Annotated in this window: 54 protein-coding genes and 6 tRNA genes (1 of these 60 running past the window's edge); 53 read left to right on the forward strand and 7 right to left on the reverse strand. The window is 50.6% G+C overall.

Annotated elements, in window-relative coordinates; all coding sequences use genetic code 11:
- The first annotated feature begins 111 nt into the window (after positions 1 to 111).
- The 17 genes from DWX68_RS13345 to DWX68_RS13425 all read left to right on the forward strand — a co-directional run bounded on the left by DWX68_RS13345 (position 112) and on the right by DWX68_RS13425 (position 13,402).
- Positions 112 to 184 (forward strand) — tRNA-Val (locus DWX68_RS13345).
- Between the two features lie 18 nt (positions 185 to 202).
- A tRNA-Thr gene (locus DWX68_RS13350) sits at positions 203 to 275 on the forward strand.
- Between the two features lie 9 nt (positions 276 to 284).
- Positions 285 to 366: transfer RNA gene (locus tag DWX68_RS13355), tRNA-Tyr, on the forward strand.
- Between the two features lie 66 nt (positions 367 to 432).
- Positions 433 to 506, forward strand: a tRNA-Met gene (locus DWX68_RS13360).
- 196 nt (positions 507 to 702) lie between these two features.
- Positions 703 to 775 (forward strand) — tRNA-Phe (locus DWX68_RS13365).
- A gap of 3 nt (positions 776 to 778) precedes the next feature.
- Positions 779 to 851, forward strand: a tRNA-Lys gene (locus DWX68_RS13370).
- Between the two features lie 319 nt (positions 852 to 1,170).
- Entirely contained in the window at positions 1,171 to 2,292 is a 1,122-nt protein-coding gene (locus DWX68_RS13375; RefSeq protein ID WP_118629869.1) for an MBL fold metallo-hydrolase, read from the forward strand.
- Positions 2,293 to 2,384: 92 nt separating this feature from the next.
- Entirely contained in the window at positions 2,385 to 3,977 is a 1,593-nt protein-coding gene (locus tag DWX68_RS13380; protein WP_243027815.1) for an aminotransferase class I/II-fold pyridoxal phosphate-dependent enzyme, read from the forward strand.
- Between the two features lie 98 nt (positions 3,978 to 4,075).
- Positions 4,076 to 4,693: a guanylate kinase gene (locus DWX68_RS13385; RefSeq protein ID WP_117796591.1), complete on the forward strand. Its 618-nt coding sequence runs from the start codon at positions 4,076 to 4,078 to the stop codon at positions 4,691 to 4,693.
- Positions 4,694 to 4,953: 260 nt separating this feature from the next.
- Positions 4,954 to 5,943: a DNA polymerase III subunit delta' gene (gene holB / locus DWX68_RS13390; RefSeq protein ID WP_117796592.1), complete on the forward strand. Its 990-nt coding sequence runs from the start codon at positions 4,954 to 4,956 to the stop codon at positions 5,941 to 5,943.
- 4 nt (positions 5,944 to 5,947) lie between these two features.
- Positions 5,948 to 6,859, forward strand: a complete 912-nt coding sequence (locus DWX68_RS13395; protein WP_022360400.1) for a stage 0 sporulation family protein — start codon at positions 5,948 to 5,950, stop codon at positions 6,857 to 6,859.
- On the forward strand, positions 6,849 to 7,580 hold the full coding sequence (locus DWX68_RS13400) for a tRNA1(Val) (adenine(37)-N6)-methyltransferase (RefSeq protein ID WP_107001771.1): 732 nt from the start codon (positions 6,849 to 6,851) through the stop codon (positions 7,578 to 7,580). The genes DWX68_RS13395 and DWX68_RS13400 overlap by 11 nt, the downstream gene beginning before the upstream one ends.
- 15 nt (positions 7,581 to 7,595) lie before the next feature.
- A complete protein-coding gene (gene rsmI / locus DWX68_RS13405) occupies positions 7,596 to 8,447 on the forward strand; it encodes a 16S rRNA (cytidine(1402)-2'-O)-methyltransferase (protein WP_107001770.1) in 852 nt (283 codons plus the stop codon).
- Between the two features lie 364 nt (positions 8,448 to 8,811).
- Positions 8,812 to 9,687: a pyridoxal 5'-phosphate synthase lyase subunit PdxS gene (pdxS, locus tag DWX68_RS13410; RefSeq protein ID WP_107001769.1), complete on the forward strand. Its 876-nt coding sequence runs from the start codon at positions 8,812 to 8,814 to the stop codon at positions 9,685 to 9,687.
- Position 9,688: 1 nt separating this feature from the next.
- Positions 9,689 to 10,267, forward strand: coding sequence for a pyridoxal 5'-phosphate synthase glutaminase subunit PdxT (pdxT, locus tag DWX68_RS13415; RefSeq protein ID WP_118629871.1), 579 nt, complete (start codon positions 9,689 to 9,691; stop codon positions 10,265 to 10,267).
- Positions 10,268 to 10,823: 556 nt separating this feature from the next.
- On the forward strand, positions 10,824 to 11,969 hold the full coding sequence (locus tag DWX68_RS13420) for a PLP-dependent aspartate aminotransferase family protein (RefSeq protein ID WP_022360405.1): 1,146 nt from the start codon (positions 10,824 to 10,826) through the stop codon (positions 11,967 to 11,969).
- 260 nt (positions 11,970 to 12,229) lie between these two features.
- Positions 12,230 to 13,402 (forward strand): MalY/PatB family protein, encoded by a 1,173-nt coding sequence (locus DWX68_RS13425; RefSeq protein ID WP_117796593.1) that lies wholly within the window; start codon positions 12,230 to 12,232, stop codon positions 13,400 to 13,402.
- 116 nt (positions 13,403 to 13,518) lie between these two features.
- Here the strand turns inward: DWX68_RS13425 and glgB are convergent, their stop codons facing one another.
- The 5 genes from glgB to DWX68_RS14555 form a co-directional block, all read right to left on the reverse strand.
- Positions 13,519 to 15,465, reverse strand: a complete 1,947-nt coding sequence (gene glgB / locus DWX68_RS13430; protein ID WP_022360407.1) for a 1,4-alpha-glucan branching protein GlgB — start codon at positions 15,463 to 15,465, stop codon at positions 13,519 to 13,521.
- 4 nt (positions 15,466 to 15,469) lie between these two features.
- The gene (locus DWX68_RS13435; RefSeq protein WP_243027825.1) at positions 15,470 to 17,017 is read right to left on the reverse strand and encodes an alpha-amylase family glycosyl hydrolase; all 1,548 of its coding nucleotides are present in this window, start codon (positions 17,015 to 17,017) and stop codon (positions 15,470 to 15,472) included.
- 23 nt (positions 17,018 to 17,040) lie between these two features.
- Positions 17,041 to 17,283, reverse strand: a complete 243-nt coding sequence (locus tag DWX68_RS13440; protein WP_118629873.1) for a YaaL family protein — start codon at positions 17,281 to 17,283, stop codon at positions 17,041 to 17,043.
- Positions 17,284 to 17,364: 81 nt separating this feature from the next.
- Positions 17,365 to 17,778 carry a metalloregulator ArsR/SmtB family transcription factor gene (locus tag DWX68_RS13445; RefSeq protein ID WP_243027838.1) on the reverse strand — a complete coding sequence of 138 codons (414 nt, stop codon included), beginning with the start codon at positions 17,776 to 17,778 and terminating at the stop codon, positions 17,365 to 17,367.
- Between the two features lie 269 nt (positions 17,779 to 18,047).
- Positions 18,048 to 18,281, reverse strand: a complete 234-nt coding sequence (locus DWX68_RS14555) for a hypothetical protein (protein WP_147354955.1) — start codon at positions 18,279 to 18,281, stop codon at positions 18,048 to 18,050.
- A gap of 27 nt (positions 18,282 to 18,308) precedes the next feature.
- On the opposite strand from DWX68_RS14555, the gene DWX68_RS13455 reads away from it, so the two are divergent.
- From DWX68_RS13455 to DWX68_RS13515, 13 genes are all read left to right on the forward strand, one after another.
- Positions 18,309 to 18,884, forward strand: coding sequence for a prepilin peptidase (locus DWX68_RS13455; protein WP_182432198.1), 576 nt, complete (start codon positions 18,309 to 18,311; stop codon positions 18,882 to 18,884).
- A 35-nt stretch (positions 18,885 to 18,919) separates the two neighbouring features.
- Positions 18,920 to 19,924 carry a hypothetical protein gene (locus DWX68_RS13460; RefSeq protein ID WP_118629879.1) on the forward strand — a complete coding sequence of 335 codons (1,005 nt, stop codon included), beginning with the start codon at positions 18,920 to 18,922 and terminating at the stop codon, positions 19,922 to 19,924.
- Between the two features lie 120 nt (positions 19,925 to 20,044).
- Entirely contained in the window at positions 20,045 to 21,253 is a 1,209-nt protein-coding gene (locus DWX68_RS13465; RefSeq protein ID WP_347475198.1) for a CpaF family protein, read from the forward strand.
- Positions 21,204 to 21,986 carry a type II secretion system F family protein gene (locus tag DWX68_RS13470; protein ID WP_243022012.1) on the forward strand — a complete coding sequence of 261 codons (783 nt, stop codon included), beginning with the start codon at positions 21,204 to 21,206 and terminating at the stop codon, positions 21,984 to 21,986. Before DWX68_RS13465 ends, DWX68_RS13470 begins: the two co-directional genes overlap by 50 nt.
- Positions 21,987 to 21,992: 6 nt before the next feature.
- Positions 21,993 to 23,216: a hypothetical protein gene (locus DWX68_RS13475; protein WP_118629881.1), complete on the forward strand. Its 1,224-nt coding sequence runs from the start codon at positions 21,993 to 21,995 to the stop codon at positions 23,214 to 23,216.
- A 27-nt stretch (positions 23,217 to 23,243) separates the two neighbouring features.
- On the forward strand, positions 23,244 to 23,432 hold the full coding sequence (locus tag DWX68_RS13480) for a Flp1 family type IVb pilin (RefSeq protein ID WP_022360416.1): 189 nt from the start codon (positions 23,244 to 23,246) through the stop codon (positions 23,430 to 23,432).
- The gene (locus DWX68_RS13485; protein ID WP_243027858.1) at positions 23,429 to 25,363 is read left to right on the forward strand and encodes a DUF5702 domain-containing protein; all 1,935 of its coding nucleotides are present in this window, start codon (positions 23,429 to 23,431) and stop codon (positions 25,361 to 25,363) included. The genes DWX68_RS13480 and DWX68_RS13485 overlap by 4 nt, the downstream gene beginning before the upstream one ends.
- A gap of 207 nt (positions 25,364 to 25,570) precedes the next feature.
- Complete coding sequence (locus DWX68_RS13490; RefSeq protein ID WP_118629883.1) at positions 25,571 to 26,410, forward strand: hypothetical protein; 840 nt, start codon at positions 25,571 to 25,573, stop codon at positions 26,408 to 26,410.
- A 45-nt stretch (positions 26,411 to 26,455) separates the two neighbouring features.
- Entirely contained in the window at positions 26,456 to 27,019 is a 564-nt protein-coding gene (locus DWX68_RS13495) for a prepilin peptidase (RefSeq protein ID WP_118629885.1), read from the forward strand.
- Entirely contained in the window at positions 26,992 to 27,408 is a 417-nt protein-coding gene (locus tag DWX68_RS13500; protein WP_147354956.1) for a hypothetical protein, read from the forward strand. Before DWX68_RS13495 ends, DWX68_RS13500 begins: the two co-directional genes overlap by 28 nt.
- Positions 27,409 to 27,421: 13 nt before the next feature.
- A complete protein-coding gene (locus tag DWX68_RS13505; RefSeq protein ID WP_118629887.1) occupies positions 27,422 to 29,044 on the forward strand; it encodes a DUF6382 domain-containing protein in 1,623 nt (540 codons plus the stop codon).
- A gap of 215 nt (positions 29,045 to 29,259) precedes the next feature.
- Positions 29,260 to 29,682 (forward strand): HIT family protein, encoded by a 423-nt coding sequence (locus tag DWX68_RS13510; protein WP_022360422.1) that lies wholly within the window; start codon positions 29,260 to 29,262, stop codon positions 29,680 to 29,682.
- Between the two features lie 10 nt (positions 29,683 to 29,692).
- Entirely contained in the window at positions 29,693 to 30,250 is a 558-nt protein-coding gene (locus tag DWX68_RS13515; RefSeq protein ID WP_227589698.1) for an RNA polymerase sigma factor, read from the forward strand.
- A 100-nt stretch (positions 30,251 to 30,350) separates the two neighbouring features.
- Here the strand turns inward: DWX68_RS13515 and DWX68_RS13520 are convergent, their stop codons facing one another.
- Positions 30,351 to 31,418 carry an undecaprenyldiphospho-muramoylpentapeptide beta-N-acetylglucosaminyltransferase gene (locus tag DWX68_RS13520; RefSeq protein ID WP_107001756.1) on the reverse strand — a complete coding sequence of 356 codons (1,068 nt, stop codon included), beginning with the start codon at positions 31,416 to 31,418 and terminating at the stop codon, positions 30,351 to 30,353.
- Between the two features lie 175 nt (positions 31,419 to 31,593).
- On the opposite strand from DWX68_RS13520, the gene DWX68_RS13525 reads away from it, so the two are divergent.
- Both DWX68_RS13525 and DWX68_RS13530 read left to right on the forward strand, forming a co-directional pair.
- Positions 31,594 to 32,439 carry a DUF4367 domain-containing protein gene (locus tag DWX68_RS13525; RefSeq protein WP_118629889.1) on the forward strand — a complete coding sequence of 282 codons (846 nt, stop codon included), beginning with the start codon at positions 31,594 to 31,596 and terminating at the stop codon, positions 32,437 to 32,439.
- Positions 32,436 to 32,972 carry a hypothetical protein gene (locus tag DWX68_RS13530; RefSeq protein WP_118493413.1) on the forward strand — a complete coding sequence of 179 codons (537 nt, stop codon included), beginning with the start codon at positions 32,436 to 32,438 and terminating at the stop codon, positions 32,970 to 32,972. The genes DWX68_RS13525 and DWX68_RS13530 overlap by 4 nt, the downstream gene beginning before the upstream one ends.
- Positions 32,973 to 33,161: 189 nt before the next feature.
- On the opposite strand, the gene DWX68_RS13535 is transcribed toward DWX68_RS13530, so the two are convergent.
- Positions 33,162 to 33,410 carry a TIGR03905 family TSCPD domain-containing protein gene (locus DWX68_RS13535; protein WP_022360027.1) on the reverse strand — a complete coding sequence of 83 codons (249 nt, stop codon included), beginning with the start codon at positions 33,408 to 33,410 and terminating at the stop codon, positions 33,162 to 33,164.
- Between the two features lie 381 nt (positions 33,411 to 33,791).
- Here DWX68_RS13535 and DWX68_RS13540 point away from each other — a divergent pair, with 381 nt between their 5' ends.
- From DWX68_RS13540 to DWX68_RS13640, 21 genes are all read left to right on the forward strand, one after another.
- Positions 33,792 to 34,490, forward strand: a complete 699-nt coding sequence (locus tag DWX68_RS13540; protein WP_022360026.1) for a 5'-methylthioadenosine/adenosylhomocysteine nucleosidase — start codon at positions 33,792 to 33,794, stop codon at positions 34,488 to 34,490.
- A gap of 329 nt (positions 34,491 to 34,819) precedes the next feature.
- Positions 34,820 to 35,905 (forward strand): hypothetical protein, encoded by a 1,086-nt coding sequence (locus DWX68_RS13545; RefSeq protein ID WP_118629891.1) that lies wholly within the window; start codon positions 34,820 to 34,822, stop codon positions 35,903 to 35,905.
- Positions 35,906 to 36,031: 126 nt separating this feature from the next.
- Entirely contained in the window at positions 36,032 to 37,381 is a 1,350-nt protein-coding gene (locus DWX68_RS13550; protein WP_107001753.1) for a glucose-6-phosphate isomerase, read from the forward strand.
- Between the two features lie 428 nt (positions 37,382 to 37,809).
- Positions 37,810 to 39,177, forward strand: coding sequence for an ABC transporter substrate-binding protein (locus DWX68_RS13555; RefSeq protein ID WP_117796607.1), 1,368 nt, complete (start codon positions 37,810 to 37,812; stop codon positions 39,175 to 39,177).
- A gap of 213 nt (positions 39,178 to 39,390) precedes the next feature.
- Positions 39,391 to 40,281, forward strand: coding sequence for a sugar ABC transporter permease (locus DWX68_RS13560; RefSeq protein ID WP_118629893.1), 891 nt, complete (start codon positions 39,391 to 39,393; stop codon positions 40,279 to 40,281).
- Positions 40,271 to 41,095: a carbohydrate ABC transporter permease gene (locus DWX68_RS13565; protein WP_022360021.1), complete on the forward strand. Its 825-nt coding sequence runs from the start codon at positions 40,271 to 40,273 to the stop codon at positions 41,093 to 41,095. The genes DWX68_RS13560 and DWX68_RS13565 overlap by 11 nt, the downstream gene beginning before the upstream one ends.
- 42 nt (positions 41,096 to 41,137) lie before the next feature.
- Positions 41,138 to 42,286 (forward strand): ABC transporter ATP-binding protein, encoded by a 1,149-nt coding sequence (locus tag DWX68_RS13570; protein WP_117796609.1) that lies wholly within the window; start codon positions 41,138 to 41,140, stop codon positions 42,284 to 42,286.
- Between the two features lie 78 nt (positions 42,287 to 42,364).
- The gene (locus tag DWX68_RS13575) at positions 42,365 to 43,168 is read left to right on the forward strand and encodes a sugar phosphate isomerase/epimerase (protein WP_227589700.1); all 804 of its coding nucleotides are present in this window, start codon (positions 42,365 to 42,367) and stop codon (positions 43,166 to 43,168) included.
- 150 nt (positions 43,169 to 43,318) lie between these two features.
- Positions 43,319 to 43,585 (forward strand): hypothetical protein, encoded by a 267-nt coding sequence (locus tag DWX68_RS13580; RefSeq protein ID WP_107001749.1) that lies wholly within the window; start codon positions 43,319 to 43,321, stop codon positions 43,583 to 43,585.
- 45 nt (positions 43,586 to 43,630) lie between these two features.
- Positions 43,631 to 44,725 carry a hypothetical protein gene (locus DWX68_RS13585; RefSeq protein WP_117796611.1) on the forward strand — a complete coding sequence of 365 codons (1,095 nt, stop codon included), beginning with the start codon at positions 43,631 to 43,633 and terminating at the stop codon, positions 44,723 to 44,725.
- Between the two features lie 215 nt (positions 44,726 to 44,940).
- On the forward strand, positions 44,941 to 45,540 hold the full coding sequence (gene yyaC, locus DWX68_RS13590; protein ID WP_117796679.1) for a spore protease YyaC: 600 nt from the start codon (positions 44,941 to 44,943) through the stop codon (positions 45,538 to 45,540).
- Between the two features lie 191 nt (positions 45,541 to 45,731).
- On the forward strand, positions 45,732 to 47,030 hold the full coding sequence (locus DWX68_RS13595; protein WP_117796612.1) for a LysM peptidoglycan-binding domain-containing protein: 1,299 nt from the start codon (positions 45,732 to 45,734) through the stop codon (positions 47,028 to 47,030).
- A 72-nt stretch (positions 47,031 to 47,102) separates the two neighbouring features.
- Complete coding sequence (locus tag DWX68_RS13600) at positions 47,103 to 48,386, forward strand: DUF5711 family protein (RefSeq protein WP_022360015.1); 1,284 nt, start codon at positions 47,103 to 47,105, stop codon at positions 48,384 to 48,386.
- Between the two features lie 46 nt (positions 48,387 to 48,432).
- Positions 48,433 to 50,418 (forward strand): transketolase, encoded by a 1,986-nt coding sequence (tkt, locus tag DWX68_RS13605; protein ID WP_118629895.1) that lies wholly within the window; start codon positions 48,433 to 48,435, stop codon positions 50,416 to 50,418.
- A gap of 229 nt (positions 50,419 to 50,647) precedes the next feature.
- Positions 50,648 to 51,592, forward strand: a complete 945-nt coding sequence (locus DWX68_RS13610) for an ROK family glucokinase (RefSeq protein WP_107001744.1) — start codon at positions 50,648 to 50,650, stop codon at positions 51,590 to 51,592.
- A 406-nt stretch (positions 51,593 to 51,998) separates the two neighbouring features.
- Entirely contained in the window at positions 51,999 to 53,663 is a 1,665-nt protein-coding gene (locus DWX68_RS13615; RefSeq protein WP_118482330.1) for a putative manganese-dependent inorganic diphosphatase, read from the forward strand.
- Between the two features lie 94 nt (positions 53,664 to 53,757).
- Complete coding sequence (locus DWX68_RS13620) at positions 53,758 to 54,033, forward strand: type II toxin-antitoxin system HicB family antitoxin (RefSeq protein WP_107001743.1); 276 nt, start codon at positions 53,758 to 53,760, stop codon at positions 54,031 to 54,033.
- 12 nt (positions 54,034 to 54,045) lie between these two features.
- Positions 54,046 to 54,732: a flavin reductase family protein gene (locus tag DWX68_RS13625; protein ID WP_347475199.1), complete on the forward strand. Its 687-nt coding sequence runs from the start codon at positions 54,046 to 54,048 to the stop codon at positions 54,730 to 54,732.
- Positions 54,729 to 55,265, forward strand: coding sequence for a shikimate kinase (locus DWX68_RS13630; protein ID WP_022360009.1), 537 nt, complete (start codon positions 54,729 to 54,731; stop codon positions 55,263 to 55,265). The genes DWX68_RS13625 and DWX68_RS13630 overlap by 4 nt, the downstream gene beginning before the upstream one ends.
- 196 nt (positions 55,266 to 55,461) lie before the next feature.
- Entirely contained in the window at positions 55,462 to 56,742 is a 1,281-nt protein-coding gene (locus DWX68_RS13635; protein ID WP_107001742.1) for a DUF1576 domain-containing protein, read from the forward strand.
- A gap of 101 nt (positions 56,743 to 56,843) precedes the next feature.
- Positions 56,844 to 57,671: the 5' portion of a potassium/proton antiporter gene (locus tag DWX68_RS13640; RefSeq protein ID WP_117796614.1), read on the forward strand. Its footprint extends 852 nt past the window's final position; 828 of the gene's 1,680 nt are visible here — the first part of the coding sequence; the start codon lies at positions 56,844 to 56,846; the stop codon falls past the right edge of the window.

A 57,671-nucleotide genomic window follows, 5' to 3' on the forward strand; every position in this document is an offset into this window, starting at 1 on the left:
GCGCCGCCCTGTCACGGCGGAGGTCGTGGGTTCGAACCCCATCCGGGTCGTTTAGATACGACTATTTCAATTCTTTGAAAAATGAATATGGACTGGTGCAGTATCGTAGATGGGGTCTTAGCTCAGCTGGGAGAGCATCTGCCTTACAAGCAGAGGGTCACAGGTTCGAGCCCTGTAGGCCCCATTGTTACCAATGTTTTATGCCGATGTGGCTCAATTGGCAGAGCAGCTGATTTGTAATCAGCAGGTTATCGGTTCGAGTCCGATCATCGGCTTTTTAAAATGGATGGGTTCCCGAGTGGCCAAAGGGGGCAGACTGTAAATCTGTTGCGTCTCGCTTCGGTGGTTCGAATCCACCTCCATCCATTATTATTTTTACAATAATGGTTGTATTTTTCCAGAAATTGTATATAATAATAGAGTAAGAATTAGCGCGGGGTGGAGCAGTCTGGAAGCTCGTCGGGCTCATAACCCGAAGGTCGCAGGTTCAAATCCTGCCCCCGCAATTTTTTTATGCAATGAGAAGTGCGGTCTTCAAAATATAGGAGTCAAAAATATGCTTGCATATTCTTTGACGGATAGATTTTGAAGAACATACGGCGAATGCCGTAAGCGAAAAAACGAAGTTTTTGAACTGAGCACTTCGGACTAAAAAAAGCGACAAGCAAACTTTTAATCCGCATAAAACCAAATAACCATTACGCCCAGATAGCTCAGTTGGTAGAGCAGAGGACTGAAAATCCTCGTGTCACTGGTTCGATTCCGGTTCTGGGCATATGGGGTATTAGCTCAGTCGGTAGAGCACTTGACTTTTAATCAAGTTGTCCGGGGTTCGAATCCCCGATGCCTCATGAAGATGAGAAGCCGTCACACTGGAGACAGTGTGGCGGTTTTTTGTGTAATAGCGAATTCCAAGGAATTTCCTATTACACAAAAAGGCACTAACGTGCCAATGATGCGCACTCACGCGAAGAAGAAATAGGAAATTTCGTTTAACATTCATGTTAAGTAAAAAAGCCATTCAGACAGGAGTCTTTCTTGAATATATAATTTCTTGTTTTCGGATATGGCAGCTGTTATAATTGATTGAAAACAGAAGCAAATAGAAAACCAAAATGGAAGTAAGAATAGAAATAGGCAAATGCAGAAATTTTAAAATGGAGAAGAAAAATGGAGCCAAACAAGATGAAACAGAAACGCCGGAAATATTTATATGCAGCGGTGGCGCTTGGCATGACGTTCCTTTTGAACTTGAGCGGATGCAGCCGCCGGTTCACGAACTATCCGGAGACAGCCGGAACGGTAGCAATCGTGGACAGTACAGAGCGGGAGGCTGTCCGAGATGAAAATGGAGAAAATCCAGATCAGCCGATTGATTTAGATAACCTGGGGGAACAGCAGTCGGCGGCAGAAATGGAAGCGTTAGCTGCGGCGGAGGCGGCGGAGCCGGGCGTGGAGGAGCCGTATCTGGACGGGGGAGAGCTTCGGCTTTTAGCGTGTGCGGATATCTGGCAGAACCTCTCCTGCGTTATGAAGACGAAGGAAGGCGCGGTGATCGTGGTAGACGGCGGTCGTGATGTCGATGCACCGCATTTGATTGAGGTTATTCAGGAGTTGGGCGGTCATGTGGATGCATGGCTTTTAACTCATCCGCACAGCGATCATGTGGGGGCGATCACGGAGATTTTAAACATGGATCCGATGCCGATCTCGATCGGTAAGGTGTATTATTCATTTCTGAATAAAGAATTTTTAGGTCAGGAGCAGGTTTCAAGACGGGATTCAGATTTGGAGTGTTATGATCGGATCACGGAAGCGATTGCGAAACTGCCGGAAGCAGAAAAATGCGGGACGCTTACGAAAGGGCAGAAGATTTCAGTGGCGGGCGCGGAGATCACAGTGATGAACGAGCCATTTGCCTGCACGGAAAATAGTTTTAATAACAGCTCGGTCGCGTACCGCGTGGATATGGGCGGAAAACGGATCCTGTTTTTGGGCGATATGGGCTGGCAGGCAGGGGAAGATTTTCTTACCAATCATACGCAGGAGGAACTGAAATCGGATGTGCTACAGATGGCGCACCATGGGCAGAGAGGTGTGGAAGAGGAGCTCTACCAGGAGATTTCACCGGAGGTCTGCTTATGGCCGACGCCGGACTGGCTCTGGGATAATGTGCAGGATGGTGTCGCGGGCGCTGGTTCGTATAAGACGCCGATTGTCCGTGGATGGATGGTAACATTAGGTGTGAAGAAAAATCTTTGTGTCAAGGATGGCGATCAGATACTGCGGTAGTTTTTTATAAAAGATTAAAATAAAATTTTAAAAAGTTGTTTTCAGGGAAATGAAATGCTTTTGGGATGCGGTGCAGCGGATAGAAATAAGACATGAACGAAAAAAGAGAGAAACAGAAGGAAGAAGAAAAAGTGAATAAAGACAGGAAAATGCAGTCGGAAACAATCATCCTACGTCCGGAAGTGCCGCTTTTAGAACGTTTATCCACCTATGCGGCGTCGGATGCCTACCCGTTCCACATGCCGGGCCACAAACGCCAGGTGAAAATGGGGATAACTTCCGTTCCGAATCCATTTTCGGTGGATATCACGGAGATTGATGGATTTGACAACCTGCATCATGCGGAAGATATTTTGAAAGAGTCGATGAATTCGGCGGCTGCGGTGTACGGAGCAGACCGGAGCTGGTATCTGGTGAATGGCAGTACGTGCGGGATTCTGGCGGCGATCGCGGCTGCGGTGAAGCCGGGGGAAAAAATCCTCATGGCTCGAAATTCCCACAAATCGGCGTATCACGCGGTGGTTTTAAACCAGCTGGAACCGGTATATTTATATCCGGAGGAGGTGCCGGAGTTTCAGATTCCGGGAGGGATCGAGCCAGAGCAGGTGGAACGAGCACTTTTGGAGCATCCGGAGATCCGGGCTGTGTTTGTGACTTCCCCGACCTATGAGGGGATCGTGTCGGATATCCAGGGGATTGCAGCGACGGCGCACCGGCATGGAGCGGCGCTGATTGTGGATGAGGCGCACGGCGCGCATCTGCCGTTTGGGGATGGAAACTATTTCCCGGATGGGGCGTTACAGGAGGGGGCGGACCTGGTGATCCAGAGTCTTCACAAGACGCTTCCATCTCTGACACAGACGGCGATTCTGCATCTGAAAAGCCAGATTCTGGATGCGAAGAAGGTGGAACAGTATTTATCGGTTTACCAGAGTTCCAGCCCGTCGTATATTCTGATTGCGTCGATGGAGAACTGCGTCCGGTATATGGCAGAAAAAGGAGCCGGGGAGATGGCGCGGTATGGCGCGCGATTGCGGGAACTCCGGGAAAAATTGGCGAAGCTAAAACATTTCCGGCTTCTGAAAGAGGAAATCTGTGGTGCGGCAGGTGTGTATGGATATGATCCGTCAAAACTGGTGCTATTTCCAGATTTTATGACGGGAACCAGACTGGCAGAGGTTTTGCGGACAGAGTACCATCTGGAGGCGGAGATGTCGAGCGGGCGGTATGTGCTTCTGATGACTTCGTTTATGGATACGGAGGAAGGATTTTCGCGTCTGGAGCGGGCACTTTTGGAGCTGGATGCGCGGGTGGAAAAGCTGGAGGCGGAAAGTGTTGGGCTGAAAGATGCAAAACAAGGCAGGCAGAAACCGTTTTCGGGAGCACAATCGAATCAGAAACCGAACCAAGAAAATGATTCAGAAAACTATCCACAGCAGATGTGTCTCCCCTGGCAGGCATGGCATGGGGATGGCATGCTGGTGCCGCTTGAGGAGGCGGAAGGAAGGGCGGCGCGGACCTGCGTTACTATTTATCCGCCGGGGGTGCCGATGCTGATGCCGGGAGAGCGGATTGGAACAAGGGAGATCGCGCGGATCCGTGAGGATTGGAAGCTGGGACTTACGGTGGAAGGAATTTGTGAAAAATCAGACAAATTGAATTTGTGGATAGAGGTTGTTATTTAGCAGGTTCGCACATTTGCCATAAGAAACAGAGAAAAATCGGATTTATATATACGATGGAATGCGTGTGAAAATACTGGCTGGAAAGGCATAATAGGAAGATGGGACATATATTTTACGTGATGGGAAAGAGCGCGTCCGGGAAGGACACGATCTATAAGATATTGAGAGAGCGGCTGCCGCAGATCCGGACGGTGGTGCCGTATACGACCAGACCGATCCGGGCAGGCGAGCGGGACGGTGTGGAGTATTATTTTGTGACCGGAAAAAGGCTTGCGGATTTGGAGAAACAGGGAAAGATCATTGAAAAGAGAACCTACCAGACTGTTTATGGACCGTGGAGTTATGCAACGGTGGACGATGGGCAGATCGATCTGGGATCGCATGATTATTTCATGATCGGGACGCTGGAATCGTATGAGGGGACGCGGAATTATTTCGGTGCGGATGTGCTGGTGCCGCTTTATATTGAGGTGGAGGACGGTGAACGCCTTCAGCGTGCGCTTGACCGGGAACGGCAGCAGACAGAGCCAAAGTATGCGGAGCTGTGCCGCCGTTTCCTGGCGGATGAGGCAGATTTCAGTGCCGAAAATATGGAAAAATGTGGGATCCGGGCGGAAAACCGGTTTGAAAACCGCGAGCTGGAAGCGTGTGTGGATACGTTGGTAAGGGAAATTCGGGCTCAGGGATTGGCACTTTTGGAACCGAAAGTGCCGTAAGAAAACGTGGTGGCAGCAGGAATTTGCCGTATTTAAATGCGAAGCCACGGCAAATTCCGTTACTGGGCACGTATGCGTGAACAGTAACAAATTCGGAATTTCATCGCACTAGGCAGAGGGTAAATCTTGTGTTATACTAAGATGATAGAGTTTTACAAATAATAAAAGAAGGGCATGATAGAAGGGATCCCAACCGATCCATACGATTGAAACGATTTTAGAATTAAAATCCATAGTCCAGCCCTGAAAGGAGCATCAAGATGGCAGGTTTTCACGATATTATTGGACATGAGAAGATAAAAGAGCACCTTCAGAAGGCGATCGGGTATCAGAGAGTTTCACATGCTTACATATTGTCGGGCGAGGAAGGAATGGGACGCAAGACGATCGCGAAGGCATTTGCCATGACGCTTTTGTGCGAGAAACATGGGACGGAGCCGTGCATGGAATGCCATTCCTGTAAGCAGTTTTTGTCGGGCAACCATCCGGATGTGATCTGGGTGACACATGAGAAACCGGCGAGCATTGGTGTCGATGATGTCCGGATTCAGATCAATGATACGGTTTCGATCCGCCCGTACAGCAGTCCATATAAGATATATCTGGTCGATGAGGCGGAGAAAATGACGGTGCAGGCGCAGAACGCTCTTTTAAAGACGATTGAGGAGCCGCCGGCCTATGCGGTGCTGGTGCTTATCACGACGAACCCGGAGGTATTTCTGCCGACGATCCTGTCCCGCTGTATCCAGTTGAAACTTCGTCCGCTCAAGGATTCGGTGGTAAGCGATTACCTGACGGAGAAAATGGGCGTTTCGGATGGTCAGGCAGATATTTATGCGGCGTTTGCGAGAGGAAATTTAGGAAAAGCGATTCATCTCGCCTCTTCGGAGGAGTTTGCACTTTTGTACCGAGAGGTGCTGACGCTGCTTAAAAATATCAAGGACATGGATATTCCGATGCTTCTGGATTATATCCGCAAGCTGCAGGAGGACAATCTGGATCTGTATGAGTGCCTGGATTTCATGCAGCTCTGGTACAGGGATATTCTGATGTTTAAGGTCACAAAGGACATGAATTCGCTGATCTTTAAGGAGGAGTATTCAGCGGTCAGCAGTTGCTGCCAGAAGAGTTCCTATGAGGGGCTGGAAGAGATATTGAGTGCGATTGAAAAGGCAAAAGTCCGGCTGAATGCTAACGTCAACACCGATTTGGCGCTGGAGCTGATGCTTTTGACGATGAAGGAGAATTAAATTTATGATAAAGGTAATCGGAGTCCGGTTCCGCAAGGCCGGAAAGGTATATTACTTCGATCCGGCGCAGATGGAAATCAAGATGGGCGACCATGTGATCGTGGAGACCGCCCGCGGAATCGAGTTCGGAGAGGTGGTTCTTGGCGTCCGCGAGGTGGATGAGAAGAAGGTGATCCAGCCGCTGAAATCGGTCATTCGTATGGCGACGAAGAATGACGAGGAGCTGGAACGGAAGAATAAAGAAAAAGAGCATGAGGCATTCCAGATCTGTCAGGAAAAGATCCGCAAGCATGAATTGCAGATGAAGCTGATCGATGCAGAATACACCTTTGATAACAATAAGCTGCTGTTTTATTTTACGGCGGATGGAAGAATCGATTTCCGTGAGCTTGTCAAGGATCTGGCGGCGGTCTTTAAGACGCGGATCGAGCTGCGCCAGATTGGCGTCCGGGATGAGACGAAGATTTTGGGTGGCGTCGGTATCTGTGGTCGTCCGCTCTGTTGTCATTCATATTTATCGGAGTTTATTCCGGTTTCAATCAAGATGGCAAAAGAGCAGAACCTGTCCTTAAATCCGACGAAGATTTCGGGTGTGTGCGGTCGTCTGATGTGCTGCCTGAAATACGAGGAAGAGACGTATGAGGATCTGAACAGCCATCTGCCGAGTGTCGGCGATTACGTCACAACGGATGACGGGCTGAAAGGCGAGGTTCACAGTGTCAGCGTCCTGCGCCAGCAGGTAAAGGTGGTTGTGACGGTAGGACGGGATGAGAAGGAGATCCGTGATTACCGTGTGGATCAGCTCAAGTTTAAGCCGAAGCGCCGCCGTGACAGGGGAAATGTCAACGATGCGGAGCTGAAAGCGCTGGAGGCACTGGAGAAAAAGGAAGGAAAGTCGAAGCTGGATGATAATTAAAGAGGGCGAGCGGATCGATGAACTGCAGCGGAACGGATACCGGATCATCCAGAAGACGAACGGGTTCTGTTTTGGCATGGACGCGGTGCTTTTGTCCGGGTTTGCATCGGTGAAGCCGGGCGAGAAAGCGCTTGATCTGGGAACGGGAACTGGTATTATCCCGATTCTTCTGGAGGCAAAGACGGAAGGAAGCCATTTTACAGGTCTGGAAATCCAGGCGGAGATGGCGGAGATGGCGTCCCGGAGTGTGGCGCTCAACAGGCTGGAAGAGAAGGTTTCGATCGTGCAGGGCGATATCAAGGAGGTTCCGACGCTGTTTGAGAAGGCATCCTTTGATGTGGTAACGACGAACCCGCCGTACATGAACGACAGCCACGGGCTGAAAAATCCCGATCTTCCCAAGGCGATTGCCCGCCATGAGGTTCTCTGCAATCTGGAGGATGTCGTGCGCGCGGCAGCTTCGGCACTTCGTCCCGGCGGACGACTCTATATGGTGCACCGTCCGAGACGGCTCATTGAGATTCTGATGGCGATGAAAAGTCAGAAATTGGAGCCGAAGCGGATGAAATTTGTCCATCCGTTTGCAGATAAAGAGGCAAATATGGTTCTCATCGAGGCGGTGCGCGGCGGCGGCGCGCTGATGACAGTGGAAAAGCCGATCATTGTGTACAAAGAGCCGGGCGTGTATACGGATGAGATTTATGATATTTACGGGTATTAATGGAATAGGAGAACGATGGAAGGAACATTATATTTGTGTGCCACGCCGATCGGCAACCTGGATGACATCACATTCCGGGTGCTGGAGACGTTAAAGCAGGTGGATCTGATTGCGGCGGAGGACACGCGGCACAGTATTAAGCTTCTGAATCATTTTGATATTCATACACCGATGACGAGCTACCATGAGTACAATAAGGTCGAGAAGGCGCGTGTGCTGGTGGAAAAGCTGAAATCGGGCATGAATATTGCCTGCATCACGGACGCCGGGACGCCGGGTATTTCGGATCCGGGCGAGGAACTGGTGCGCCAGTGCTGCGAGGCGGGAATTAAAGTAACCGCGCTTCCGGGAGCGGTGGCGTGTGTTACGGCGCTGATTATTTCGGGACTTCCGACGAGACGGTTCTGTTTTGAGGCATTTCTTCCGACGGACAAGAAGGAGCACCAGCGGGTGCTTGCAGAGCTTCAGAATGAGACGCGCACGATTGTGCTTTACGAGGCGCCGCACCACCTTCTGCGGACGCTCACGGAGCTTTACGAGGCGCTGGGGGATAGAAAGGCGTCTATCTGCCGGGAGCTGACGAAGAAATACGAGACGGCATTCCGGACGACGCTTTCGCAGGCGGTGGCGTATTATACGGAAAATGAGCCGAAGGGCGAGTGCGTGATCGTCATCGAGGGCAAATCCGTCCAGGAGATCGAGGCAGAGGATCAGGCGCGCTGGCAGCAGATGTCCCTGGAAGAGCATATGGAACATTATGAATCACAGGGAAACAGCCGCAAGGAAGCGATGAAGCTGGTGGCGAAGGACCGCGGGGTTTCGAAGCGGGATGTGTACCAGGCGCTGCTGGAGGCGGAAGAGGCGTAGACACAAACAGAAAGCTGAAAAATGGATAAGTGGAGTGGCGTTGGTGGAATGCCGGGGCGCTCCGGTTTGTGCAGATAAAAGAAAAATAGAATAAGATTTGAGAAAAGAACAAACTGTACTGATTAAAATATTTAAAAGTGTATATTTTAATCAGTACAGTTTTTGCTATAATTCCTACTAAGTTGATGCGGAAATGAATGTAAAAATACAGAATGTCAGTGAATTGTTTTTCGCAAGGCAGAATAGAAAGGCAGAAGAGGCGCTTGCCTGTGAATGATTCAGTGGATTCGGGTATTGATTGCAAGGATCGTAAGGACGCTTGGCTTACAAAGAAAAATCATATTCAACCACGGGAGGAATAAAAATGGCAGAGAATCGTTATGAACTGAATAAACAGCTGGCACAGATGTTAAAGGGCGGCGTTATCATGGATGTCACAACCCCGGAGCAGGCGAAGATCGCGGAGGCGGCAGGCGCGTGTGCGGTTATGGCGCTGGAGCGGATTCCGGCGGATATCCGGGCAGCGGGCGGTGTGTCCCGTATGAGTGACCCGAAGATGATTCGCGGCATTCAGGAGGCAGTTTCGATTCCGGTTATGGCGAAGTGCCGGATCGGTCATTTTGTGGAGGCGCAGATTCTGGAAGCGATCGAGATTGATTATATCGATGAGAGCGAGGTATTATCTCCGGCGGATGATGTGTACCATATTGACAAGACACAGTTCAAGGTTCCGTTTGTCTGCGGTGCGAGAGACCTGGGAGAGGCGCTGCGCCGGATCGAGGAAGGTGCTTCGATGATCCGTACCAAGGGCGAGCCGGGAACGGGCGATGTCGTACAGGCAGTCCGCCATATGCGTGCGATGAATTCGGAGATCCGCCGGGTTCAGAACCTGCGTGAGGATGAGCTTTACGAGGCAGCAAAACAGTTAAAAGTTCCGGTTCATCTGCTCCGCTATGTACATGACAATGGACGTCTCCCGGTTGTCAATTTCGCGGCAGGCGGTGTGGCTACCCCGGCGGATGCGGCTCTGATGATGCAGCTGGGCGCAGAGGGAGTCTTTGTTGGATCTGGTATCTTCAAGTCAGGCAATCCGGAGAAACGTGCGTCGGCGATCGTGCAGGCAGTAACGAATTACAAGGATGCAAAATTACTTGCTGCGATTTCTGAGGATCTGGGCGAGGCGATGGTTGGTATCAATGAGAATGAGATTGCGATTTTGATGGCAGAGCGGGGACAGTAAGATGGAGAAAAAACAGATAGGCGTGCTGGCGGTGCAGGGCGCGTTTGCCGAACACATTGCCATGGTACAGAAACTGGGCGCAGAGGCGTTTGAGATCCGGCAGCTTCCGGATCTGGAGCGGCCGATGGACGGACTGATTCTGCCGGGCGGCGAGAGCACCGCGATGCGTAAGCTCCTGGATGAGCTGGGGCTTTATGAGCCGCTTCGGGCAAAGATTGCGGCAGGGCTTCCGGTGTATGGAACGTGCGCGGGGCTTCTGCTTCTGGCCAAGGAGATCGAGGGCGGAACGCCGTGCTTTGCGACGATGGATGTGTCGGCGGTGCGGAATGCCTACGGGCGTCAGCTCGGAAGTTTTTACACGGAGGCTGAATTTGCCGGTCTGGGGACGATTCCGATGACTTTTATCCGCGCGCCGTACATCGCTTCGCTTCAGGAAAATGTTAAGGTGCTGGCGACAGTGGACGGAAAGATAGTCGCAGCCAGACAGGGAAACCAGTTTGCGACGGCATTTCATCCGGAATTGAATGAGGATGTGACGGTGCACCGGTATTTTCTAGAGGAAGTCTGCAAAGGAAATTAAGAGTGTAATTTGGTAGAAATTAGCGTGTGGTTGATGAAAAGTGAAACCTACTGGTAAGGGGAGCGAGAACTGCAGCCATTTAAAGCGGTCAGAATGGATGATATATTTCTGAAATGTGGGAAGATGTCATTGATTCTGACCGTTTTTTTATCTCAGTCGAGAAGACTCCCACCTCTTCAGGTGGTGAGTAATAGCAAATTTGTCTCAGTGGGAGTCCATTCTCCGACTGAGATAAACGCTCCGCGAGGATGCGCAGTGATTCTGTAAAGAATATGTCAGCTTCGCTGACCAGAATCACGCGCCAAGTCTCACGGACGTTCGACTTGAATTGTTTGGAAGGTGCGTTCTGTGAAAAAACAAAAAATGTACCTTGATAGGTTTTTGCGCTGAGGAAGGAAAACGCCCGGGAAAATGGCAGACTGCATGGAATTCCTATTGACAAAGTAGGAATTCCGCATTACAATCACTGATAAACCAATTAAAATAATATGAAATAAGAAAAATATATAAAAAACAAATTTGCTGATATAGCAAATAGACACAGGAGGATGACATCGTGGCTTATCAGATAGAGACAACTTGTATTTGCGGAGATCCGGAAACTTCTAAAAACCATTCTTTTGGCGCTGTTTCAGTACCGATTTACCAGACGGCGACTTTTGCCCACCCGGGTATTGGGGAATCGACCGGTCATAATTATACGCGTGAGAGCAACCCGACCAGAGATGAGCTGGAAAAGACTGTTTCGGCGCTGGAAGGAGCGGTTGATACCGTTGCCTGCACATCCGGTATGGCTGCGATCTCGCTGATGATGGAGCTGTTTGACAGCGGCAGCCATTTTGTATGTACCGAGGATCTGTATGGCGGTTCCGTCCGTATTTTTGAGGCACTGGAAAAGAAGCGCGGTTTTTCATTTTCCTATATAAATACAGCCGATGTGGAGGCGGTTGAGAAGGCGATCACGGATCAGACGAAGGCACTCTACATCGAGACACCGAGCAACCCGACGATGCAGGTGACCGATCTGGCGGAAATGAGCCGTCTGGCGACGAAGCACGGACTGCTTCTGATCGTGGACAATACCTTCCTGTCCCCGTATCTGCAGAATCCGATCGCGCAGGGCGCGGATCTGGTTGTCCACAGCGGCACGAAGTTTTTAGGCGGTCACAATGATACGCTGGCTGGATTTTTATGTACGCCGATCAAGGCGCTGGCAGAGCAGATCCGGTATCTGTTCAAGACGATCGGAAGCGGACTTTCTCCGTTTGATTCTTTCTTAGTCCTGCGCGGCATCAAGACTCTGTCAGTGCGTGTGGAACGGCAGCAGGAGAATGCGATGAAGATCGCGAGCTGGCTGAAAGAGCAGAAAAAAGTAACGGATGTCTACTATGTAGGACTTCCGGAGCATCCGGGTTATGAGATCAACCAAAAACAGAGCCGCGGCGCGGGCAGCATGATTTCGTTCCGCACTGATACAGAGGAGACGGCGAGAAAGGTGCTGGAGCGCGTGAAGCTTATTTCCTATGCGGAGAGTCTGGGCGGCGTGGAGTCCCTGATTACCTATCCGATGCTGCAGACACACGGCGATGTGCCGGTTGAGATCCGGGAACGTCTTGGAATTACGGAGACATTTTTACGTCTGTCTGTCGGTATTGAAAATGTGGATGATCTGATTGCGGATCTGGAACAGGCGTTAGCGTAAAAAGAGGATAACTGTTCAGTAGGTCTGCGCATTTACTGCGCTGACCGTACGAAAACATGGGCCAGCAGGCAAAAATCCCATTGCCGTAGGCAATTTTTAATGGATTTTTGCGCGTGACTGTGAAGGGACTGAACAGTTACAAAAGAGGATAGATATGTCTGGTATCGGTTTTGCATGGGCAGTGGGATATGGGCATGGATGACAGGATGCCAGAGTGAAAACCGTTCATTGACAGGAACGATGGATTGGGAGGAAAATGCATGAAATACGATTTTGACAAAGTGGTGGACCGGCATGGTACCAACTGTTTAAAATATGATTTTGCCATCGAGCGAGGAAAACCAGCGGATATTTTACCGCTTTGGGTGGCTGATATGGATTTTCAGACGGCTCCGGCGATTTTAGAGCGGCTGGAAGAGACAGTAAAACATGGTATTTTCGGCTACAGTGATGGAAAAGAGGGCTATTTTGCGGCAGTCCAGAACTGGTACCGGGAGCGCTTTGGCTGGGAGACGAAGCCGGAGTGGCTGGTGAAAACTCCGGGCGTTGTATTCGCGCTGGCGGCGGCTGTCCGGGCGTATACGAAGGAAGGCGACGGCGTGCTTCTGCAGCAGCCGGTTTACTATCCATTTTCGGAAGTAATTACGGACAATGGACGTAAGATTGTCAACAGCCCGCTGAAAATCACGGATGGCTATTACACGATGGATTTTGACGACCTGGAAACGAAGATCGTCGAAAATAAGGTAAAATTGTTCCTGCTTTGCAGTCCGCACAACCCGGTCGGACGTGTCTGGAGCGAGGAAGAACTGCGCCGGGTTGGCGAGATTTGCCTGCGTCACGGTGTGCTCGTGGTCAGTGATGAGATCCACAGTGATTTTACCCGCGAGGGACATCCACACACAGTATTTGCGAAGCTGGGTGCAGAGTTTGAGCAGAACTGCCTGATCTGCACGGCACCGTCCAAGACGTTCAATCTGGCGGGACTGCAGATTTCCAATATCTTTGTGCCGAACCCAGAGCTTCGGAAGAAACTCTTAAAGGAGATCACGGCGGCAGGCTACAGCCAGGTCGGTCTGATGGGACTGGTAGCATGCCAGGCGGCGTATGAAGAGGGAGCGGAGTGGCTTGCACAGCTAAAAGCGTATCTGGAGGAGAACCGGAAGTTTGTGAAGGCGTATCTGGAAGAGCATCTGCCGGAAATCCGTCTGATCGAGCCGGAGGGAACCTACCTTCTGTGGCTGGATTTTAAGGCGCTTCATTTGAATGAAAAAGAGCTGGAACATCTGATCGTGGACAAGGCACATCTGTGGCTGGACAGCGGCGCGATGTTCGGACCGGACGGCGAGGGCTTCGAGCGGATCAATATCGCATGCCCGCGGGCGACGGTGGAGAAAGCGCTGAAGCAGCTGGAAGCGGCGATCCGCGGATAAAATTGATTGGGTCACGAATCAGAACCCGTATAAATAAAACCTGCCGCAGGCAGACTGTATCCCCCATATAAACAGTCTGTCTGCGGCAGGTTTTTTGACTTCATAGGAACATTATTTTATGAGAACCGGAACACCGCAGTTCCATACGCCGGAAGCGGGTACGCAAAGGAGTATGGCTGTCCGTCACATTCGCTCTTGATGGAGCGGTAATGGCTGATCTTATCGCCGCGCTTGTAGTAGCCGTGTTCCTGGTCAAGCAGCAGCGTGTAGGTGCCGCGTTTCGGAACACCGACGCGGTAATCGTCGCGGTCTACCGGGGTGAAGTTGCAGATGAAGAGAAGATTCTTTTTCTGTGTTTCATCGCGGCGGATAAAGCTGAAAATACTGCGGTCTCCGTCGTTGGCGTTGATCCATTGGAAGCCGTCATACTCCTCGTCCAGGCGGTAGAGCGCCGGATATTTGTGGTAGAGCGTCAAAAGCCCTTTCACATAATTTTGGAGGTCGGCATGGAACGGCTCTTTCGTAAGGTACCAGTCGAGGGAGACTTTTTCATCCCATTCATGGAACTGACCGAAATCCTGTCCCATGAAGAGAAGTTTCTTGCCCGGATGTCCGAGCATGAAAGTGTAGCCGACTTTCAGGTTGGCAAATTTATCCTCGTATTCGCCCGGCATTTTGTTGATCATCGAGCATTTGAGGTGGACGACCTCGTCGTGCGAGAGCACCAGAATGAAGTTTTCGCTGGTGCAGTAGGTGATGCCGAAGGTCATTTTGTTGTGGTTAAATTTACGGAAATACGGGTCGAGCTTCATGTATTCGAGGAAGTCATGCATCCAGCCCATATTCCATTTGAAGGTAAATCCAAGACCGTCCTCCTCCGGGCTCTTGGTAACGTTCGGCCAGGCGGTGGATTCCTCGGCAATGATGATGGCGCCGTCTTTCCGGCCGCGGATCACGCTGTTTAAATGTTTGAAAAACTCGATGGCTTCGAGGTTTTTGTTGTCGCCATATTTATTTGGTACCCACTGTCCGTCCTGGCGCCCATAGTCTAAGTAAAGCATGGAAGCGACGGCGTCCACGCGCAGACCGTCGATGTGGTATTCATCGAGCCAGTAGAGCGCGTTGGCGATCAGAAAATTGGATACCTCGTTTTTGGCATAATCAAAGACCTTGGTACCCCAGTCCGGGTGCTCGCCTTTGCGCGGGTCGGCATACTCATAGAGCGCCTGTCCGTCGAAATCGGCAAGTCCATGTGCATCCTTCGGAAAATGCGCCGGAACCCAGTCTAGGATGACACCGATGCCTTTTTTATGTAAGTAATTGACGAAATACATAAATTCCGCCGGGGTTCCGTAGCGGGAGGTCGGGGCAAAATAGCCGGTTACCTGATAGCCCCAGGAGCCGTCATACGGATGTTCGGCGATTCCCATGAGCTCTACGTGGGTGTAGCCCATTTCCAGGACATAGTCAGCCAGCTCATGCGCGGCTTCCATGTAAGTGTAGTAACCGTCCTTTTCCGGGCGGTTTTTCTTTTTCCAGGATCCTAAGTGAACCTCGTAGATAGAGATTGGCGCCTTGACCGGATCGGTGCCCGCGCGCGATTCCATCCATTTGGAATCGTTCCATTTGAAGCCGCGGATATCGGCGGTCACGGAAGCGGTTCCCGGACGGTATTCTGCCGAAAATGCATATGGATCTGCCTTAAATAAAATCGTTCCCGTGTGCGTGGTGATGGCGAATTTGTAGAGCTGTCCCACGCCAAGTCCCGGTACGAAGAGCTCGTAAATGCCGCTGTCTGCGACCGGCTTCATCGGGGTTGCATCCGGATTCCAGGCGTTGAAGTCGCCGACCAGGCTGACGGCGGCTGCGTGCGGCGCCCAGACCGCGAAATAGTAGCCGTCCTGTCCGCGATATGTATAAGGGTGTGCGCCCAGCTTGTGGTAGAGCTGGTAGTGGCGGCCTTCTCCGAAGAGATACCGGTCAAGCTCGCCGATCACGCCGAGTCCCTCTGTCTTTGGTTTTTTCGATGTGGTTCGTTTAGTAGTGGAAGCTGCTTTTTTCATAAGGTTACCCCTCCGTGATTCCGAGAATAACAGCGCTGTTACCCTCTAATTCTATCTGAATTTTGTTTGTATTCTTATCGATCAAAAACGATTTTCCGGTAATCAGATCCGTAGCTTGTTCCGCTGTCGTGTGGAATGGAAGCGGAACTTGTAAATAAGCGGCGTTGTCATCGTTGTTGGCAGCGGTAAGGATCGCCTGGTGGTCACCGTGTCTGGCAAATGCGTACTGCCGGTTTGTCAGCAGAAGCTCCTGATAACGCCCACCGTGAAGCGCCGGTTCGGCGGCGTGGATGGCGGCGAGTTTCTGGATCAGAAGTGTAAGCGGTGTCACGGTGCCTGCGCTGGTATCTGTGTTTGAGCCTGTGGTGCTTGAAGTGGTCTGGCAGCAGGTGTTTGCGCCTGCGTGTATGTTTGGGCCTGTGGCGCTCGAAAAGCTCTGGCAGTTGCCATCTGTGCGGATGCCGGTGTTTTGTCCGTCGCTGGTCTGCATTTCTTCTGCAAGCGGTCTCGGCGGCAGGATTCTCGGACGGAGTTCCGTATCAGAGTTGTGTCCGCGGCGTCCCTGAATGCCCCATTCACTTCCATAATAGATGGACGGAATGCCCGGAAGAGTGAACAGCAGCGTGTAAAGCGGCGCAAGATGTGCCGGATTTAACAGTTTGCTTGCGATCCGGTCTTCGTCGTGGTTGTCCACAAAGGTGTAGAGATCCCGCCCCACTGCTTCGAGGCGGCGGACATTGTGTGCCAGTTCGAAATAATTGTGGTCGTTGTGCGCGGAATAGATACTTTTGTGCATCTCGTAGTTGGTGACGGAATGAAGCATCTGCGGATTGACCCAGCGGGCGTATTCGCCGTGGATGACTTCGCCCATCAGCCAGAATTCCGGCTTGATTTCATTTGCCAGCCGGCGCAGTTCCTGCATAAATTCAAAGGAAAGATCGCCCGCGCAGTCGAGGCGGATACCGTCGATGTCAAATTCCTGCACCCAGAAACGGACAGTGTCAAGCAGATAGTTCCGCACTTCCGGGTTTTTGTGGTTTAAGCAGGGAAGCTCCCAGATGCCGTGCCAGGATTCATAGCCGAAGGAATCGCCCAGCGGGCTGCCCCAGCCGAAATTGACGTTCCTGTACCATCCGGCGTAAGGGGACTGGTCACGGTGCGCCTGCAGGTCGCGGAAGGCGAAAAATTCGCGACCGGTGTGGTTGAATACGCCGTCCACGACGACGCGGATGCCATGCTCATGGCAGCAGTCCACGAAAGATCGGAACGAGACGTTGGTTCCCAGCCGCCGGTCGATGAGCCGGAAATCGCGGGTATCATAGCCGTGCGTGGATGATTCAAACAGCGGTCCAATATAGATTGCGGAAATATGCAGACTCTCTAAATAGGGAATCCACAGCATCAGTTCGTCCATGCGGGAATCGGCGGAAACGTCCCTGTTTGTGCCATCCGCTGCCCCATCGGAGACGGGATAGGGATTGGCAAACGGCGATCCGGTCATTCCCAGAGGATACATATGGTAAAAGGTGGCTTTGTCGTACCAGGCTGTCATGAGAAAGGTCCTCCTTGTGTCGGTTAAATGGTATTTTCCTGTTGTTTAATATGTCGTAAAAGGAACTGATACCGGAGGTGTGCGGCTTTCAGTTCGTAGATATAGCAGTCAATCAGAGTCGGATCGACGACCTCTTCAAAATGGTTGAAAACGGTGTTGATCGTGCTCATGGTCTGTCGCAGTTCTGTCAGCAGCTCCGGGTCAGGGTGGGTGGAAAAAATGTCCGTGCTGGTGATCTCGGAGCAGTGGGTGCGGTTGTGCTTCATGGTTTGATGCTCTCTTTCTGAATCCTATAAATTGGTACAACGATCAGTATATTCAGAAAATGGAAAGATATGCATCCTGGTTCAGGCGTCCATAGAAAGCACGGATTCCAGCAGATGTCCGAGCTGCATCAGTTTCCGGGTGCTGTCTTCGATTGAGAGATAATAGTAATTGCAGGTTCCCTCCCGGTGGACATCGATCAGTCCGGCTGTCTTTAAGATCTTCAAATGGTGGGAAACTGCCGGGCGCGACAGGCTGGTCCGTTCGGTGATCTCCCGGACGTTTAAGCCATGCGGACGGGACTGGGCGGGCAGGCTGATTGGATGGTCATTGTTCTTATCAGGCTGATTTTTGTTCACATCGTTGTTTTTTGTGCGCCCCGTGAGGGCTTCGTCCGTCAGCGCTTCGATGATCGTCAGCCGTATTTCATCGCCCAGCGCGATAAAAAGAGGCATACAGGTATGAAAATGCTGTTTAAGTTCTGTTCCTTTTTTCATCGCGGCTCCTCCTTCTATAATGGTTTAAAAATTTAAACTAATAGTATTTTACCATTTTTTGTTTCGTCAGTCAATGGAAAGGAAATTGCTGGAATGGGTATTTATAGATAAAAAATAAAGAGATATTTTGGCAATTATTTTCAAATGACGAAATTGTCTGGCTAAAATAATGGGTTCAGATGCACAAAGTTTTTGAGATGTTTTTGGCGCATATTTCGGGTGTTTTGGGATTGACTTTTGACCAAAAACTGTTCATAATGGAGGAACATTCATGGATGGGTTCTTCCATCTGTCACGGGAATCCGGATTTCCCGTTGATCTATTATTAAGATTCTAAAAGTTAAGTTCAGAGAAATGTTCGATAATTTTTCAGGAATGTTTGAAGTGCATACAGGAAATGAATGGAAAAAGGTGGCGGTAAAAGCTGGCGCAGGACTGGCAGCTATCGTTTGCGGCAGGAGTTTTGAAAAGAGGACATACTGTGCAGAAATTGTTTGTTTCATGTATGCGAAAGAGAAGGAGGGGATGGATTGACCTTTTTGCTGCTGTTGTTTACTGGCGGCTGTGCGTTTTGGGATTTGAAAAAACGCCGTATTCCCAATGGGATGCTTCTGCTTGGCGGTCTGTTGTTTCTTTTGATTCGGTTTGGTCTGGGGATGAAGATGGGATATACGGCCGGATGGGACGGGCGGCTGCCGGGATATAGGGCGGCGCTTATGATGGGGATTGGCGGGACTTGTGGATATTTGATTCGTGTCGGGAGTTTACTGATTGTCCTGTTCCCTCTGTATTTGTTTCGTATGATAGGTGCGGGGGACATCAAAATGGTAGCCGTCCTGTTTGGTGCCGCCGGGCTGCGGCAGGGCGGGCGGATTTTCCTGTGCGGGCTGGCAGCTGCCGGAATATGGTCGCTCGTATTACTTATCCGGCGTGGGATTGCCAGGCAGCGGCTTACATATCTTGTGTTTTATTTGTACCGGTCCGCGCTTGGGGGAAGCGTCGAGCCGTACTATCTGGAAGCGCGGGATGGAAAAGAGGCATCTTTTTGTCTGGCACCGTGCCTGTTTTTGGGAGTGATTGGGGCGGAGCTGATTCGGTATCTGTAAGGAAAATGGCTTGTGATTAGGGAGGTGGCGGTGCGATGAAGCATATTCTGGCGGTGTATGATGTGGATCCGGTCTATGCGGCGCGGTTTGCAGAGGTAGTTAACCAGAAGGAAAAAATACCGTTTGAGGTGGTGGCGTTCAGCTCGATCGAGCGGCTGCGGGCATTTGCGGCAGAACATCCGGTAAAGCTTCTGTTGTTGGGCGAGCATGTTCCGGCGGAAGAAAAGGAGTTTATCCGGGCGGAAAAGGTTATTCTTTTATCGGATAATGGGGGAAAGCCGGTCAGTCCGTCAGTTCCCTGTGTCTACAAATACCAGTCCAGCGATGCGATTGTGCGCGACGTGATGACCTGGTATGGGGAAAGCCCGGGGGATCTGCCGGAGGTGTCCGGACGGGGGCTGGCGAAGGTTTTGGGAGTGTATTCGCCGGTTGGACGGTGTTTAAAGACCTCGTTTGCCCTGACAATAGGAAAACTTCTGGCACAGGAGGAGCGGGTGCTGTATCTGAACCTGGAGGAATTTTCCGGTCTGTCGGTTTTGATGAAAGAAGAATATAAGAGTGATTTGTCGGATCTGTTGTATTTTTACAACGGTGGAAGCTATAATTCGCTTCGTTTGAGCAGCGTTGTCCACACGATGGGGGAGCTGGACTATATTCCGCCGGTGCGCTATCCGGAGGATCTGGATCAGGCGGGAGAGGAGGCGATCGCAGGGCTTATACGGGCAATTGCCGGGGAGAGTGCGTATGATACGCTGGTAGTGGATATAGGAAGCGGGCGCAGGACGGCGCTTTCGGTAATGAAGCTGTGCCGGGTAATCTATATGCCGATCCGGGAAGATCCGGTGTCTTTGGCAAAGCTTAAGGAGCTGGAGCAGTATTTTTCACAGACAGGAAATGGCATGCTAAGGGAACGTATTAAACGCCTGAAGCTTCCGTATCACGGCAGTTTTGGACGGGGCGATTATATTGACCAGCTCTTATGGGGAGAACTGGGTGATTATGTACGGCAGCTGCTGCGGGGAAGCAGTGTGGGCGGATAATGTTCATTGTGGGTTAAATTAGAAGGGGCAAAGTCTTTTGACAGGGATAAATTGAGCGGGATTTTGCCAGTCATTCTAAAGAGTAAACGGTTGTGAGAGAAACAACTGGCAGGGGGAAGTATGCAGGAGCAGAAAATGGTTTTGAGGCAGCGTCTGATGGAGCAGATGGAGAGCCGTATGCAGGTGGAGGATGAGGAGCTGCGCGACCTGATCGACATGGCGATTCTGGAAGCGGCAGAAGGGGCGTATCTGCCGTTAAAAGAGCGGCTTTGTTTGAGAAAAGAGCTGTTTGATTCATTCAGACGGCTGGATATTTTGCAGGAGCTGGTCGATGATCCGACGATCACGGAGATCATGGTAAATGGCACGGAGCACATTTTTGTCGAGCGGCAGGGGCGTGTGGAAGAATTAGAAAAGCACTTTGATTCGGTAGGGCAGCTAGAGGATCTGATTCAGCAGATTGTAAGCCGTGTCAACCGGACGGTCAATCTGGCGTCTCCGATTGCGGATGCGAGACTGGAAGATGGTTCTCGTGTCCACGTGGTGCTGGCACCGGTGGCGTTAAATGGGCCGATTTTAACGATCCGGAAGTTCCCGGAACCGATCACGATGGAACGCCTGATTGAGTTAAAAAGTATCAGCCGGGAGGCAGCGGCATTTTTGCAGAAAGCGGTCGAGCGGGGACTCAATATTTTTATCAGCGGCGGAACCGGATCGGGAAAAACGACGATCTTAAACGCCATGTCCGGCTATATTCCACAGGAGGAACGCGTCATTACGATCGAGGATTCGGCAGAACTTCAAATCCGCCATGTAACGAATCTTGTCAGCCTGGAAACAAGGGTAGAAAACCGGGATGGTTCGCAGGAGATTTCCATGCGCGATCTGATCCGGGCGAGTCTCCGAATGCGTCCGGACCGCATCATCGTTGGGGAGGTCCGGGGCGGCGAGGCGCTGGAAATGCTGCAGGCGATGAATACGGGGCACGATGGCTCGCTCTCAACCGGACATGCCAACAGCGCAAAAGACATGCTCTCAAGACTGGAGACGATGGTTCTGATGGCGGCAGAGCTGCCGCTTGCGGCGGTCCGGAGCCAGATCGGTTCAGCACTCGATCTGATGGTCCATGTCGGGCGGATGCGGGACCGGAGCCGGAAGGTGCTGGAGATCACGGAGGTGATAGGCTATGAAAATGGGGAAATCCGCCTTTCTCCCATCTATCAGTTTCAGGAAAGCGGGGAGGCTGGTTCCGGACAGGTGGAAGGAGCACTTGTCCAGGTTGGCAGATTTGAAGGGCGGCGCAGATTCGCGGGAGGAAGTGCTTTCTGATTACCGGGTTTACCACCTGACGGGGCAGGAGTGGATACGTTACCTTCTGGAGGGAACAGCGGTGTGCGCCGTGACGGCATATGTATTCTACCGTTCATTTCTGGCGTTCGTTCTGATGCTTCCGGCGGGGATGCTGCGGCCGTTTTTTAAGAGGCGGGAACTCTGCCGCCGGAGAAAAGAGGAGCTGCGGCTCCAGTTTAAGGAAGCGATTCAGATCGTGGCTTCGGCGCTGGCTGCAGGCTATTCAGTGGAAAATGCGTTTATTGCGAGCGTGCGCGATCTGGAAGAACAATACGGAAAAGAAGGGATGATTACCCGTGAGTTTTCATATCTGGCAAGCCAGCTTAAAATGAACCGGACCGTGGAGGCGCTGCTTTCTTCCTTTGCGAAGAGGAGCGGTCTGGATGAGGTGGAAAATTTCTCTGTTATTTTTACTGTATCCAAACGGAGCCGGGGCGAGCTGGCAAGCGTGGTTCACCATGTCGTTCACGTGATTTCGGATCGCATTCAGGTGCGGGAGGAAATTCTCACGATGACGGCAGAAAAGCAGTTTGAACAGAGAATTATGAACCTGATGCCGTACCTGATCGTGCTCTACGTGGATTTGTCATCGCCGGGCTTTTTCTCACAGATGTATGAGACAGCGGTGGGGCGGGTGGTGATGACAGGGTGTCTGGTGGTCTATCTGCTGGCATGGAGGGTATCGGGGAAAATTCTTCAGATTGAGGTGTGAAACAGCATGGGAAAAATGGGGAAAAAGCAGGTTTTATGCATTCTTTTGGGGATAATTCTGGCAGTTGCGGGATATCTGGTGGAAAAACGGGATGGGGCGCTGGAAGATGGAAACCGGCTGAACCGCTATGCATACGGAGAAGGGGAACGGCAGCAGGAAGTGTGGGTGCGCGGACTGTGCGAGAAGGAGATTCCGGTGGAGATTTCGCTCGGAGAGCGGGAATATGCGGAAGAGGATGCAAAAAAAGCATTGCTGGAGGCGGGAGGTAAACTGGCGGATTTAATTCGGGGAAACAATCTGTCCCTGCAGGAGGTAAGGGAAGAGCTACATCTCGTCGGCTGGCTGGAAGAAGAGGGCATCCGGGTCCGCTGGACACCGGAGGATGCGGAATGGATTCAGACGGATGGGACAGTTTTAAATGAAGAATGCCCGGAGAAGGGGATTCAGACAGAACTGACCGCATCCCTGCAGGCGGGGGTATTCAGCCGGGAGTACCGGTTTCCGGTCAAGCTATATCCGCCGCTTCGGACGAAGCAGCAGGAAAAAGAGGCAGGTTTTAAGCGGCTGTTAAAGCAGATGGATGAGGCACAGAGAACGGAAGGGCAGTTGGTTCTGCCAAAGATGTATGAGGGGAAGAATTTATCTTACCGGGTGCGCGGAGACAGGGAATATCTGCTGTTTCCGGTGCTGGGGATTGCGGCGGCAATTCTGCTTCCTCTTTATGAAAAACAGAAGGAGAGTGAGGCGAAAAAGAAGAAAAAGCGGGAGCTGATGGAAGATTATCCGGAGATTGTGTCAAAGCTGACTGTATTTTCCGGGGCGGGGCTTCCGGTCCGCCGGGCATGGGAGCGGATTGTGCTGGAATACGAGGCGGCATGCCGGGCGGGAACACAGACGGAGCGGGCGGCATACCGGGAAATGGCAGCGGCATATCACCGGATGCAGCGCGGTGTCCCGGAACTACAGGCATATGCGGAATTTGGTGCGGGCTGCCGCCTGAGACCGTACCGGAAGCTTTCCGGGCTTTTGGAGCAGAATGTCAGAAATGGGGCAGAAGGACTTCGAAAGGCGCTGGAGACAGAGATGGAGTCGGCGTTTGAAGAAGAGAAAGCACTGGCAAGACGCCGGGGGGAAGAGGCATCTACAAAGCTGATGCTTCCATTGTTTTTGATGTTGATGATTATTATGGTGATGGTTTCAGTCCCGGCGTTTCTGGCGTTTGGGATCTGAAAAATGGGGAGAAAGGAGAAAAAGTATATGGATAAAGCGTATCTGGTAAGAGAAGTAAAATCGTTTCTGATGGACGAGGATGGTGTGGGGGTCATTGAGTTAGTGCTGATTCTGGTGGTGCTGATCGGTCTGGTCATTGTCTTTAAAAAGCAGATTAATACGCTTCTTACAAATATCTTTAAACAGATCAACAGCAAGTCGAAGGAGGTATATTGATCCGGGCAGAACGGCACATTGAAACAGAAAAGGAAGTTTGCGGGGAGATCACAGTTTTCCTGAGTTTGATTCTGACCTGTATCTGTGCGCTGATGGGCGGGCTGTTTGAGTCCGCCAGGGCAGCCGGAAGCGGCTGGTATATGCAGATGGCGCTCAATTCCTCACTGGATTCTCTGATGAGCTGTTATCACCGGGAGATTTGGGATAAATACCGGATTTTTGTGCTGGAATGTGCGGATAAAGAGCGCCTGGCGGCGGAGATGGAGCCGCAGATGGAAACATATCTGGCGGCAGCGCCCTTTTATCCGGTCAGCGGCGGCAAGGTACAGATCGAAGCGATGGATGCGATCACCGGGCATAAGGGGGATTTCTTTGCGAAGGAAGTTACCGATTATATGAAAGTGGGTGTCTGGACGCTGGAAAGTGAGGAGTCTGAACTGCCTGAGATGGAAAAACGGATGACGGAAGCAAGGGCGGTTCATGGGATTGCGGAAGGATATCAGGAAAATGGCAGAAAAGTGCTGCGTCTGGAAGAGTCGATCGAGGCGATCGGAGCCTGCCTGCAAAAACAGGAGAAACATCTGGAGGAGATGGAGGCAGCGGTCCGCCAGGCGGATGGAAGCTCGTTCTTTCAATCGGCGGAAAGCTTAGAGAAAGAATTAAAGCAGATTCCGGGGCTGGTTGCGGCGTATGAAAAACAGGCGGACCGGCTTGCGAAAGAATTGCAGGGATCGGAGCAGGGGGCGCAGGAAGCCCAGCCGGATCTGGAAGAAGGCTCCTGGGGCATGGTACAGGAGGAGATGCGGGGGTATCGTTCGTATTTGGATGCGGATGGAGCGCGCCGCCAGGAGGTAAAAAAGACAGAAGAGACGGCTCAAGGAAATGAAGAGGTGGTTGCAGAAGCAGTCCGGAAAGGGAAGGAGATACAGGATTATATCGATAATTGGGAGCCTGACGATGAGGACGATGAGCTGGACGAGGAAGCGCTGTGGGCGCCGGTTCTGACGATCACAGCGGGTTTTCAGAAGGATGGACGTTTCCGGGTTCCGGCAGTCCGAGACAAGAAAAAAATGAATGTGCTGGAAGCAGTCAGCCGCCTGTCGGGGACGGATCTGCTGAGTCTTTGTGTGCCGGCGGGAACTGTGATTTCAGAAAACTGGATTTCGACCGCGGCATTTCCGTCGGCGTTGTATGCAGGCGGAGAGAGCGGAAAGCGGGGGACGACTGGGGATGTCTGGACAGCGGGGCTTGAACGGGCTCTTTTAGATGCGTATGCGGCGCATTTTTTTACCCGGTTCGGGCAGGAAAAGACGGGAAGTGTCCATTATGAGCAGGAATATCTCTTACAGGGAAATGCGTCGGAGCGGGAAAATTTAAAACGCACCGTCAATGAACTTCTGGCTGTGCGCGAGGCGGTGAATCTGGCAGCTTTATATGCGGATTCTGAAAAACGGTCGGAGGCGGAAGCATTGGCGCTGGCAATCACGGGGCTGGCGGGAATCACACCGATCACGGCGGCGGCATCCTTCTTTATCATGACAGTCTGGGCGTTTGCAGAGTCGGTGGCAGATGTGAAGGTTCTGCTGGCTGGCGGAAAAATTCCTTTTTTCAAACAGCTGGGGGAGTGGCAGATTTCGCTTTCTGCTCTGACGGAAAAGGGCGCGTCCATCTTTCTGGAAACGGGGACGGATCCTTCATTGAAAAACGGGACAGACGACAGAGGGCTGGACTACCAGGACTGGCTGAAACTCTTTTTTCTGATACAGGGAAAGAGCCGTTTCTGTTACCGGATGATGGATATGATTCAGAACCGCATTTCAGAAAAAGAGCCGGGATTTCGGATGGATCAGTGCCAGTATGGGGTAAGTGTGTCCTATGCGGCACAGGGAACGTTGATACCGCTTCGTAGAACGTCCCAGAAGGAATATTAAACACAATTACAGGGGAGTGGAGGACAGTGTCCTTTTTCAGGAGATGATGCAAGTGAATGTGCCTCTCCAAGTACATAAAGAAAGCCAGTAAAAAAGATGATGACAACTAACCTAACAAAACGAATAAATGAAAGTATCTGTGCGGTCTGGATACCTGTCCTTCGGCGGCATAGAGCCCAAGTAACAAAACGACCCTGGAAAAGGGCATTGTCCTCTGCTTCCCTGTGTGCGAGCCTGACGATTGAGGCGGCGCTTAGTCTGACATTGTTTATGTTTACGGTGATTCTCCTGTCAGTTCCGATGGAAATACTGGATACTCAGAGAAAGGTGCAGACGGTGCTGGAAGTGACGGGGCGGGAACTGGGATGGCAGGTGTATCGGACATCCCATACGGTGCATCGGGCAGAAATGGAGGCGGGAAAAGCGGCAGAGGCAGGAGAAAAGGGAACGGGGGGCTGGTCAGAACTTCCGTCCGGGCTTATTCTGCAGGGATATTTAAAGGAGAAGATTCAGACAGCGGTCGGGAACAAAGTGTCCAATATCCAGTGTGGCGCCAGCCGCGTATCGGAAGATGGAGAATGGATTGACCTGCGCGCCTCCTATCAGGTGCGGCTGCCGTTCTCGGTATTTGCGCTTGACCATGTGACGCTTACTTCCCGGAGCCGGAAGCGGGGATGGATTGGGGCGGAAGGCGGGTATTTCTCAGAGAAAAACGGTTCAGAACCGGAGGAAAAATGGGTCTATGTGGGGCGGGACAGTACGCGCTACCATCTCTCGCCTTCGTGCCATTATATATCGAATCAGATCACCGCGGCTGCGTATGCAGATGTAATTTCGGGGGTGCTTAGAAACAGCGGGGGATGCCGTTATAAGGCTTGCAGATACTGTGGAAAGACGGTGTCGGCGGGAGGTCTGGTGTATATTCTTCCGTCCGGCGAGGTTTACCATGGAAAGCAGGACTGTTCGTCATTGGCATATTATGTGCAGAAGGTGCGGCGATCAGATGTGGAATATATGGGTGTGTGTTCATACTGTGGAAGTGGATAGGTGCGGATGGCGGAAAGAATCAAGGAGGGGTGAGAGGGCGGAGTGATGGAAAACAGTGCAGGGATAAGTTTCATGGGATTTACGCGGATGGATTTGGAAAGTGCAGTATGTTTCCTCTGTGCGGTTGTTTTTTCCCTTTTTCTGATAGCCTTTTCCTGGCAGGATCTTCATAGAAAACGGATACGTGTAAGCTGGCTATATGGATTTGGAACGGCAGGAATGGCGCTTACGATGATACGGTGTGTACTGTCGGTTATAAAAGATGGATGGGATTGGAAAAAAAGTGCGTTGCAGATAACGGTATGGCTTTTGGGAATGCTGCCGGGGATTTTTTTGTTCTGGATGGAGCGGCAGACGAAAGGTGCGGTCGGACTGGGAGATGGCTGCTTTTTTCTGATCACTGGGTGCTATCTGGGGGGATGGCGGACGCTTGAACTTTTGATGGGAGCTGTATTTGTGAGCAGTCTGGCAGGAGGTGTCTGGATGCTTACGGCACTGCTTGGCGGAAAGGGGAATGGTCTATGGGAGAAAATGCGGAAAAAGAAGCTGCCATTTCTGCCGTGTGTGCTTCCGGTGTGGATTTGGATGCTGATAGCATCTCTTGGATGAAGCGGGAGGTTTCTGCCAGTTATACGGTGGAAGCCTCGTTTGTGATGGCGGTTGCATTCTTTTTTATCGCGGCACTGTTAAATGGGGTGTTTGAGGTGCATGGCAGGATTACGGGGCGTTTTGTCCTGCAGGAGGCGATGGAACGGTGCCTGTATCGGGAGGAAAAAACGTTGCGGGGAGATGGAATGACTGTGGGGGAGATAAGCAGCAGAGCTGGACAGCGCCTGCGTGGATTCTTCCGGTGCGGGGATGCAGTTTTGACGATCCGGGAAGATGGGGGAGACTTGGACGGAAGGGTAAAGAGCAGTACAGAGACGGAGATATCCCTGCGCGGACAGGAGCCGGAGCGGGCGATCCGTTTGCTGACAGTGTTGGAAAATGCAGAGTGATGGAGGATACGGGATGGAGATTCGGTATAGCCGGGAAATGAATCATAATTATATGATAATCGAAGCGCCGGAGAAAGAAACGGGCTATGCGGTACAGATGCTGTCGGCGAATGCCATCGAAGGGCTTTTGAAGTTCCGGGTCCGCCAGACGGAGGAGGCGAGAGAATATTATTATGAGATAACGTCGAGACAGCCGCTTAGACGGGTGTTGGAAAAACGGACCTTGTCGGGACAAGAACTCCGGTCGATTCTGCTTGGTGTGCTGGCGGTTCTGAAGCGGGTGGAAGAGTACCTGTTAAAAGAGGAACAGCTTTTGCTGGATCCGGAATACCTGTATCTGGAACCCGATCATTTTACTGTGGAATTATGTCTGGTTCCGGGGCATCGGGAAGAGGCGCCGCAGGCGCTCTCAAAACTGCTGGGGTATCTTCTGGAACGTGCGGATCATCAGGATCGGGAGGCTGTTGTATTAGCTTATAATCTGTACCAGATTAGTCTGCGGGAGAATTACGGAACGGCAGATCTGCTGCGCCAGCTTTCGGGGGAAGATCGGATCTTTTCGGCAGAAAAACGAAACGAGGATGAGGGGGATCCTGAGACGGCGGGAGTGTGGGCGGATCGGCAGGAGTGGCTTGAAGCGGAGCAAAATCGGAGGGGTACGTTGGAATCTCGATCTGGGAAAATGGCTTCTGACACTCAAACGCCAGCCAGAAAGGATTGGAAATATAGGCAGGAAGCGTTGTATCAGGAGAAAACGGTGAAAAAGAACCTGGAGCCGGTAGAGAACTCAGATGAAGTGGGGGAAAAGTCTGAAAGGGCAGGTGGAAAACAAAAGGGACAATGGCAGAACAGGTGGATAAAGGTACTTGGAAGCGCGGTGGCAGCTGGCATTGTGTATTGGTACGTGACGGGAGAAATGGATATATGGCTGTATGCAATCAGCGGCGGCATCGGGGGAATCGTGTTTTTGAGGGAGATGTTGGCAGCCCGCAGAAAATGGCAGGTATATGGTGGCAGGAAGAAAAATCGAGGTCAGGGAGAGGATAGAGAGGAAAGCACGGAAGTGGATCAGGCGAATGAAGCTGGACGAGGTGGAAAGAGTAGTCGTGTGCGGAATGGTGAGAGGAAAGTGATCCAGAAAAAGAAAGAACGGTCTGGGATAGAAGGGACTCTATCATATCAAGACTGGCAGCGGACAACGCCTGAAAACCGCTGGCAGGTCTATCCGGAGAGTGAAGAAGCTTATCGGCAGGAACTTCGAAGAGAAGAAGAAGCACAGATAGAGCGGGCGAGAGAAGCGGGGACTACGCTTCTGTCTGCCTCAAAGAATGGGGAAGGAACGGTGCGCTTAGAGCCGGTGGAAGCCGGAGGAACAGTGATTCAGATTTCCTATATTCCATTTACACTTGGAAAACATCCGGGGCTGTCGGACGCATGTATTGACCGTCCGACCGTCAGCCGTCTTCATGCGCGGATCGATCAGAAGGAGGGCGTATACATTCTGACAGATCTCAATTCAACCAATGGAACATCGGTCAATGGCTATCCGCTTCAGGCAAATGAAACAGTCAGTTTGGGGAATGGGGATTCCATTTATTTGGCGGATGTCGGATATAAATTTTGGGAACACCGATAAATTGTCTGAAAATATGAAATAATAACCAAAAACACGAAATTGATGTGAATTATTTTGCAAGTACATCAATTTCGCGTTTCTGCAAATTTACATAGAACAAGCCATGGGGATATGCTATAATAAAGGCACTTGACATGGAAGTTTCAAGCCAAGTGACAAAAGAAAATACCGCTTTTCCAGGGAATGGAGAAGCATAGAGAGAAGGAGAGACCGACATGACAGACAAAGAATGTATTTTTTGTAAGATCGCTGGCGGAGAGATTCCATCCTCAACGGTTTATGAAGATGAAGATTTTCGTGTGATTCTGGATTTAGGACCGGCATCGAAGGGACATGCGCTGATTCTGCCGAAGCAGCATTTCAAAGATTTATGTGAGCTGGATCCGGCGATTGCGGCAAAAGCTCTTCCATTAGCTGGAAAGATTGGTGCGGCGATGAAGAAAGCACTGGGCTGCACGGGTTTCAATGTGGTTCAGAACAATGGCATATCCGCAGGACAGACTGTTTTTCATTTCCATGTACACATTATTCCGAGATATGAAAATGGACCGGATATGGTGACATGGGCGCCAGGAAAAGCAACGCCGGAAGAGCTGGCAGAAATTAGCAGCTCCATCCGCGAAGAACTGACGCGATAGGAGTTTGGATATGCACCATGAGAATGAAAAAATGGCGCTTTTTGAAGCGCTTTACAGAGAGTACCTGGTACCGCTGAAGAAATATGCGTATAGAATTGGAGTAGGGTACGATGACATTGAGGATATGGTGCATGAAGCTTTCATTGAATATTACAAGCGCTATTCGTTAGATCTGGATCATAAAGTAAAGTTGGTTTTACTAATCCGCATTTTACGGAGCAAGTGGATCGATAACCGGAGGCAGATGCGGCGCCGCGAGATGCTGCATCTGGAAGATCCGGATGCGGAAGAAGAGATTATGAACCTTCTTTTGGAAGGGGAGATAGGAATTCAGCTTCTGGATCAGGAGGTTATCGATAGGGATATCTATTGGAATGTATGGAAGATTGTCAAATCTATGAAGAAGGACTGGCGGGATGTTTTGATTCTCCGTGTTCTGGAGGGCTTGACGGCGGAAGAAGCCTGTGCGGTTTTGAAAATCAAATCAACGGTATGCTGTACACGTCTTTACAGGGCAAAAGCAGAACTGCAGAAGCGCGTGTTGAGGGCAAAGCTGTTTGATATTTAAAAATCACATCGAAGCAGAGCCGTTTCGAATCTGTCCGATGTGATGATAAGCTTACATATTCAGTGTTTTAGTCTTGTACTATACAAACGTAGCAATGCTACTAACTGCGTGTGCAATCATGAATCAGCCCCATGATGGTTTTGACAGCATTGTTTAAGTGGCTTTCAGACATTTTATCAATGAACTGCTGGCGATTTTTATAGGTCTCTTCGATTGCCTGGCTGAGAGTATCTGCGGTTAAAACTTCTTCTTCCAGAACGGTGCTGAATCCCTGTTTTGCAAAGGAGTTGGCATTTAAGATCTGGTCGCCGCGGCTGGCAGCAGCCGACAGAGGGATCAAAATGTTCGGTTTGCGGAGTGCCAGAATTTCGCAGATGGAATTTGCACCCGCGCGGGAGATGATCAGATCTGCCGCTGCAAAGAGATGGCGGAGTGGTTTATCCACATACTCATACTGAACATATCCTTCGGTGCCGATGAGAGACTCATCGAGATTGCCTTTTCCGCAGATATGTATTACCTGATAGGTTTTCAGAAGCTGCGGAAGAATGCCGCGGACAGCCTGATTGACCGTGACGGAGCCGAGACTTCCGCCGATGATCAGAATTACTGGGAGATCGGCAGAAAGATGGGCATACTGGAGTCCCGCCAGACGATCCCCGTGCAGAAGCTCTTCACGGATCGGGGAACCGGTCAGAACCGCCTTATCTTCCGGAAGATATTTAAGTGTTTCCGGAAAGTTGCAGCATACCTTAGAAGCGGCTGGAATACAGATTTTATTTGCCAGTCCTGGGGTCATATCGGATTCATGGATGATGACAGGCACTTTATAATGCTTGGCAGCCAGAACGACCGGAACAGCGACAAAACCGCCTTTGGAAAAGACGATATCCGGTTTGTATTTTTTCATAAGCTTGCGAGCCTCAAAGTATCCTTTCAGAACGCGAAGCGGATCTGAAAAATTCTTAAGGTCAAAATAACGGCGCAGTTTTCCCGATGAGATTCCATCGTAAGGGATGCTGGCTGCCTCGATCAGGCGGCGCTCAATGCCGTTATAAGAACCAATATAGTGAATCTCAAAGTCTTCCTCGCGCAGTGCCGGAAGCAGGGCGAGATTCGGTGTAACATGACCTGCAGTACCACCGCCGGTCAGAATGATTTTTTTCATAGTAGTTTCCTCCACACATCAGCCGCTGGTTACGGTGTGAGGGGACAACCATAACCTGAAAACAACTGTTTTTATGCTTTATCATACCCGCAAAGGGTTACATTTAGTATAGTAAACGGAAAAAAAGAAAAGTCAACCTAAAAGTTAGGACGAGGACAGAGAGGAGGGATAAAAAGTGAGCAGAAGCCGGCGCGGAAAAAAAACTGGAGAAGATGCAGAACGCCTGCTGCAGGAAGCGTTTGGAGTCAGCGAAGATCAGCTGTTGAAGGATTTTATCCTTGCACAGACGGAAGTAAAAGACAGCGACATACCTCCAGAACCAGAAGACGGCTTTGAGAGGTTGATGGCAAAGTTAGAAGCGGAGGTGGGAACAAGCCCGGAAAGTGAAAAAGAATCATCCAGCGAGAACATTGTCAAACTGCACGAAGAAGCTCGCAAACCACGCCGGCTGAAAACGATTGTGAAAGTCTCTGTAGCAGCCGCCGCTATCGCAGTGATGGTTGTGGCGATGGGAATTTCGGCTGGGGCGAAGAGGGAGTATCGGTATGTGGTGCGGGAGAAGGACAGTGTACGGAATGAGATTGTCTTAAATAATGTTGAGGCTATTTCTGGGGAGGATGAATTAGATAAAGCATATATAGAGATAGCTCGAAAAACGAAAATTGAAGTAATGAAATTGGCTTATATACCTAAAAATTTAGAATATGTAAAGGCAGATATAGGAGAAACAAGGGCAGTAATATATTTTAAGTATGGAGAATATAAGGTAAAACTGGTACAACAAACAGGAGATGTTGGAAATTCAATGAGCATTGTTTCAGATAGGAAAAAAGGAAAAAGAATATATAATGAACTTTTAAGAGACTATATTAATATAGACAGAGCCAATGTTGAAAATGGGAAAATAGAATATAGTTCTTATTACAAAAAAGAAGATGCCTATTATCAAATTTCTGGGGTAATGCCACAAAAGGAATTTTGTAGAATGATTAAAAATCTTTATTTAGAGGAGGATTTATGAGAAAAAAATTTTATTCATTAGTTTGTGCTGGATTTATGATGGTAATGGCAGCAATGCAAGTTCAGGCAGCAGATATAAAAAATGTTAATGGCTTTTCTGTTGAAACAGCAGATTATAATACAACAGTAGTATTGGATGAAAATTCTGCAGAAGGAACAGCAGTAGGAATAGAACCGAGGGGAAGCATTATTGATACGGCAACAACTCGTATTAGTAATTTGGGAAAGGGAGATATTGGAATTATTATCGAAACATTAGCTCATGTAGAATGTGATAAGATAAAAAATATTGCAATATTGCAGCGAGAAGAAGATGGTAAATGGGTGGAGGTTTCTAGATATACATATGATGCCAAAAAGGAAGATTTTCCGACAGAGGATTTATCGGGAATGACAAATGAATTTACTGTGAAGAATCAGAAAACAGGTTATAAATATCGAGTGGTAGGAATTCATTATGTCGAGGCAAATGGAAAGGGACAGTCGTTTATGACAAAAACAGGAGGGATTAATATCACTGAATACGGCGACTAATTAAAACGGGGACAGTGTTACTAAATTTATATTTGCAACACGAAATAGTATGAAAAAAGCGATCACATAAATACCCCCACCTGCAACCATCCAGGAATTTCTGATTCAAAATTCCAGATGTTTTCAGGTGGGGTTTTAAAATGGTTTTTCACTATGTCGGCGGGTCAGAAAGAATCTACCAAAGGATACTTATTTCACGTTCGCCTTATACTCCTTCAACGCCTGTGCCAGCTGATCCGGGCAGGAAGTTGGGCGGAAGCCGCACTGGATGCCTTCGATGCGGGAGATTGCCTCGTCAATATCCATGCCATCGATCAGGCGGGCAACGCCCTGTGTGTTGCCGGAGCAGCCGCCGACGAACTGCACATTCTTTACTTTATTATCTTCTACTTCAAAATTAATCTCACGGGAACAGACTCCCTTTGTCTTGTATGTCATGGTAAAACCTCCTCAAAATGGTATGTGTTTTAATCTGCTGTGGCGGGAATCCACCGCAGTAAAATGATTATAGTCTGCCAGTAAAGGTGTTGTCAAGATAACAAAAATCCAGTATACTCATGAAAAGATACGGTGTTATTGTTTGTACAAGGTATACATGGTAACGATGCGGCTGCGCTATTATAAAGTAAATGAACGATTTTCAAATGAAAAATGATGGTGCAGGCACACACTGACTGTAGAGCCGAGTCAGCCAATGGATTTGAGGAAAGAGATGCAGGGGTATAAGCGCAGAAGATCAAATAGTAAGAATTTCTTTTTCTATAAATCTATAAAAGAAAGGCAGAAGAATAAAGAACAGAAAAACAGGAGGGCAAACAGATGTTAGGAATCATCGGAGCGATGGATGAAGAGGTGGCTCAGATCAAGGAGAAAATGACGGATGTTACCGTGACAAGTGTAGCCGGTATGGATTTTTATCAGGGCAAACTGGGCGGAAAGGACGCAGTTGTGGTTCGCTCTGGTATCGGCAAGGTAAATGCAGGTATGTGCAGTCAGATTCTGGCGGATCGGTTCCATATCAGTGCGATTGTGAACACAGGTATCGCCGGTTCCCTGCGTGCAGAGATCAACATTGGCGATATCGTTGTATCGACGGATGCGGTGCAGCATGATATGGATGCGAGCGGATTTGGATACCGGATCGGACAGATTCCGCGTGTAGATACCTTTGCATTTGAGGCGGATGAGAAGCTGCGCGAGCTGGCGATTGAGTGCAACCAGAAGGTCAATCCGGAGATTCAGGCATTTCCGGGACGCGTGGTAAGCGGCGACCAGTTTATCTCGGATAAGGCAAAAAAGGAGTGGCTGATCGAGCAGTTTAGCGCAAGCTGTACCGAGATGGAGGGCGCAGCGATCGCACAGGCGGCATATTTAAACGGAATCCCGTTCCTGATTATCCGTGCCATTTCAGATAAGGCGGATGACAGCGCAGGTATGGACTATGCGGCATTTGAGGCGCAGGCGATCAAGCATTCGGTAAACCTACTGCTTGAAATGGCATCCCGGTATGAGGCATAATGAGTCATAAATATGATTCACAGACGGAATTTTTAACAACCAGAAATTTTGCATGATACGCATTATTAATACCTATAAAAATCGAATTAAGGCAGAATTTGACGAACGATTTTCCCCTTTCTCATCTTCACAAAGACTCTTTCGGCGGATATAATAAAGCCACGATGCAGGCGGGATTTGACAGGCGCAAAAAACAGAATGTGAAAAGCAGAATGCAAAAAGCAGATTGTAAAAAGCAAATTGCAAGAGACAAACTGCGAAGCGCCTAAACCTGACCTGTGGCAAGCCATCCGGAAGTGATCCGGAAGTAGAGAAAGGGGAGCTTTTTTATGCTGGAATTTTTACAAACTGGAAAAGCGCTGTCCGTTCTTGCGGCGATCGGAATGATCGGATTTGTCAGCAAGTTGATTACACGGAGCCTCTACAAAAGATTATTAAAAGAAACTGACAACATGGCGATGACCCGGAACAAGAATCTTCAAAATCTGAAGCAGCGGTTGGAAAATACCTGCCGCTTGGGACAGAACATCGTGAACACGCAGGCATATCTGGACAAGCAGATTGACGGATTTTCATTTTTACATATTTCGCTGGATGCGTGGAACGGCGTGTCAATGGAAATGGTGCTTTTAGGGCTTCTGACCGGAGCAGCGGAGGCATTTCTGGCGTACTGGTATGAGCTGGATGCGAGCTATATTGTGCTGTATGCGTCGGCAGCTGTCATGAGCGGTCTGTTTCTGGCATTTATCGAGAGCTGTTTCCAGATTGACCAGAAACAGCAGCGGCTGGAAACGGCGCTTTTGGAGTATGTGGATAATTCGGTGTTCCTTCGGGCGGCACGTGAGAAGGAGACGCGCGGACAGGAAATGTCAGGAGCTTCTGGAGTATCCGGCGGAATTGCTGGCGCGGATTCGAATGTGCGGGAAATGCCGAAACGGCTGCAGAGTGCTTTGCGGGCAGAGCGTGGTGTGAGCAGTCGGGATGACGCAGAAACGAATAATCGGGATCTGGGAGAAACGGAGTTTGAAAAAGGAAAATCGCGGACAGCGATGAGAGTGAATCCGTTCCGTGAGCGGGATGCACGGGCACAGAATCTGATGCGGGCAGTTCGCACTGCACCGTGCGAACCGGAGGAACGGGACAAGCATGAGACAGATGGGCATCTTACGGATCGCCGGATGGTATCAGGAAATGAAACGGGAAACAATACGGGTCCCAGGCAGGAAGCGAAGGAGCGTCCCGGCGACAAGGAAATGGAGTATTTGAAGCAGAGCCTCGACCAGATTGCAGCAAGCCGGGATACGCGGAAAACACGAAATGGCGAGGCAAATGCGGGTGACTGGATGAAAGGTTTGAGCCGCGAGGAGGCGCAGGTTCTGGGGGATATTATGAGGGAGTATTTATCGGGATTGTAAATAATGATTCCAACTGAAAATCGGTTGCACATGGGTGTCCAGATTGCTATAATAAAGATAAGTTAAGTTTTTGACAAAGTAATCACGCCGCCTGCGGACGGCTGAAATGCAAAGGAGAGGAAACATATGGGAAAAGATGTGATCTTTGATTATTCAAAAGCAGCTGCATTTATTCATGAGGAAGAGATCGCCGGTATCAAGGCGGGCGTGCAGGCGGCAAGAGAGACGCTGGTAGAAAAGACCGGCGCGGGCAATGATTTCCTTGGATGGATCGACCTTCCGGTGGACTATGATAAGGAAGAGTTCGGACGCATCAAAAAAGCTGCGGAGAAGATTCAGAAGGATTCCGATGTCCTGCTGGTAATCGGTATCGGCGGTTCGTATCTGGGCGCAAGAGCGGCGATCGAGTTCCTGTCCCATAGTTTTTACAATAATCTTCCGAAAGAAAAAAGAAAAACACCGGAGATTTACTTTGTTGGCAACAGCATTAGCAGCAAATACATCCATGATCTGATGGATTTGGTCGATGGAAAAGATTTCTCTATCAATATTATTTCCAAGTCCGGTACGACAACGGAGCCGGCGATCGCATTCCGTGTATTTAAGGAGATGCTGATTGAGAAATATGGTAAAGAAGAGGCAAACAAGCGAATCTACGCGACGACAGACCGGGCGCGGGGCGCACTCAAGAATCTGGCAAATGAAGAGGGCTACGAGTCCTTCGTGGTTCCGGATGATGTTGGCGGTCGTTTCTCCGTCCTGACGGCAGTCGGTCTGCTTCCGATCGCGGTCAGCGGCGCGGATATAGATGCGTTGATGCAGGGCGCGGCAGACGCGAGAAAGAATGCACTGGAGACTCCGTTTGAGAAGAATTCTGCTCTGTTATATGCGGCGGTCCGCAACATTCTGCTCCGGAAGGGCAAACAGGTCGAGATTGTGGCAAACTATGAGCCGAGCCTGCACTATGTATCGGAGTGGTGGAAACAGCTCTACGGCGAGAGCGAGGGCAAGGATCAGAAAGGTATTTTCCCGGCAGCGGTTGATTTAACGACCGATCTTCATTCGATGGGTCAGTTCATCCAGGATGGCGCGAGAATCATGTTTGAGACAGTTCTGGAAGTGGCTGAATCTCCGGCGGAGATCATTTTGAAGAAAGAAGATGTTGACACGGACGGTATGAACTATCTGGCTGGCAAGAGCGTGGATTTCGTCAACAAGAGTGCGATGAACGGCACGATTCTGGCACATACCGACGGCAGTGTGCCGAACCTGAAAGTGACGATCCCGGCGATGGATGCATACAGCTTGGGACAGCTCTTCTATTTCTTTGAATTTGCCTGCGGCGTCAGCGGATACCTTCTGGGTGTCAATCCATTCAACCAGCCGGGCGTAGAGAGCTATAAGAAAAATATGTTTGCACTGCTTGGCAAACCGGGCTATGAGGAAGCGAGAGAGGCGCTGCTTAAGAGACTGTAGGGGGCGGACATATAAAAAAGTATGCGTTCTGCGGCATTCTCTCCGGCATGTTCCATGAAGGAAACTGCAGCCCGGATATAAACATAGAAAACGGAACATAGAATAAAAAACGCTTTTATCAGCAAAAACTGATAGAGGCGTTTTTTTGTGTAATAGGAAATTCCTTGGAATTCCCCATTACACAAAAAGGCACATTCTTTTATGCCGCAGAACCTCGAAAAAACAATTTTCAAAAATTATAGATAATTTTTACATAAATCACCTCCTGCATTTTACAAACCATCTTTAAGATAGAATCTGGACACAGCACAAGTGATTTGACAGAAGAGAAGCGCGGCAAAGGACTCCCGATCACGATTTTGACATAGATGGCTGGTTCCAAGGTAAGACAGACTGGGAGATGGGACACCGCAGCAGGAGGAGAACGAATGAAGGTAAGTATGAGACGTCTGATGGCGCTTGCGATGGCAGGCACGATGACATTGATGGCAGGATGCAGCCAGGCATCCAGCTCGGCGACAGGAAGCAGCGACACACAGAGCGCGTCCGGAGAGAGCGGGGCAGAGAAGGCGGCATCCGGCGATAAAACGGTGATTGAATACTGGCACTGTAACGCAGAAACCCAGGGAGGTCTGGTCGTAGACGATCTGGTAAAGAAATTTAATGAGGAAAATGATCACATCGAGGTAGTAGCGAAATACAACCCGGATATGTACAAAGGTCTGATGCAGAATCTGCAGGCGGAAGCGGCGACCGGAAATACACCGGCGCTTGTTCAGATTGGCTGGGCATTTCTGGATTATTTCTCCAATAACTTTGACTATGTGGCGCCGCAGGATGCGATTGATAAATTCGACAGCGAGGATGCAAATTTCTTAACCGACAATTTCCTTCCAAATGTCTTAGACCTGGCGGTCAACAGCAACGGCGAGCAGGTCGGAATCCCGTACTCCTTAAGCAGCCCGGTTCTCTACATCAATAAAGATCTCTTAAAAGAAGCGGGCCTTTCCGAAGATGGACCGGAGACCTGGCAGGAAGTACAGGAATTTGCCGAGGCAGTCAAAGAGAAGACAGGAAAATATGGTTTCTATATGCAGGAACCGGCAGACTTCTGGGCGCAGCAGGCATTGGTTGAGAGCGCGGGAGCGGATATGTTGACTGCGGATGCATCCGGCAAGAAAAAAGCAAGCTTTGCAACCGAGGACGGCATTGCGGCAATGCAGATGATGCAGGATATGGTAAAAGATGGTTCTGCCCTTCATGTTTCATGGGAAGAGGGCTGCCAGAGCTTTATCGACGGCAACTGCGCGATGCTCTACACCACCATTGCGAGACGCGCTTCCGTACAGAAGGGGGCACAGTTTGACGTAGCAACCGTGAAATCCCCGCTGTGGAACGACAAGGAGCGCAAGGTTCCGGCAGGCGGCTGTTTCTTAGCCATCACCGCGCAGAGCGACGAGCAGATTCAGGCGGCATGGGAGTTTGAAAAGTATCTTTACAGCGTAGAATCAATGGCAGCATGGACCGAGGGAACCGGTTATGTACCGCCGAGAAAAGATGTGGCAGAGGCAGAAAATGGATTGAAAGATTTTCTGGCTGAGAACACAATGATGAATGCAGCGATTGAGCAGATGGACGGCGTTGTATCATGGACCGCATTCCCGGGCGATGCAGGCCTTGAGGCAGAGCAGCTTCTTCTGGATATGAGAGACCAGATTCTGGGCGGTCAGGTATCTGCGAAAGATGGTATGACGAGCACACAGGATGCGATCAACCAGCTGCTGGATGCACAGTAGGGACAGGCAGCCTGACGCTTGGAACGGCTTTCGGGTGGCAGAAAAATCATTACAAAATTTAGGACAGAAATGAGAATGGGGTTGTTGCGGAATAGCAGAACGTGTTTTGGCAGAATGGACTGCGTGCAGATAAGACGCAGGAAGCGGCCGGAGCGCGAAAGAGCTGTTTGGCGGCAGCCCCTTCATAAAATGCATTGGAATGGAGGAAATAGTTTGAATCGGGAGGACAAAAAACAGGCAGCGCTTGGATATGTTTTTTTGCTGCCGTCGCTCATCATGTTTGCGGTATTTATGTTTTATCCGCTTTTTTACACGCTGTATTTGAGTTTTTTTGAGTGGAACATGGTAAAGCCGGTCAAGAAGTTTGTGGGACTGGGGAATTATATTTCCGTTTTGAAGGATCCGAATACATGGAAAATCTTTGGCAATACATTCTGGTACATCGTGATTCTTCTGGTGTTTAACTTTGTGATGCCGTACATTTTATCATTCATTCTTTCGTGCGTCATCAAAAAGGGACAGAGTTTTTACAAGGCGGTCTTTTTCCTGCCGAGTGTGATTTCGCTGGTCGTCGGCTCGATTCTGTATACATGGATTCTGAATCCGATTTCGGGTCCGGTCGCGATTGTGGCAGGCTGGTTTGGGCTGAAACTGCCGTTTTGGTCGAAAACGGAGGGCTGGGTCATCGCGGTACTCTGTATTATCACGACCTGGAAGACGTTTGGCTACAATTTCATCAACATCCTAGCGGGCGTCTCCGGTGTCTCAATGGAGGTCATCGAGGCGGCGCGTCTGGAAAATGTGCCGATGTGGAAGATTTTTAAGGATATCGTCGTGCCGATGAGTTCTGCAACTGGAATCTATGTGTTTATTACGACGATCGTGCAGGGACTCCAGTATGTGTTCACGCCGATCAAGGTCGTCACACAGGGAGGACCGAACTATGCCAGTTCGAACCTGATTTATATGTCGTACCATGAGGCGTTTACACTCTATAAAACAGGAACTTCCTCGGCGGTATCGGTCATGACGATGGCACTCTTTATCATTCTTTTGGTGCTGGAATTCCGGTTTGTAGAAAAGGGGGTTTACTATGAAAACTAAAGACAGACAGATCGGCTGGCATCTGTTTCTGGTGGTGGTCGTTTTCCTCCTTCTGATGCCGATCGTATTTGCAATTTCCAACTCTTTCAAGACGATGCAGGAGGCGTTCAACACGGTTTTTCAGGTGATTCCGCTGCATCCGACGCTGGAAAATTATCGGCATGTATTTGACAAACTGCCGTTTGTGAAAATCACGCTGAATACGTTTCTGATCGCATCGACGGTCACGATTTTTAAGACAATCACGGGACTTCTGGCGGCGTATGCGTTCGTCTATTTCCGGTTTAAGGGAAAAGGATTTTTGTATTTTATTATGTTAAGTACGCTGTTCATCCCGTTTACGGTCACGATGATTCCAAATTATCTTCTGATCTCTAAAATCGGTCTGCGCGATCGTATCTGGGGCGTCGCACTGCCGCAGCTGGCGGATGTGCTGGGAATTTTCCTGCTGCGCCAGGCAATGCGTGGAATCCCGCTGGCACTCATTGAGGCGGCACGGATGGAAAATATCCGGCACATGAAAATCATGCGCGACATTGTGATTCCGCTGGTGCGTCCGTCCATCATTTCCACCGGCATCATTTTCTTTATCAATTCGTGGAATGAATATGTGTGGCCGGTGCTGATCTTAAAATCCAAGGAAAATTATACGCTGTCGCTGGCATTGCAGATGTACATCAGCGCCGAGGGCGGTACGGAATTTACGATCGCGATGGCGGTGTCGGTGCTCACGATGCTGATTCCGCTGGTACTGTATATCATTTTCCAGCGCTATATCATCAATACATTTGCGGCGTCTGGATTGAAGGGATAATGGGAGATTGCGCTGGACATAAGAAAGGGATAGATTAATTCAATGAAAAATATTGTATTTGAAAATGTTAAAAAAGCGTATGGCAAAAATGTGGTCGTGGAGGACCTCTGCATGGAGGTAAAGGAGGGCGAACGCCTGATTTTATTAGGTCCGTCCGGCTGTGGAAAATCGACGACACTTCGCATGATTGCGGGACTGGAAAATGTGACCGCCGGAAACCTGTGGATGCGCGACCAGGTGGTAAATGATGTGCCGTGCGGCGAGCGCGGTGTCTCGATGGTGTTTCAAAACTATGCGCTGTTTCCGCATATGAGCGTCAAGAATAATATCATATATGGTTTAAAAGCGCACAAGATGGATGAGAACGAGATCGATGCGCGCTTAAAAGAAGTCCTCAAAATGCTGGAACTGGAAGGGCTGGAGGATCGGAAGCCGAAGGAGCTTTCCGGCGGACAGCGCCAGAGAGTGGCATTGGCGAGAGCCGTGGTAAAGCGCGCCGACTATTTCCTTCTGGACGAGCCGCTGTCAAACCTGGATGCACAGCTTAGGATGCGTGCGAGAAAAGAACTGGTAAAAATCCATGAAATGTACCACCCGACGTTAGTCTACGTTACGCACGACCAGATCGAGGCGATGACGGTTGGCGATCGGATCGCGCTCATGTACCGGGGCAAGATGGAAATGCTCGATACCCCGTCACACGTGTACAATCGTCCGGCAAGCGTGTTCTGTGCGAAGTTTATCGGTTCGCCGTCCATGAATATCGTGGAGGCGGAATATCATAACGGGGCGCTTGTCATCGGGAAGCAGAAGGTAGAACTTCCGGGTATCTGGCAGCGGATCGCCGCGCAGTGCCCGTCGGGACTGCTGTACGCCGGTGTCCGCCCGGAACACGTGATGATGAGCCGCACCCCGCAGGAGCGGTCGATCGAGGGCATGGTCCGTTACGTGGAGGATTACGGAAACCGGTACGGTGTTTATATTCAGGTCGAGGGAGACAAGAACGAGCTGATTGCCATCCGCGAGGGCGAGATTCCACAGCCGGGTGAGAAGGTATACATCCATGTGGAGACGGAAAAGCTGCATCTGTTTGACCGCGGGACGGAGAAATCGCTCGGTTACCCGGAGATGGTGATCCGCGCACAGGAAAAGCTGGCGGTGCCGAAATTGGAAAAGGCGATCGCCCAGTAAGAATAGAGATAATAGAGCGAAAAAAGTGTTTTCAAAACAAGATTATGAACGTATATTTTGAAGAGGAGACATGCAATCATGAGAAAAATTCTTATCAGCACTAATATGTATAAAGGCAGCGAGTTCGGTCAGGTTCTTCCGTATCTCAAACGGTTTCCTGGACAGGTGGGAGTCGAGGTGTTTCCGATGTTTCATGAGGAATGCTTTGAGAAGAACCTGCGGGACGCCATGCCGCTCTTAAAGGAAGTCCCGGTCAGCTTCCATGGTCCATATTATCAGGCAGAGCATTCGGCAGCGGAGGGGACTGTAGAGTATGCGCGCACGATGGAGCTGCTTGAAAAGACGCTTTCGTATGCGAAAGAGCTTTCAAGCAAATATCTCGTTTATCATCACAACAACTGCCGCATCATACCGGGCGAGAAGGAAGACCGCGTCCGTGTTTCCTGTGAAAATTATTACACCGTGAAACAGCTGTGTGAGGAGGCGGGAACCCAGGTGGTCGTGGAGAATGCCGGAGTTCTGGAGCGCGGAAACCGTCTCTTCGATGAGCAGGAATTTATCGATCTGTGCCGCCGGGAACAGTATGCGGTGCTCATCGACATCGGGCACGCCTGGGCGAACGGCTGGTCGCTTAAGCGGGTCGTAAACGCGCTGGCGGACCAGATTGTGGCGTACCATCTCCACAACAACGACGGTGTCCACGACAGCCATCAGAGGATTCATGAGGGAACACTTGATTTTGACTGCTTTTTAAAATTGGCAAAGCAGGCGACGCCGGATGCCGAGTGGGTCATGGAGTATGCGATGGACGTTTCTGGAAATGTGCGGGGGATTGAGGAAGATCTGCAGTTTCTTTTGAAAATGGGAAGTGCTGCACGATGACACAGTGGCAGTGAATTTTGCCGAAAAGCCCCGCCTTGTCAACTCTTAAAAAAGCTGATATACTGGACATAAGATTGTGAGAAAAGATGTCCGGAGAGAACATCCGGACACGGTAAAAATGAAATTTGACAGCGGGAAAGGAACGGCAGGATGTTTCGTCTTTGGGGAAAAATGATGAAGGAAAACCGGATGCTTAGGGATATTGTGATCAGCAACGGTGATTATACAATGTCGAGAACGGCGATGGTGTTTGACGCGATCGACCAGATTTGCTATGCCTTTGATCTGGGGCATCCGGTCTGGCTGGATAAGACGATCGAGGAGTTCAAACGTCACGATAAGGCGCGTTTTACCCAGGACAACTTTATCGAGAGCATCGATTTCGATTATCTGGAGATACAGGTGCTGGAAGAATAAAGGGCAGGCAGCCGTTACAAAAAGACAAAGACCGGGAGGGGCGAGATGGCACAGGCGATAACGGATGTGAAAACATTTCTGGAAGACGCCAGACAGGCAGTGGTGGAGCTGGCGGAGTTTGAAAAACAGGAGGAGACGCTTGCTCAGGAAGAGAAAAAGCGTCTGCGCGTGCTGGAGACGGAGCGGAAAGCGGTGGCGGATGCCGTGAATTCGACCGTGAAAAAGCGCCGGGATGAGATTGAAAAAAGCTATGACGATGAGCTTGGGAAGCTGCAGGATAAGCTGAAACGCACGCGGACACGCCGCGAAAAGGCGAAAAACCAGGGCATCAAGGAGCGGATTAAGGAAGAAACGCAGGAGCTTCACGCGCACAACCGAGAGCTTGCCGTGCGGATGCGGACGCTGTTCCAGTCGGATCGTGTTCCATTTGTCTGCAAAAGCCCACTGTACTATGCGCTGTATTTTCCGAGGGGATTCAAAGAATTTCTGACGGTGTTGATTACCTTTGCGATCTGTTTCCTGTTGATCCCGTGCGGCATCTACAAGCTGCTTCCAGAACAGAAGACTTTATACCTGGCGATGATCTACGGCGTGGATGTGGTTGTTTTTGGCGGACTGTATATCCTGATTGGAAACTGGACGAAGGATCGCCATCTGGCGGCGCTGCAGGAAGGACGTTCGATCCGCAGTCTGATCGCGGCGAACAACCGCAAGATCGCGGTGATCACCTCCTCGATCCGTCGGGATCGCAGTGAAGCGCTCTACGATCTGGAAAAATACGACGATGAGATCTCCCAGATGGAGCAGGATCTGGAGGAGACGGCGAAGAAGAAAAAGGACGCATTAAACACCTTCGAAAATGTGACAAAAACCATCCTGACCGATGAGATCACCAGCAACAGCCGTGCAAAGCTCGAACAACTCAAAGAAGGCCATCAGGAGGTCGAGAGCCGCCTGCACTATACCGAGACGGTAATCAAGGAAAAGAGAATCTTTATCACAGATACCTACGAGTGCTACTTAGGCAAGGAATTTCTGAATCCAGAAAAGTTGGACGCGCTAAAACATATTCTGGATAACAGCACAGCCGTTAATTTAAGCGAGGTCATCGCAGAGTACCGCGAACGCGGCGGAAAGTAAACTGTGGAAATTATTTCATAAAAATAAATAATTAGATATAGGAACAACCAGAAAAAAGATGTGACACCGGGCGCTGTAAAGCTGCCTTCTGTCACATCTTTTTTCGTCCGTGTATATATCCTTCAATTTTCGCATAATTTCCTGCCACCCCGCCTATAATAAAGGTAAAACAACCCCTGTCCAACAGGCAGGGAGAAAACAGGACGGTGTGGGAGATGAACAGACGGGGACGCAGCCGGTTCGGTGGCAGTCCGGAGATATATTACTACAATTCAGCCCGCCGGGACGCGGTGGGAGAGCTGGCAGGGCAGTTAAGTGGGCTGATTCAGGAAGAAATGACCCGAAGGCATAAAAAGAAACTGGTTTTCCTCTGCATCGGCACGGATCGCTCGACCGGAGACAGTCTGGGACCGTTGATCGGATATAAACTCAAACAGGAACGGCGGCGCGGTACGCTGGTATTCGGAACACTTGATCGCCCCGTGCACGCGATGAACCTGGAACATTACGTGCAGGTTTTAAAAAATGGGTACCCGGATGCGTTGGTGGTGGCGGTCGATGCCTCGGTTGGCGATGAAAACCATATCGGCTATGTCACGCTGGGGCGTGGGGCTTTAAAGCCGGGGCTTGGCGTCTGCAAGGAGCTTCACGCGGTCGGAGATCTCTTTATCACCGGGATCGTGGCGGGCTGCAGCCATTACGATCCGATGATGCTGCAGAGTATCCGCCTGGCACTCGTTATGCAGCTGGCAGACTGCATCAGCGCGGGGATCGGGCTTGTCGAAAATTTTTGCCTGGATGCTGCCTCCGTTTGACAAATTTTGCATGCAATCGGCGTTATGATAGGCGGAAAGAAATTCATCATACTCCTGAAATTACGGAAAATCATGTTACTGTATTTGAGCAGGTATTTTCAGCACTGAAAATGCTGCACGGTGCAGCAATCAAATCATGGAAGCAAGTACAGACCCGGTTTCAGGAGAATCTATCATAGCGGGGTGAACATATGGGAGAATATTCTGGTTCCCGCGCAGAACTGCCGAAAAATATCCGGCAGATCGGCGAGCGGGATGAGGTGGTCCGGTTGTATGTGGAGGATTATGTAAACACGTATTTGAAACAGGTATATCCATCCGGCGGACCGGGACTCCGGGTCGGGCTGCTGCTCGGAAATTCGGATCCACAGCAGGAGGTTCCGTGCCTCTTTGTGGACGGGGCGCTGGAGATGGAGGAGGTTGTGCCGTCCGGGGAGAAGATTGTCTTTTCGGAGGCGGCATGGAAAAAGGCATACCAGCGGATGGAGGAGACATTTCCGAAAAAGACCGTGCAGGGGTGGTTTATCTGCGGCGCGCCGGGGTGTATGTTAAGTCCCCTGACCTACTGGCGGCTGCACAAGCAGTATTTCGGTGGGAAAAACCAGCTCATGTACATAAACAGCGGTGTGGACGGTGAGGCGGCATACTATGTGATGTCGGAGGACGGGTTTTACCGTTTGAAAGGATATCATATATACTACGAGAAAAACCAGATGATGCAGGACTATATGATTCTGCGGAAGGACGCCCGCCGGGTGGAGACAGGCACCGGCGATCGGGTGATCCGCGATTTCCGTAACCGGATGGAAGAGCGGCAGCAGGAGGCGGCGTCGCGTTACGGGACGATCCGGGCGCTGGGGACGCTGTGCGGCGTGCTTTCGGTCGCGGTGCTTGCCGGCGGCGTGGTGCTTTTCGGCAATTACCAGAAAATGCGCGAGATGGAGAGTGTGCTGGTATCCGTCCTCCCGGATGGTGTGCGGGGCACTGCGGACGGGAAAGAGGCGGTCACGGTGGAACAGCTCCGCGGTAGTGTGACGCCGCTTGAGAGCAGCGATGTGGATGCAGACGGAACAACAGCGGAAAACGGAGGACAGGCGCATAAATGGACACTTGAGAGCGCGGCGGATGGAGATACAGAGGGCACTGCCATAGCAGGCAGACAGAATGGACAGGCTTCCGGCGGGCAGAGCGAAGAGGACGGAAAAATGGCGGAGACGAAAGCCCCGTACATTTTGCCGGAGCCGGAGGCACAGCGCGACCTGCCGAATCCGGGCGGCAATTCGACGGCGGGACAGGACTATCCGGTCACAAACTTGAAGCCCGGCGGCACGTACACGGTCGGGGACGGGGAGACACTCTATGGGATCTGTTTTAAGCTTTATGGTAATATCCGTCATCTGGACGATATCCTTGCGGTCAACCATCTGACCGATGAAAACCGCATTATCGCAGGGCAGACGCTGGTGCTGCCGGATGTGTCCGGAGAATAGCAAAAAGATAATGCCAAACCATCTAAAATAGTGTATAATCAAGATGGCAGTCCAGCTACAGGAGATAAAAAAATGAGTGAGATGAACCCGATTGAACGGGAACAGAAGAAAAAGCAGCTGAGAGGGCGTGTGATCGACACCGCCACGCAGGACATGTTTCCCCGCCGGGGCATAAGCCACGGGGAAAATGAGGAAGAGGTGGCGGAGAAAGCCGAGCGCCATTCCAGACGGAAACGTCTCCGCAGGGTGCTGACGGCGGTGTTAATCGCGGCGCTTTTGGCGGCTGGTTTTATGTATTATAAAGATAACCATGCCTACACGGACTATACGGTAGCGTGGGAAAAAGAGATTGCGGCGAGTGAGAGCAGCACGACGGAATTTGTTCCATTTGGGGAAAATGTCCTGAAATATACGAAGGACGGAGCTTCCTATCTGGACAAGTCCGGCAAGGCGGTCTGGTCGATGAGTTATGAGCTGAAATCACCAATCTGCTATGTCAACGGCGATTATGCCGTGATCGGGGACCAGCAGGGCAATGATATTTATATTGTGGACAAGACCGGAAGCCAGGGACAGGCGACGACGCTTCTGCCGATCCTGCGCGTCAGCGTATCGGCATACGGCATCGTGGCGGCGCTGGTGGAGGACAGCAATGCTTCGTATGTGACCTTTTTCAAGAAAGACGGCAGCGAGCTTGACTGGGCGATCAAGACGGTTATGTCGGGAAATGGTTACCTGATGGACGTTTCCTTATCGCCGGATGGTACGCAGGTCATGCTTTCCGACCTGTATCTGCAGGACGGGGCACTCAAAAACCGGATTGTATTTTACAATTTCTCCGAATATGGAAAGAATTATCCAGACCGTCTGGTCGGAGGTTTTGATGAGCTGGGAGACAGCATCTGTCCGCGCGTCCGGTTTCTCGATGAGGATCACGCGTGTGCATTTGCGGATGATCAGGTGGCATTTTTCTCTTTGGAAAATGTAACAAGCCCGGCGCTGGTGCGCCAGGCGGAGATCGACGGGGAAGTCCGCGGCGTGGCATGGTCGAAGGACTATGTGGCGGTCATCTCGGACAACACCGAGGGCGGAAGTGAGAGCCGTTTGAGCATGTTTAAATCCGATGGAACCGCTATGGGTACGGCAGATTTCTCGTATTCGTGGCGTAACATAAATATACAGGGCGATTTCGTCATCCTAAATAACGAAAATTCCTGTCGGGTCTACAGTCTGTCCGGCAAGGAGCGGTTTGCCGGGGAGTTTGATTTCTCTGTGGCGCAGGTAACACGCGGCCGCGCGTTCAATTCACTGATTATCAGCGGCGGCGACCGGATGCGCGAGATCCGCCTCAAATAACACACGTTTAGTTTTTAAAATTAAGATACATAGCAGGAGGTTACTTATGAATCAGATTGACACATTATCCGTAAACGCGATCCGGATTTTATCCGCAGACGCAATCCAGAAGGCAAATTCCGGTCATCCGGGACTTCCGCTGGGATGTGCAGCAGCGGCTTATGAACTGTGGGCACATCATATGAACCATAACCCAGCCAACCCGAAGTGGGAGAACAGAGACCGTTTCATCTTATCCGGCGGTCATGGTTCCATGCTGCTTTACTCTCTGCTGCACCTGTTTGGCTACGGAAATCTTTCCAAAGAAGATCTGATGAACTTCCGCCAGTTAGATTCCAAGACTCCGGGACATCCGGAATATGGTCATACCGTTGGCGTTGAGGCGACGACCGGTCCGCTGGGCGCAGGTATGGGTATGGCAGTCGGCATGGCGATGGCTGAGGCACATCTGGAAAGCGTATTCAACAAAGAAAATTATCCGGTAGTTGACCATTATACCTATGTATTGGGCGGCGATGGATGTATGATGGAAGGCATTTCCTCTGAGGCATTCTCTCTGGCAGGTACCCTGGGACTTTCCAAGCTGATTGTTCTCTATGATTCCAACCGCATCTCCATCGAGGGAAGCACCGACATCGCATTCCGTGAGAATGTACAGGAGCGTATGCAGGCATTTGGTTTCCAGACGATCACGGTAGAAGATGGCAATGATATCGACGCGATCGGCAAGGCGATCGAGGCTGCAAAGGCAGATACCGAGCATCCGTCCTTTATCACCATCAAGACGCAGATCGGCTTCGGCTGCCCGGCAAAACAGGGCAAGGCGAGCGCACACGGCGAGCCGCTGGGCGTAGAGAATGTGGAAGCACTCAGAAAGAACTTAAACTGGCCGAGCGAAGAGCCGTTCTTTGTACCGGAAGAGGTATACAAAAACTACTCCGAGATCGCAGAGCAGAAGGCAGAGGTAGAAGCTGCATGGAACGTGATGTTTGCCGCTTACTGCGAGGAATATCCGGAGATGGAAGCACTCTGGAACCAGTACCACAATGCAAAGGCAGGCGAGGCGCTGAAAGATGACGCCGGATTCTGGGCAAAACAGGAAAAACCGGAAGCAAGCCGTGCGATCTCCGGACGCCTGATCAACTACATCAAGGATGTTCTGCCGAACCTGTTTGGCGGTTCTGCTGACCTAGCACCGTCCAACAAGACCAACATGAAGGATGCGGGCGACTTCTCCAAGGAGGACAGAGCTGGACGTAACCTGCACTTCGGTGTCCGCGAACTTGCGATGGCAGCGATCGGAAATGGCATCATGCTGCACGGCGGTCTGCGTGCGTATGTATCGACCTTCTTTGTATTCAGTGATTACTGCAAACCGATGGCAAGACTGTCTGCACTGATGGGCGTGCCGCTGACCTATGTATTTACGCATGACAGCATCGGCGTTGGCGAGGATGGACCGACCCATGAGCCGATCGAGCAGATGGCAGCGCTGCGTGCGATGCCGAACTTCCATGTATTCCGCCCGTGTGATGCGACCGAGACAGAGGCAGCCTGGTACAGTGCTGTTACTTCCGAGCACACACCGACCGCACTGGTGCTGACCAGACAGAATCTGGAGCCGATGGCAGGCAGCAGCCGTGAGGCATTAAAGGGTGGCTACATCATCGACGACTGCGAGGGCACACCGGAGTTAATTCTGATTGCCAGCGGTTCCGAGGTGGCTCTGGCGGTTCATGCAAAAGAGACTCTGGCAGCAGAAGGTCAGAAAGTCCGCGTTGTCTCCATGCCGTGTATGGATCTGTTCGAGGAGCAGAGCGAGGAGTACAAGGAGTCCGTACTTCCGAGAGAAGTACGCCGCCGTGTAGCAGTAGAGGCGCTTGGAAGCTTCGGCTGGGACAAGTACATCGGTTTAGACGGCAAGATCATCGCGATGGAAAGTTTCGGCGCCAGCGCACCGGCAGGGCTTCTGTTCAAGAAGTTCGGCTTTACCGTTGAGCATGTGGTAGAGGTGGCTAAGAGCCTGAAATAATGCTGATTTTGGTAAAAAAATAAGATAAAAGACAGGCACCTGTCTGTCGGCAGAAAAGAATGCGGTACCGCTTAAGCAGAAATGCGCCTTTCTCCGGCAGGCAGGTGTATTTTGCTTTCCAAACCTTGCAAAACGGGGATGCATTGCGTATAATAAGAGCCAGCGCAGAAAAAAGATGAGGGCATAGAAGAAAGGCTGCCAGTGCAGCCGTAAGGGAAGGGATCCAGACATGGAAAAAAAATGTATTGGGATAGACGTCGGCGGAACGACGGTTAAGATTGGTATTTTTGAGACGGACGGAACGCTTGTTTATAAGTGGGAGGTTCCGAGCCGCAAGGAAGAGAATGGGGCGTACATTCTTCCGGATGTAGCCGCTTCGATCAGGAAGAAATTGAACGAGCAGGGAATTCCGATGGATGCCGTGATCGGCGCAGGCATGGGATTTCCGGGACCGGTGCAGCCGGACGGCTATGTGGAGGTCTGCGTCAACTTAGGATGGCGCGATCTGAACCCGCAGAAGATTTTGAGTGAGTTATTAGATGGAATGCCGGTCCGCTCCGGTAATGATGCTAATGTGGCGGCGCTCGGCGAGATGTGGCAGGGCGGCGGCAAGGGCTGCCATGATATCGTGATGGTGACGCTGGGAACCGGTGTCGGCGGCGGCGTGGTACACGATCAGAAGATCGTTGCAGGACGCCACGGACTGGGCGGTGAGATCGGTCATATCCATATCCGCGAGGGCGAGAAAGAGACCTGCAACTGCGGCGGACACGGCTGTCTGGAACAGGTAGCGTCAGCGACCGGCATCGCCAGGGAAGCGAGACGGAAGATGGCGGCAAAGCCGGATGCGTCGGTGATGCGTGCCTACGGTGATGCGATCACCGCAAAAGATGTGCTGGATGCGGCAAAAGCCGGGGATGCACTGGCGCTGGAGGTTATGGACACCGTGTGCTATTATCTCGGATGGGCGCTGGCGACCATTTCGATGACCGTGGATCCGGAGATTTTCGTCATCGGAGGCGGCGTATCCAAGGCGGGGACTTTTTTAACGGATTGGATTGACCGCTATTACCGCGAATTGACCCCGATCTCTGAGAATAAGGGCGAGGTTCGCCTGGCAACATTGGGAAATGATGCAGGTATCTATGGGGCGGCAAGACTGATCTTAGATTAGGCGTAACTGTGAAGGTGCTGAACAGTTACGATTAGACGCCTTGTTTTGAGTGACAGAGTGCAGGGTAAAGGGGCTGGACGTTTGAAGAAAATAGGGATAGAAAAACGTTCAGATATGCCGAAAAATGCTGTAGACAAGAGGAGACCCCGGAGCGGTCAAGCATCCGGGGCAATTATGAAAAATCTATGTGCAAAATCACTATAAAACAAATTTGAAAAGTGAAATCTTTTATGCTTTTAGTATAAAAATAAGATATGAATAAAATATGAACACCGTGTAAACAGATTATGAAAATTGGCGATTTTGTACAAAAAAGTTTCATGAATCAGAGGTTTCTCTATCAAAACAGAGGATAGAAAGAAAAATGGCAGAATTTGCAGCGCACGGTGCGAATCAGGAGGAAAAAATGGCAGCAGAAAAAGCAAAGAAAACGATTGTAATTGGACATAAAAACCCGGATACGGATTCGATTTGTTCTGCAATCGGCTATGCGAATTTCAAAACACTTCAGACGGGCGGCGAATATGTACCGTGCCGTGCCGGAGAACTGAACCCGGAGACAACCTTCGTACTGGATTACTTTAAGGTAGATGTGCCGAAACTGATTAAATCCGTCAAAACGCAGGTCAAGGATATTGAGATCCGCGAGACTCCAGGTGTTTCCAAGAATATTTCCCTGAGAAAAGCATGGAACCTGATGCAGGAGGACGGTCTGGTAACACTTCCGGCTGTTACCGATAAGAATATATTGGAAGGTCTGATCACAGTCGGCGATATCACCCGTTCTTATATGAATGTATACGACAGCAGCATTCTTTCCAAGGCATGCACCCAGTATGCAAATATCATCGAGACCCTGGAGGGCGCGATTTTTGTTGGCGATGAGAAAGCGTACTTTGATAAAGGAAAAGTCCTGATTGCGGCAGCTAATCCGGATATGATGGAATATTATATTGAAGAGAACGACCTGGTTATCCTCGGCAACCGCTATGAGTCGCAGCTGTGCGCGATCGAGATGGGCGCAAGCTGTATCATCGTGTGCGAGGGCGCTGGCGTTTCCATGACGATCAAAAAACTGGCACAGGAGCGCGGCTGTACCGTCATCACAACTCCGTATGATACCTACACGGCAGCTCGTCTCATTAACCAGAGTATGCCGATCAGCTATTTCATGAAGACTGAGAAGCTGATCACCTTCGATACAGATGATTTCATCGATGATATTAAGGATGTGATGGCAAGCAAGCGTTTCCGTCATTTCCCGGTACTCGATAAAGAAGGCAAATACAAAGGCCTGATTTCCCGCCGTAACTTACTGGGTGCGCGCGGCAAGAACGTGATTCTGGTCGATCACAATGAGCGCGGTCAGGCGGTAGACGGCATCGAGAATGCCAATATCCTGGAACTGATTGACCACCATCGTCTGGGTACTGTGGAGACAGTCGGACCGGTCTTCTTCCGTAACCAGCCGCTGGGCTGTACGGCAACGATCATCTTCCAGATGTACCGCGAACAGGGGCTGGAGATCGACAAGACCATCGCAGGTCTGCTCTGCAGTGCGATCATCTCCGATACGCTTCTGTTCCGTTCTCCGACCTGCACACCGATGGATCGGGCGGCAGCGGTTTCTCTGGCTGAGATGGCAGGCATCAAGCTGGATGAGTTCGCAAACCAGATGTTTGAGGCAGGCAGCGAGTTAAAGGGCAAGAGCGATGCAGAGATTCTGTATCTGGATTTCAAGAAATTCTCAGCTGGAAAGACAAACTTCGGCGTCGGTCAGATCAACTCCCTGAATGCAGAGGAGCTTGGAAAGCTGAAGAACCGTATGCTGCCGTTTATGGAGAAGGCGCGTGAGGACGAAGGGCTGGATATGATCTTCTTCATGCTGACGAATATCCTGACGGAGACGACCGAACTTCTCTGTGTTGGACAGGGAGCGGCACAGGTTGTGGCAGATGCGTTCCATGTAGGCGATGCAAATGAAGAGCTGAAGCAGACGGCAACACTGCCGGGCGTTGTTTCCAGAAAGAAACAGCTGATTCCGGCACTGACAGTGACACTGGAGCAGTAAATCAGGTGACGGTGCGCGGACGGGATTGTTTCATACGGAAAATCCAGTGATAGTTCGTGCAGGGCAGAAAGGTCGGACGGAAAGGAAGGATACCATGACATTTGTATATCCGGCGGTTTTTACGCCTAAGAAAGATGGAAAAGGGTATGATGCATATTTCCCGGATTTGGAGTGCTGCGAGGCGGAAGGTCCGGATCTGGAGGATGCGGTGGAAAATGCGCGGGAGGCAGCGTACAACTGGATCAGCCTGGAGCTGGAGGAAGAGGGCGATCTGCCGGCACAGACGCATATCGATGATATGAGCCTGCCGGAAGGAAGCATGGTGAAACAGATCATGGTCCGGATCAAACTTCTCCCGGACAACGATTAAGAGGATATAGGGATGGCACAGAAGAGAGCGGCTGGAAAGCCAGAAGAGCGTCGCCGGGGAGGAGCAAGGCAGAACCCGAAAGGACAGTTGAAAAAACGGATGGAGACCCGGAACACTCCGGGACCGCGCGCCCAGTGGAAGCCGGGCAATATGATTTATCCGGTTCCGGCGGTGCTGGTCACAGTGGCGGACTGCGAAGGAAACAGCAACATCATCACGATTGCCTGGACGGGCACGATCTGTACGAACCCGCCGATGGCGTACATTTCGGTGCGCCCGGAGCGCTATTCTTACCATATGCTGCGGGAGAGCGGTGAGTTTGTCATCAACCTGGCGACGGAGTCGATGGCGTATGCGACCGATTACTGTGGCGTCCGCTCCGGCAGGAATGTGGATAAATGGAAGGAGACAGGGCTCACACCGGTTCCGGCGCAGACGGTGAAAGCACCGGTGATCGCCGAAAGCCCGGTCGCGATCGAGTGCCGGGTGACCGAAGTCAAGGAACTGGGGTCACATCATATGTTTCTGGCAGAGGTAACGGGTGTCAGCGTGGACGAGCAGTGGCTCAACGAGCGCGGCAGCCTGGAGCTTGCAAAGGCGGAACCGATTGTGTATTCGCATGGCGGCTATTATGGGCTTTCAGAGCTTCTTGGAACATTTGGATGGAGTGTAAAGAAAAAGAAGAGGTGCCAAAGATGAAAAATAATGTAACCTTGATTGGTATGCCGTCCGCAGGAAAGAGCACGGTCGGAGTGCTTTTAGCAAAGAGACTGGGCTATTCCTTTATAGATGTGGATCTGCTGATTCAGGAACAGGAAGGTAAGCGTCTGCGCGAGATCATCGAAGAACAGGGACTGGACGGATTTCTCGATGTGGAGAACCGCGTCAACGCGGGGGTGGAAGCCGAGCAGGCGGTCATCGCACCGGGTGGCAGCGTGATCTACGGAAAGGAAGCGATGGAACATTTAAAATCCATCGGACTGGTTGTCTATCTGAAAATTACCTATGACGAGCTGGTAAAACGCGTCGGCGATGTCAAGGACCGCGGCGTGGCGCTGAAAGACGGCATGACACTTCTGGATCTCTACCATGAGAGGATCTCGTATTTTGAGAAATACGCGGACATCACGATCGACGAGGAAGGTAAAGAGCTGGGGGCGGTGGTTGATGAGCTGCGCGAAATATTGGAAGAGCGCGGTTATGTGCTGGGAAGTGCGCCGGAGGAAGAGTAACAATTTCACATGAGAATGGGGGCAGCCGGTTCTGTCGGACGGGTTTCATAACGGGTTACAGTGAGAAAAAAATCAGTTGCAAAACAGTTGAAAATCCAATACAATAGAATAGTAACCATTTTTATAGAATGTTAACAGTCGGGGGTGCAAAGATGCGGAATCTTTTTTGCATCCCTTTTTTGAAAGGTGTGCGTATATGACTACAGTGAAATCTCTGTCCAGAGAGATGAAATTCTTTCTTCTGGCACTGATTCCGATCTATTTCATTTCAGTGGGGCTGATTATACAGCCGTTTGACTCCATTGTGACTGGTATCTATGAAATCATAAGGGAACCGGATTTCCTGATCACCGATTATATTGCGGTCGGCGGCATGGGAGCCGCGTTTGTCAATGCCGGGATGATGGCGCTTATCAGCATCTACTTTGTCTATAGTCTTGGGATGGAGATGGACGGGCATACGATCACATCCTGCTGTCTGATGTTTGGATTCTCTTTGTTCGGAAAAAATCTGATGAATATCTGGGCGATTTTTCTGGGTGTATTTCTCTATGCAAAATATCATAAAATGCACTTATCCAACTATATTTATGTCGGCATCTACGGAACGAGCCTGTCTCCGATCATCACACAGCTGATGCACGTGGTGGAGCTGCCGCTCTGGCAGCGCTTCTGTGTGACGATTCTGGTGGGAATCTGTATCGGATTCGTGCTTCCACCGCTCGCGACGCATTCCCACTATGCCCATAAGGGATATTCCCTTTATAATGTGGGATTTGCCTCTGGTATCATTGCGACGGTCCTGGTCTCCACGTTTAAGTCCTTTGGAATTGAGACGGAGGCGCGTCTTATATGGTCCTCCGGCAATGATGCGATGCTTTTAGGGCTGCTATTTGTCCTGTTTGCAGGCATGTCGGTGGTGGCAGTGCTGTGGCGCGGAAAAGATACGCTTTTAGGCTATGAAAAACTCCTTGCGACAACGGGAATCGGCGGTACCGATTACCTGCTGGAATTGGGCGGTGCGGTGACGCTTCTCAACATGGGACTCAATGGTCTGTTTGCGACCTTCTTTGTGCTGGCAGTCGGCGGAAACCTAAATGGACCGACGATCGGCGGAATCTTTACCATCGTTGGATTCAGTGCGACTGGAAAACATTTGCGGAATATTTTCCCGATCATGGCGGGCGTCTGCATTGCGAGTACCGTCCGGGCGTGGGATATCACGAATCCGTCGGCACTTCTGGCGCTGCTCTTTTCCACGACGCTGGCGCCGATCGCCGGAGAGTTTGGAATTTTATGCGGCGTGTTAGCCGGTTTTCTGCACGCGTCGGTGGCGCTCAATGTCGGGATCGTGTATGGGGGCATGAACCTCTATAACAATGGATTTGCGGGCGGTATCGTCGCAATGTTCCTGGTGCCGGTGATCCAGTCGATCCGCGACCGGAGGGCGCGGGCGAAGGGAGATCTGTCGCTGTAAGATTTCCTCTTTTTAATGGAATCTTAACACGAAAGAGGCATAGAGATATTGTATCATTATAAAAACACCACATTTATGATACCTACTAAACATAGAAAGGAATGATACATATTTCAACTTCATTTGCGCTTCTGGTCGTAGCGATTATTATCCTTGTCTGCATCGCGGGAAGCCGTCTTTCGGGGCGGCTGGGGGTGCCGACGTTGTTTATTTTTATTATGCTGGGAATGCTGTTTGGATCGGACGGTATTTTTAAGATTCCATTCGGCAATTTTGCACTGGCGGAACAGGTCTGCTCGGTGGCACTGATTTTTATTATGTTTTACGGCGGGTTCGGCACGCGCTGGAGTGAGGCGAAGCCGGTCGCGGGGCGGTCGATTTTGTTATCCTCGGCGGGTGTAGTGCTGACGGCGTTTTTGACCGGGCTGTTTTGTCATCTGGTGCTTAAGATGGCATTGATGGAAGGAATGCTTCTCGGCGCAGTTCTTGGATCGACCGATGCGGCATCCGTGTTCTCGATCCTGCGTTCGCGCAAGCTGAACCTCAAATACGGCACGGCATCCATGCTGGAGTTAGAGAGCGGAAGCAACGACCCGTTTGCGTACATGATGACGGTGATTCTGCTGTCTGCGATGACGGGGAGTGTGAGCGGCGGTTCGGCGGTTCTGCTTTTGATCCGCCAGCTCGCATTTGGGCTTTTGACCGGCGCGGCGGTCGCGTGGCTGGTGACATGGCTTTTAAAGCGGTATGCCTTTTATGGCGAGGGATTTGACACGATCTTTGTCTTTGCGGCGGCAATCATTTCCTACGCGCTTGCATCCCAGATTGGCGGAAATGGCTACCTAAGCGTGTATCTGACCGGTATTATCCTTGGAAATCAGGAGCTGAAGAACCAGAAAGCGCTGGTTGGCTTCTTTGATGCGTTTACC

This window comes from Clostridium sp. AF20-7, from assembly GCF_003479275.1.
Classification (GTDB): Bacteria; Bacillota; Clostridia; order Lachnospirales; family Lachnospiraceae; genus Otoolea; species Otoolea fessa.

Excerpts from the sequence above, each read along its gene's own strand:
- DWX68_RS13375 (WP_118629869.1), top strand. The coding sequence starts at position 1,171 with ATGGAGCCAAACAAGATGAAACAGAAACGCCGGAAATATTTATATGCA.
- DWX68_RS13380 (WP_243027815.1), top strand. The coding sequence starts at position 2,385 with ATGAACGAAAAAAGAGAGAAACAGAAGGAAGAAGAAAAAGTGAATAAA.
- DWX68_RS13385 (WP_117796591.1), top strand. The coding sequence starts at position 4,076 with ATGGGACATATATTTTACGTGATGGGAAAGAGCGCGTCCGGGAAGGAC.
- holB (WP_117796592.1), top strand. The coding sequence starts at position 4,954 with ATGGCAGGTTTTCACGATATTATTGGACATGAGAAGATAAAAGAGCAC.
- DWX68_RS13395 (WP_022360400.1), top strand. The coding sequence starts at position 5,948 with ATGATAAAGGTAATCGGAGTCCGGTTCCGCAAGGCCGGAAAGGTATAT.
- DWX68_RS13400 (WP_107001771.1), top strand. The coding sequence starts at position 6,849 with ATGATAATTAAAGAGGGCGAGCGGATCGATGAACTGCAGCGGAACGGA.
- rsmI (WP_107001770.1), top strand. The coding sequence starts at position 7,596 with ATGGAAGGAACATTATATTTGTGTGCCACGCCGATCGGCAACCTGGAT.
- pdxS (WP_107001769.1), top strand. The coding sequence starts at position 8,812 with ATGGCAGAGAATCGTTATGAACTGAATAAACAGCTGGCACAGATGTTA.
- pdxT (WP_118629871.1), top strand. The coding sequence starts at position 9,689 with ATGGAGAAAAAACAGATAGGCGTGCTGGCGGTGCAGGGCGCGTTTGCC.
- DWX68_RS13425 (WP_117796593.1), top strand. The coding sequence starts at position 12,230 with ATGAAATACGATTTTGACAAAGTGGTGGACCGGCATGGTACCAACTGT.
- glgB (WP_022360407.1), bottom strand. The coding sequence starts at position 15,465 with ATGAAAAAAGCAGCTTCCACTACTAAACGAACCACATCGAAAAAACCA.
- DWX68_RS13435 (WP_243027825.1), bottom strand. The coding sequence starts at position 17,017 with ATGACAGCCTGGTACGACAAAGCCACCTTTTACCATATGTATCCTCTG.
- DWX68_RS13440 (WP_118629873.1), bottom strand. The coding sequence starts at position 17,283 with ATGAAGCACAACCGCACCCACTGCTCCGAGATCACCAGCACGGACATT.
- DWX68_RS13445 (WP_243027838.1), bottom strand. The coding sequence starts at position 17,778 with ATGAAAAAAGGAACAGAACTTAAACAGCATTTTCATACCTGTATGCCT.
- DWX68_RS14555 (WP_147354955.1), bottom strand. The coding sequence starts at position 18,281 with ATGAAACAAACAATTTCTGCACAGTATGTCCTCTTTTCAAAACTCCTG.
- DWX68_RS13460 (WP_118629879.1), top strand. The coding sequence starts at position 18,920 with ATGAAGCATATTCTGGCGGTGTATGATGTGGATCCGGTCTATGCGGCG.
- DWX68_RS13465 (WP_347475198.1), top strand. The coding sequence starts at position 20,045 with ATGCAGGAGCAGAAAATGGTTTTGAGGCAGCGTCTGATGGAGCAGATG.
- DWX68_RS13475 (WP_118629881.1), top strand. The coding sequence starts at position 21,993 with ATGGGAAAAATGGGGAAAAAGCAGGTTTTATGCATTCTTTTGGGGATA.
- DWX68_RS13480 (WP_022360416.1), top strand. The coding sequence starts at position 23,244 with ATGGATAAAGCGTATCTGGTAAGAGAAGTAAAATCGTTTCTGATGGAC.
- DWX68_RS13495 (WP_118629885.1), top strand. The coding sequence starts at position 26,456 with ATGGAAAACAGTGCAGGGATAAGTTTCATGGGATTTACGCGGATGGAT.
- DWX68_RS13505 (WP_118629887.1), top strand. The coding sequence starts at position 27,422 with ATGGAGATTCGGTATAGCCGGGAAATGAATCATAATTATATGATAATC.
- DWX68_RS13510 (WP_022360422.1), top strand. The coding sequence starts at position 29,260 with ATGACAGACAAAGAATGTATTTTTTGTAAGATCGCTGGCGGAGAGATT.
- DWX68_RS13515 (WP_227589698.1), top strand. The coding sequence starts at position 29,693 with ATGCACCATGAGAATGAAAAAATGGCGCTTTTTGAAGCGCTTTACAGA.
- DWX68_RS13520 (WP_107001756.1), bottom strand. The coding sequence starts at position 31,418 with ATGAAAAAAATCATTCTGACCGGCGGTGGTACTGCAGGTCATGTTACA.
- DWX68_RS13530 (WP_118493413.1), top strand. The coding sequence starts at position 32,436 with ATGAGAAAAAAATTTTATTCATTAGTTTGTGCTGGATTTATGATGGTA.
- DWX68_RS13535 (WP_022360027.1), bottom strand. The coding sequence starts at position 33,410 with ATGACATACAAGACAAAGGGAGTCTGTTCCCGTGAGATTAATTTTGAA.
- DWX68_RS13540 (WP_022360026.1), top strand. The coding sequence starts at position 33,792 with ATGTTAGGAATCATCGGAGCGATGGATGAAGAGGTGGCTCAGATCAAG.
- DWX68_RS13545 (WP_118629891.1), top strand. The coding sequence starts at position 34,820 with ATGCTGGAATTTTTACAAACTGGAAAAGCGCTGTCCGTTCTTGCGGCG.
- DWX68_RS13550 (WP_107001753.1), top strand. The coding sequence starts at position 36,032 with ATGGGAAAAGATGTGATCTTTGATTATTCAAAAGCAGCTGCATTTATT.
- DWX68_RS13555 (WP_117796607.1), top strand. The coding sequence starts at position 37,810 with ATGAAGGTAAGTATGAGACGTCTGATGGCGCTTGCGATGGCAGGCACG.
- DWX68_RS13565 (WP_022360021.1), top strand. The coding sequence starts at position 40,271 with ATGAAAACTAAAGACAGACAGATCGGCTGGCATCTGTTTCTGGTGGTG.
- DWX68_RS13570 (WP_117796609.1), top strand. The coding sequence starts at position 41,138 with ATGAAAAATATTGTATTTGAAAATGTTAAAAAAGCGTATGGCAAAAAT.
- DWX68_RS13575 (WP_227589700.1), top strand. The coding sequence starts at position 42,365 with ATGAGAAAAATTCTTATCAGCACTAATATGTATAAAGGCAGCGAGTTC.
- DWX68_RS13580 (WP_107001749.1), top strand. The coding sequence starts at position 43,319 with ATGTTTCGTCTTTGGGGAAAAATGATGAAGGAAAACCGGATGCTTAGG.
- DWX68_RS13585 (WP_117796611.1), top strand. The coding sequence starts at position 43,631 with ATGGCACAGGCGATAACGGATGTGAAAACATTTCTGGAAGACGCCAGA.
- yyaC (WP_117796679.1), top strand. The coding sequence starts at position 44,941 with ATGAACAGACGGGGACGCAGCCGGTTCGGTGGCAGTCCGGAGATATAT.
- DWX68_RS13595 (WP_117796612.1), top strand. The coding sequence starts at position 45,732 with ATGGGAGAATATTCTGGTTCCCGCGCAGAACTGCCGAAAAATATCCGG.
- DWX68_RS13600 (WP_022360015.1), top strand. The coding sequence starts at position 47,103 with ATGAGTGAGATGAACCCGATTGAACGGGAACAGAAGAAAAAGCAGCTG.
- tkt (WP_118629895.1), top strand. The coding sequence starts at position 48,433 with ATGAATCAGATTGACACATTATCCGTAAACGCGATCCGGATTTTATCC.
- DWX68_RS13610 (WP_107001744.1), top strand. The coding sequence starts at position 50,648 with ATGGAAAAAAAATGTATTGGGATAGACGTCGGCGGAACGACGGTTAAG.
- DWX68_RS13615 (WP_118482330.1), top strand. The coding sequence starts at position 51,999 with ATGGCAGCAGAAAAAGCAAAGAAAACGATTGTAATTGGACATAAAAAC.
- DWX68_RS13620 (WP_107001743.1), top strand. The coding sequence starts at position 53,758 with ATGACATTTGTATATCCGGCGGTTTTTACGCCTAAGAAAGATGGAAAA.
- DWX68_RS13625 (WP_347475199.1), top strand. The coding sequence starts at position 54,046 with ATGGCACAGAAGAGAGCGGCTGGAAAGCCAGAAGAGCGTCGCCGGGGA.
- DWX68_RS13630 (WP_022360009.1), top strand. The coding sequence starts at position 54,729 with ATGAAAAATAATGTAACCTTGATTGGTATGCCGTCCGCAGGAAAGAGC.
- DWX68_RS13635 (WP_107001742.1), top strand. The coding sequence starts at position 55,462 with ATGACTACAGTGAAATCTCTGTCCAGAGAGATGAAATTCTTTCTTCTG.